Source organism: Sorangium sp. So ce394 (assembly GCF_051474665.1).
GTDB lineage: Bacteria > Myxococcota_A > Polyangia > Polyangiales > Polyangiaceae > Sorangium > Sorangium cellulosum_D.
This window is the reverse complement of record NZ_CP150339.1, coordinates 11722847-11780517: the sequence shown is the minus strand read 5'-3', so window position 1 is coordinate 11780517 and position 57671 is coordinate 11722847. Positions and strand designations below refer to the sequence as shown.

General features: G+C 72.1%; 33 protein-coding genes and 2 pseudogenes (2 of these 35 running past the window's edge). 8 read left to right on the top strand and 27 right to left on the bottom strand.

The genetic code is table 11. The features are described from left to right. The 3 genes from WMF33_RS43510 to WMF33_RS43500 form a co-directional block, all read right to left on the bottom strand. A protein-coding gene (locus WMF33_RS43510; RefSeq protein WP_437334109.1) for a glycosyltransferase crosses the window boundary here: on the bottom strand, positions 1-983 show its 5' end (the start). The gene continues 1264 nt to the left of window position 1, outside the view; 983 of the gene's 2247 nt are visible here — the first part of the coding sequence; the start codon lies at positions 981-983; its stop codon lies beyond the left edge, outside the window. 80 nt (positions 984-1063) lie between these two features. Continuing rightward, the gene (locus WMF33_RS43505; RefSeq protein WP_437334108.1) at positions 1064-1744 is read right to left on the bottom strand and encodes a methyltransferase domain-containing protein; all 681 of its coding nucleotides are present in this window, start codon (positions 1742-1744) and stop codon (positions 1064-1066) included. A gap of 273 nt (positions 1745-2017) precedes the next feature. Further along, positions 2018-2773, bottom strand: coding sequence for a hypothetical protein (locus WMF33_RS43500; protein WP_437339604.1), 756 nt, complete (start codon positions 2771-2773; stop codon positions 2018-2020). Between WMF33_RS43500 and WMF33_RS43495 the strand changes: the two are divergent. Further along, a pseudogene (locus tag WMF33_RS43495) lies at positions 2658-5213 on the top strand (glycoside hydrolase family 3 protein); the annotation flags it as partial. The gene WMF33_RS43500 and the pseudogene WMF33_RS43495 overlap by 116 nt on opposite strands. A gap of 66 nt (positions 5214-5279) precedes the next feature. Here the strand turns inward: WMF33_RS43495 and WMF33_RS43490 are convergent. The 12 genes from WMF33_RS43490 to WMF33_RS43435 form a co-directional block, all read right to left on the bottom strand. Further along, a complete protein-coding gene (locus tag WMF33_RS43490) occupies positions 5280-6629 on the bottom strand; it encodes an Ig-like domain-containing protein (RefSeq protein ID WP_437334107.1) in 1350 nt (449 codons plus the stop codon). A gap of 324 nt (positions 6630-6953) precedes the next feature. Then, entirely contained in the window at positions 6954-8189 is a 1236-nt protein-coding gene (locus WMF33_RS43485; protein ID WP_437334106.1) for a CotH kinase family protein, read from the bottom strand. A gap of 142 nt (positions 8190-8331) precedes the next feature. Continuing rightward, positions 8332-10452, bottom strand: a complete 2121-nt coding sequence (locus WMF33_RS43480; protein ID WP_437334105.1) for an HlyD family secretion protein — start codon at positions 10450-10452, stop codon at positions 8332-8334. A gap of 100 nt (positions 10453-10552) precedes the next feature. Continuing rightward, positions 10553-11236, bottom strand: coding sequence for a DUF4956 domain-containing protein (locus WMF33_RS43475; RefSeq protein ID WP_437334104.1), 684 nt, complete (start codon positions 11234-11236; stop codon positions 10553-10555). A 64-nt stretch (positions 11237-11300) separates the two neighbouring features. Then, on the bottom strand, positions 11301-13370 hold the full coding sequence (locus WMF33_RS43470) for a PEP/pyruvate-binding domain-containing protein (RefSeq protein ID WP_437334103.1): 2070 nt from the start codon (positions 13368-13370) through the stop codon (positions 11301-11303). 58 nt (positions 13371-13428) lie between these two features. Then, on the bottom strand, positions 13429-14487 hold the full coding sequence (locus WMF33_RS43465) for a hypothetical protein (protein ID WP_437334102.1): 1059 nt from the start codon (positions 14485-14487) through the stop codon (positions 13429-13431). A gap of 60 nt (positions 14488-14547) precedes the next feature. After that, positions 14548-15606 (bottom strand): hypothetical protein, encoded by a 1059-nt coding sequence (locus tag WMF33_RS43460; protein WP_437334101.1) that lies wholly within the window; start codon positions 15604-15606, stop codon positions 14548-14550. A 73-nt stretch (positions 15607-15679) separates the two neighbouring features. Beyond that, on the bottom strand, positions 15680-16777 hold the full coding sequence (locus tag WMF33_RS43455) for a tetratricopeptide repeat protein (RefSeq protein WP_437334100.1): 1098 nt from the start codon (positions 16775-16777) through the stop codon (positions 15680-15682). Next, positions 16774-17373, bottom strand: coding sequence for an RNA polymerase sigma factor (locus WMF33_RS43450; protein WP_437334099.1), 600 nt, complete (start codon positions 17371-17373; stop codon positions 16774-16776). Before WMF33_RS43450 ends, WMF33_RS43455 begins: the two co-directional genes overlap by 4 nt. Before the next feature lie 147 nt (positions 17374-17520). After that, entirely contained in the window at positions 17521-18906 is a 1386-nt protein-coding gene (locus tag WMF33_RS43445) for a hypothetical protein (RefSeq protein WP_437334098.1), read from the bottom strand. Between the two features lie 118 nt (positions 18907-19024). Then, positions 19025-20104, bottom strand: coding sequence for a prephenate dehydratase (pheA, locus tag WMF33_RS43440; RefSeq protein WP_061628186.1), 1080 nt, complete (start codon positions 20102-20104; stop codon positions 19025-19027). A 442-nt stretch (positions 20105-20546) separates the two neighbouring features. Further along, positions 20547-21407, bottom strand: coding sequence for a hypothetical protein (locus WMF33_RS43435; protein ID WP_437334097.1), 861 nt, complete (start codon positions 21405-21407; stop codon positions 20547-20549). 299 nt (positions 21408-21706) lie between these two features. Between WMF33_RS43435 and WMF33_RS43430 the strand changes: the two genes are divergently transcribed. The 4 genes from WMF33_RS43430 to WMF33_RS43415 all read left to right on the top strand — a co-directional run bounded on the left by WMF33_RS43430 (position 21707) and on the right by WMF33_RS43415 (position 34718). Then, positions 21707-31312 (top strand): SpvB/TcaC N-terminal domain-containing protein, encoded by a 9606-nt coding sequence (locus tag WMF33_RS43430; protein ID WP_437334096.1) that lies wholly within the window; start codon positions 21707-21709, stop codon positions 31310-31312. Positions 31313-31327: 15 nt separating this feature from the next. After that, on the top strand, positions 31328-31636 hold the full coding sequence (locus WMF33_RS43425) for a hypothetical protein (protein ID WP_437334095.1): 309 nt from the start codon (positions 31328-31330) through the stop codon (positions 31634-31636). A gap of 174 nt (positions 31637-31810) precedes the next feature. After that, the gene (locus WMF33_RS43420) at positions 31811-32152 is read left to right on the top strand and encodes a hypothetical protein (RefSeq protein ID WP_437334094.1); all 342 of its coding nucleotides are present in this window, start codon (positions 31811-31813) and stop codon (positions 32150-32152) included. Between the two features lie 1042 nt (positions 32153-33194). After that, positions 33195-34718: a sigma 54-interacting transcriptional regulator gene (locus WMF33_RS43415; protein WP_437334093.1), complete on the top strand. Its 1524-nt coding sequence runs from the start codon at positions 33195-33197 to the stop codon at positions 34716-34718. A 30-nt stretch (positions 34719-34748) separates the two neighbouring features. On the opposite strand, the gene WMF33_RS43410 is transcribed toward WMF33_RS43415, so the two are convergent. The 10 genes from WMF33_RS43410 to WMF33_RS43365 all read right to left on the bottom strand — a co-directional run bounded on the left by WMF33_RS43410 (position 34749) and on the right by WMF33_RS43365 (position 52994). Next, positions 34749-37859, bottom strand: a complete 3111-nt coding sequence (locus tag WMF33_RS43410) for a tetratricopeptide repeat protein (RefSeq protein WP_437334092.1) — start codon at positions 37857-37859, stop codon at positions 34749-34751. Positions 37860-37939: 80 nt separating this feature from the next. Beyond that, positions 37940-38410, bottom strand: coding sequence for a hypothetical protein (locus WMF33_RS43405; RefSeq protein WP_437334091.1), 471 nt, complete (start codon positions 38408-38410; stop codon positions 37940-37942). A gap of 67 nt (positions 38411-38477) precedes the next feature. Further along, complete coding sequence (locus WMF33_RS43400) at positions 38478-38852, bottom strand: DUF4150 domain-containing protein (RefSeq protein ID WP_437334090.1); 375 nt, start codon at positions 38850-38852, stop codon at positions 38478-38480. Between the two features lie 6 nt (positions 38853-38858). Beyond that, the gene (locus WMF33_RS43395; protein WP_437334089.1) at positions 38859-39509 is read right to left on the bottom strand and encodes a DUF3540 domain-containing protein; all 651 of its coding nucleotides are present in this window, start codon (positions 39507-39509) and stop codon (positions 38859-38861) included. 7 nt (positions 39510-39516) lie between these two features. After that, positions 39517-40608 (bottom strand): pentapeptide repeat-containing protein, encoded by a 1092-nt coding sequence (locus WMF33_RS43390; RefSeq protein ID WP_437334088.1) that lies wholly within the window; start codon positions 40606-40608, stop codon positions 39517-39519. Beyond that, positions 40601-43708, bottom strand: a complete 3108-nt coding sequence (locus WMF33_RS43385; protein ID WP_437334087.1) for a DUF2169 domain-containing protein — start codon at positions 43706-43708, stop codon at positions 40601-40603. Before WMF33_RS43385 ends, WMF33_RS43390 begins: the two co-directional genes overlap by 8 nt. Before the next feature lie 82 nt (positions 43709-43790). After that, the gene (locus tag WMF33_RS43380) at positions 43791-46217 is read right to left on the bottom strand and encodes a type VI secretion system Vgr family protein (RefSeq protein WP_437334086.1); all 2427 of its coding nucleotides are present in this window, start codon (positions 46215-46217) and stop codon (positions 43791-43793) included. A gap of 185 nt (positions 46218-46402) precedes the next feature. Further along, a complete protein-coding gene (locus tag WMF33_RS43375; RefSeq protein ID WP_437334085.1) occupies positions 46403-47506 on the bottom strand; it encodes a UDP-N-acetylmuramate dehydrogenase in 1104 nt (367 codons plus the stop codon). A 50-nt stretch (positions 47507-47556) separates the two neighbouring features. Continuing rightward, positions 47557-51603, bottom strand: a complete 4047-nt coding sequence (locus WMF33_RS43370; protein WP_437334084.1) for a hypothetical protein — start codon at positions 51601-51603, stop codon at positions 47557-47559. Positions 51604-51737: 134 nt separating this feature from the next. Beyond that, a complete protein-coding gene (locus WMF33_RS43365; protein WP_437334083.1) occupies positions 51738-52994 on the bottom strand; it encodes a PAS domain-containing protein in 1257 nt (418 codons plus the stop codon). A 514-nt stretch (positions 52995-53508) separates the two neighbouring features. On the opposite strand from WMF33_RS43365, the pseudogene WMF33_RS43360 reads away from it, so the two are divergent. Both WMF33_RS43360 and WMF33_RS43355 read left to right on the top strand, forming a co-directional pair. Next, a pseudogene (locus WMF33_RS43360) lies at positions 53509-53664 on the top strand (DUF6210 family protein); the annotation flags it as partial. Between the two features lie 64 nt (positions 53665-53728). Continuing rightward, positions 53729-53953, top strand: coding sequence for a hypothetical protein (locus WMF33_RS43355; protein WP_437339603.1), 225 nt, complete (start codon positions 53729-53731; stop codon positions 53951-53953). 197 nt (positions 53954-54150) lie between these two features. Here the strand turns inward: WMF33_RS43355 and WMF33_RS43350 are convergent, their stop codons facing one another. Beyond that, positions 54151-54738 carry a hypothetical protein gene (locus WMF33_RS43350; RefSeq protein WP_437334082.1) on the bottom strand — a complete coding sequence of 196 codons (588 nt, stop codon included), beginning with the start codon at positions 54736-54738 and terminating at the stop codon, positions 54151-54153. Positions 54739-55795: 1057 nt separating this feature from the next. Between WMF33_RS43350 and WMF33_RS43345 the strand changes: the two genes are divergently transcribed. Continuing rightward, positions 55796-56491 (top strand): hypothetical protein, encoded by a 696-nt coding sequence (locus tag WMF33_RS43345; protein ID WP_437334081.1) that lies wholly within the window; start codon positions 55796-55798, stop codon positions 56489-56491. A gap of 118 nt (positions 56492-56609) precedes the next feature. On the opposite strand, the gene WMF33_RS43340 is transcribed toward WMF33_RS43345, so the two are convergent. After that, positions 56610-57671 carry the 3' portion of a carbohydrate binding domain-containing protein gene (locus tag WMF33_RS43340; protein WP_437334080.1) on the bottom strand. 744 nt of this gene lie beyond the right edge of the window, so 1062 of the gene's 1806 nt are visible here — the last part of the coding sequence; its start codon lies beyond the right edge, outside the window; its stop codon occupies positions 56610-56612.

Genomic DNA, 57671 nt, shown 5'->3' with positions numbered 1-57671 from the left:
AGCAGCCGCCGCAGCTTCTCGTCCTGGAGCTCGCGGGTCTGCGCCGGCGTGAGCCACTGCGTCTTGCGCAGCGTCTCGTAGTAGTGCTCGACGTCGCGCGTGATCATCCAGTGGGTGTGGTTGAACGCGGCGAGGTACGCGCGCCACTTCGCCGTGGTGAGCGGGTCGCGCTCCGGCGAGCGGTCGATCACCGGGTGGCGGCGGAGGTACTGCGTGGCCACGTCCGCCGGGGGCCGGCCCACGCGGTACTCCCACATCGCCTTGCCGAGGTCGTAGAACGACTTCACCACGGCGCCGGCCGCCCCCTTGTCGAGGAAGGAGACGCCCTGCCGGCGCTGCTCGAAGAGCGTCTCGACCTCCTTGTACGAGTAACCCTTGGCGTGGGCGGCGACGAGGATGAACGACTGCCAGTAGAAATAGCTGCCCTTGTACGTCAAGAGGTCCTGGAACACCTCGCGCGCGCACATCACGAAGCCGCTCTTGTTGTCCTGGAGCGACATCCCGAAGGTGGTGTTCAGCAGGGCGTTGAACCCGCGGCTCAGGTGGTAACGGCGGTCCTTGCGCCGGCCGACGGCGCTCCTCCAGCCCTGGACGACATCGACGCTGTGCTCGTAGAGCTCGCGCCGGAGGCGCAGCAGGTCCTCGGGCTGGTACTGGAGATCGGCGTCGATGATGGCGACGAGCTTGCCGCGCGCGGCGGCCGCGCCGGTGCGCCAGGCCGCGCTGATGCCCCGGTTCTGCGGGTGGAAGCACCCCACGACGAGCCCGGGGTGCGCGGCCATGAGCGCGCGGATCGTCGTGGCGGTGCCGTCGGTCGAGCCGTCGTCGACGAGGATGAGCTCCCCCGCGAGGGCGCCCTCGCAAAAGACGCCGAGGACGCGCTCGGTGAGCTCGGGGATGTTCAGCTCTTCGTTCAGACACGGCACGATGACGGAGAGCTCGATCGGGATCTCCGGAGCAGGCTCGGACTGGGGTTCGGACATGGTGGTTCGCCTATCTTGCCTGGGAGGGGGGCCGCGGCGGGGCGACGGGCGCTCGGGGCGGTCCGGGTGCACGGCGGAGGTCACCGGGGGACGCAGCGGAAGCAGGCGCGGATCGGCAGGGCGCCGTGGGGCGCCGCGCGGCGCTCGGTCACGCGGAAGTGGCGCTCGAGGAGGCGGCCGAACTCGTCCGGCGTCCACTGGTGCAGGTGATAGACGTCGCCGCCCCACTGGATGCGGTCGCGCAGGAGGTAGCCGACGGGCGTGCGGCGGACGACGCCCTTCAGCCGCGCGATGAGCGGGTCGTTCGGGACCGTGATCGCGGCGACGCCGGCGGGGCGCAGGAGGCGCGCGATGGCCGCGAGGACGGCGGCGGGGTCGACCGTGTGCTCCAGGACCTCGGTGCAGATGATGCGGTCGAAGCTCGCGGCGGGGAGGTCGAGCTTGTCGACCTCGCCCTTGAGGAAGCGGGCGTCGTAGCCCGCGAGGTTCTTGCGGGCGGTGTCGAGGAAGACGTCGGAGACGTCGATCGCCGTGATGCGCGCCCGCGGGAACATGCGCAGCACGTGGCCGCCGCCGGAGCCGACCTCGGCGAGGTCGAGGCCCGCGCAGTCGCCGAGCATGTCGCGGATGATGGCGAGCCGCTCGCGCTCGATGAGCCGGATCGGCAGCGGGGCGCGGTCGTAGTAGTCGTCGATCGGGTGCTCCCGGGCGAGGCGGTCGTTGAGCGCCTCCACGTCGATGTCGCCGGCGGCGTTCGGCATGGCGGCCCCATAGCACGGGGGCGGCGGAGCCTCACCCGGGCCGCGCGCGGCCGGGCTGAGCCGGGAGCGCGGCCGCGGCGGTCGATCGAGCCGGCGCGCAGCGCCGAGCAGGGCGTCGCCGGCGTTGTCGACGATCACGTCGAGTCGCCCCAGGTCCGCAGGAGCCTTGTCGGGTACTTCCTCCGGTAGGCGACCTCGCCGCTCCTCGGCGCGCTGCGCCGCTCCAGGGCAAAGCAGGGGTGGGCGCTGCACCTCACGAGCCGCTGACGCCCTTCATCGTCCCAGCCCTCCATCCGTACCGCAGCGTGCACCTTGGACCCGTCGAGCTCCGTCGTGAGCGGTCCCCGCCGCTTGACGCCCCACGGCGCTGGGTCGATGCTCCGGCGATCGCATGAAGCATTGGAACCGAGTTACCCAATGGCTGCTGCTCGCAGCCCTGACCATCCCTGTTCCCGCCTGCGGGGACGACTCCACAGATCCCCCGGCTGACCCGACAGGGTCGGGCGGGACCGGCGGCGGCGCCACGACCGGGACCGGCGGCGGCGGGGCCGGCGGCTCCGGCGGCGGCGCCACGACCGGGACCGGCGGCGGCGGCGGGGAAGGCGGCTCCGGCGGCGGCGCCACGACCGGGACCGGCGGCGGCGGCGGGGAAGGCGGCTCCGGCGGCGGCGCCACGACCGGGACCGGCGGCGGCGGCGGGGAGGGCGGCTCCGGCGGCGGCGCCACGACCGGGACCGGCGGCGGCGGTGCGGGCGGCTCCGGCGGCGGCGCCACGACCGGGACCGGCGGCGGCGGCGGTGCGGGCGGCTCCGGCGGCGGCGCCACGACCGGGACCGGCGGCGGCGGCGGTGCGGGCGGCTCCGGCGGCGGCGCCACGACCGGGACCGGCGGCGGCGGGGCGGGCGGCTCCGGCGCGGGCACGACCACCGGCACCGGCGGTGGCGGCGGCGCGGGCGGCGAGGCCGCGTCGGTCGAATGGCCGACGGTGACGAGCGAGATCCCGCTCGACCCCGAGATCGAGGACGCCATCGCCGAGCTGCTCGCGCAGATGAGCGCGGCGCAGAAGGTCGGCCAGATGGTCCAGCCCGAGATCCTGGCGATCACGCCGGAGCAGGTCCGCGAGTACCACATCGGTTCGGTGCTGAACGGCGGCGGCTCCTGGCCGGGCCGCTCCAAGCACGCGACCGTGGCCGACTGGGTCGCCCTCGCGGACGCCTATTACGAGGCCTCCACCGACACGAGCGGCGCGCCCGGCGAGCACCTCGGCATCCCCGTCATCTGGGGCGTGGACGCGGTGCACGGCCACAACAACGTGATCGGCGCGACGCTGTTCCCGCAGAACATCGGGCTCGGCGCGATGAACGATCCCGATCTCATCGAGGAGATCGGCGCCATCACCGCCGCCGAGGTCGCCGTCACCGGGCTCGATTGGGCCTTCGCCCCGACGCTCGCCGTGGTGCGGGACGACCGGTGGGGCCGCTCCTACGAGGGCTACTCCGAGGATCCGGAGATCGTGAAGAGCTACGCGGGCCGGATGATCCGGGGCCTGCAGGGCCGGCCGGCGGATGGCGCGGATCTGTTCAGCGACAGGCACGTGATCGCGACCGCCAAGCACTTCATGGGCGACGGCGGGACCGAGCAGGGCAAGGACCAGGGCAACACCGTCTGCTCCGAGGAGGCTCTGCGCGACATCCACGCCCAGGGCTACTTCTCCGCGCTGGAGGCGGGCGCGCAGACCGTGATGGCGTCGTTCAGCAGCTGGAACGGCGACAAGATGCACGGCAATCGGTACCTGCTCACCGACATCCTCAAGGGCCAGCTCGGCTTCACCGGCTTCGTCGTCGGCGACTGGAACGGGCACGGCCAGCTCCCGGGCTGTAGCAACGCGCAGTGCGCCGCGGCGATCAACGCCGGGGTGGACATGATCATGGTGCCCAACGACTGGAGGGCGTTCATCGAGAACACCATCGCCCAGGTGCAGAGCGGCGAGATCCCGATGGCCCGCGTCGACGACGCGGTGACCCGGATTTTGCGCGTGAAGATGCGGGCCGGCCTCCTCGGCCCCAGGGCGAGCAAGGGCGCCCCCTCGGCCCGGCCGGTCGCCGGCGACGCCACGCTCCTCGCCGCGCCGGAGCACCGGGCCGTGGCGCGCGAGGCCGTGCGCAAGTCGCTCGTCCTGCTCAAGAACAAGGGCAGCGTCCTGCCGCTCAGCAAGGCGATGAACGTCCTCGTGGCCGGCAAGACCGCGGACAACATCCAGAACCAGTCCGGCGGCTGGACGCTGACCTGGCAGGGCACCGGCAACACCAACGCCGATTTCCCGAACGCGCAGTCCATCTACGCCGGCATCAACGAGGCGATCACGGGCGCCGGGATGAGCGGCACCGCGACCCTGAGCCCCGACGGCACCGCCGCGGCCGACACCTTCGACGCCGCGATCGTGGTCATCGGCGAGACGCCCTACGCCGAGGGCCAGGGCGACATCGGCAAGTTCGAGACGCTCGAGCACGCCAAGCTCTACCCCGAGGACCTCGCCGTCATCGACACCATCCGCGCCCAGGCGCCGAGCGTGCCCATCGTCACGGTGTTCGTGTCGGGCCGCCCGCTCCACACCAACAAGGAGATCAACCGGTCGGACGCGTTCGTCGCGGCCTGGCTGCCGGGCAGCGAGGGCGGCGGCGTCGCCGACGTGCTCTTCGGCGATCACGAGTTCCAGGGCAAGCTGTCGTTCTCGTGGCCCTCGGCCGACTGCCAGACGCCCATCAACAAGGGAGACGGCGAGACGCCGCTCTTCCCGTATGGCTATGGCCTCGCGACCACCGACGCCGACGCGCTCGGCGACGATCTGCCCGAGGTCTCCACGGGCCACGGCTGCGCGGCCCCGGACCCGGGGACGGCCGGCACCACCAACGAGCCGCTCGAGATCTTCGTGGATGGCGACGAGAAGGGCGATTACGTGCTGCGCATCGGCGGCCCCTCGAACTGGGGCGGCGTCGACGTGGGCATGGGGGCCACCCTGCCCGGCGGCGAGGTCAGCGTCAGCACGGTCGACGGCGAGATCCAGGGGAGCGCCAAGCAGGTGACCTGGAGCGCGACAGGCCAGATCTACGCGCAGGTCTCGGCGGGCTCGCCCGGGGTCGATCTGTCGCCCTACTACAACTCGGAGACCTCGATCGTCTTCCGGGCGCGCGTCGATGCGCCGCCCGAGGGCGCGCTGGTCACGCTGTCGGCCCACTGCGTGTATCCCTGCTTGGGCGACATCAATATCGCCGACACGCTGACCTCCATCGCGGACGGGGCGTGGCACGAGGTCTCCGTCCCGCTGAAGTGCCTGACGGACCGCGGGCTCGACATCACCAACGTCAACACGCCCTTCCTCCTCTACTCGGAGTCGCCGATGGACGTGGCGATCGAGGACATCCGCTGGGAGCCCTTCACCGCTGGCCCCACGCCGACCTGCACGTTCTGAGCCTCTCCTGGGGATGCGGCGGATCGCGACGGTCCGCCGCCGTGGAACAGCCCCGCCGGCGACTGGCTAGAAGCCGCAGGTCGACAGGCGGTCATCGCCGACCGCGATGGTGACCACCCAGTTCTCGCCGTTCGAATAGCTCCAGTCGAAGTAGCTCTCGCCGTTGGTCACGGTGTGATGGGGCATCACGGCCCAGCGGTAGCCTCCCAGGTCCCACTCGGCGCACCAGGAGTACGGGCTCTCGTCGCAGCTCGCGGCGTAGAAGTTCCAGTATTGCCCCGTGTCCGGTCCTGACCAGGGGCCGCCGGCCACGCGCCAGTACTTGTTCCAGGGGCCCGACTGGAAGCCGCCGCCGCCCTCGTACGTCTGCGCGACATAGGTGTCGACGTAGAAGGCGGCGTTCTCGGAGCACCAGGCGGTCGCGCCCTCGTTCGTGACGATCTCGAACAGGATGTACTGGCTCGAGCTCACGCTGCCGAGGCTCGAGAAGAAGTCGTAGAGCGATTTGATGCCCACGTCGTCCGCCGGCGTGTCGACGAAGCTGTAGACCGAGACGCCGCCGCATGGCGCGCACGGGCCCCCGCAGTCGACGCCGGTCTCGCCCTGGTTCTGGATGCCGTCGCTGCAGGTCGCCCCGCCGCAGTCCGCGGCCGACACGTGCACGGGGAACGAGAGCCGGCTGCTCCCGCCAAGCACATCGGTGACCGTCACCTGGACCGTGGCGACGCCCGGGCCCGCCGGGGTGAACGTCGCGGCGCCGCCGTCGCCCGCGAGCTCGCCCGCGCCGCCCGTGAGCTCCCAGTCGACCCAGAACGCGTCGCCGTCGGGATCCGACGCCGTCACCGCGATCGCGGCGGTCTCGCACTGCGTGATGAACTTGCTCGGGGCGATGTCGATGTCGTCGATCGTCGGCGGGTCGTTCAGGGCGGCGACGACGTCGAGCCCGCCGTTCGGCGCCCCGGCGCACTGGGAGACGAGGGTGATCTCGGACGTCCCCTCGGGGTAGACCGCGGCCGTCGCCTCGGCGGGGGCGCACTCCACCGAAGGGCCGGCGTTGCCGAGCGGGGTCGCGCAGACGCGGTAGACGCCGGGCGGCAACACGAAGAGGCCGTCGGCCCCCGCGTGGACCCTGGACCCGGGAGGCAGCGCGAGCTCGGGGAGCGCCTCCTCTTCCAGCGCGCTCGTGGTCTCCGCGATGGCCGCATCACCGCAGCTGCCGTCCGCGGCAACGACCTTGTAGTGGACCGCGACGACATCGTGACGCAGGCCTCCGACCGTGAGCGCCGCACGGATGGCCCCTGTCTCCGCGGCCTCCTTCGCCGCGGCGTCCTCCGCGCCCCCGTCGCACGCCGGCGTCGCGGCGACGAGCGCGATGAGCAGCGTTTTACTCGCGCGAGAGTGGAATAAGCTTCGCATGGTGCACCTTCTCCCTGGTGACGTTCGGCAACATCATCGCGGGCGCGGCGAGCTCCGCTGACAGCAGATCTCCAGGGCGGCCCCATGGCCCCTTGCGCGCCGGGCTCCGCCTGCAGCATCGCGCATGCCGCGGTAGGGCCGACCGGAGGCGTCGAGAATTTGCGCTTCAGCGGCGCCGGAGGCGCTCTGTCAGGTCAGGAGGTTCGCGGGTCTTTGCGCCATCCCGCAACCGTTCGCGGTCTCCGGCAGCGGCTTGCGCAACTCAACGGTTGAGCTCGGTCACGGCGCCCGACGCCGTGCAGCAGAAGGGAGGGTCGCCGGCGGTCAGGGCTCGACGCGGCACGCCGCGCTGCACCCGTCGCCGGCCGCCGTGTTGCCGTCATCGCACGTCTCGAGCCCCCCGACGTCGCCGTCGCCGCACACGATCGCGGGATCGATCAGGGCGCGGCGCAGCGTCAGGGCGTCCCGGAGCGGGCCCGCGTTCGCGTTGAACTCGACAAGATCCTCCCGGGTCTCCTCGCCGGCGCTGGCCGTGTTGATCACCTGCGCCGCCCGATCGATGGCCGCGAGCGCGGCGCCCTCGTCCCACGCCGCGCTCGCGAGGCGGTCGAGCTCGGCGCGGAACCGCGCGTCGAGCGCCGGGATCTCGCGGATGCGGCGCGGGAGCACGGCGACGGGCGCGGTCTCGGTGTCGAAGCGCGGGTCGTCCAGGATGCGGTCCATCCCGTGGGGGAGGAACACGAAGCGCCCGTCGACCGGGTTCTCGTACAGGTAATAGTTGTTCGCGCGGTACGCGTAGCCGTCCCAGTGGCCGAGGAGCGCCTCGAGGGCGAAGCTCGTGATGAAGCGATCGAGGTCGAGGTGCTCGCTCACCTTCGCCGCCAGCGCCTCGTCCGGCGTGTCCCGGATGGCGTCGGCGAGCGCGCGGAGCGCGGCCGCGCCCGGGTCTTCCCCGCCGTCGAGCTCGGCGGCGCCGAGGTCGTCGACGAAATCGCCGCAGCACGGCCCCTCGTAGAGCGCCCCTTCGTCGTTCTTCTCGCCGAAATGGCGCCGCAGGAACCGCTTGTCGATGGCCTCGGTGACGACGTAGATGCCCTTGTCGACGCCGTTCAGGCTCAGCACCGCGTGCGCGGTGCGCGCGGCGGGCACCCCGGCGCGCTCGTGCATGTCCCCCCCGATCTGCTCGCGCAGGAAGCTCGAGTCCTGCTTGGCGCTGTTCAACAAGAGCTTCTTGACCCCGTCGAGCTCCGCCTGCTCGTCGAACTGGTCGATCTTGACGCTGAAGCTCGGCTTCTTCTCGAGATCCTTGATGTCGTTGCCCTTCTGCCGGATCCCGGCGCCCTCGATGACCTCGCCGTCGTAGGTCAGCGTGCACGGCACGCGGTCCTCGAGATCCGTGGCGAGCTGCTCCAGGTGGGCCTCGTCGACGGTGATCGCGATCGTGTGCAGCTTCGTCCGATCGAAGACCGCTTCGCCGGTCTCCTCGTGGACCGGACAGCCGCTCTGGCTCGCCGCGACGAGCAGGAGAGCGAGGGCGGCGGACGCGTGGCTGGTTCTCATCGTTCCCGGTTTGCTGTGGGGCATCTCTCTGGATACCGCCTCTCCTCCGCGTCCGCCCGCGTGGGCGGCGCCGGCCGCCCGTGCCGCGGCGCGGCGCGGCGCGGCGCGGCGCGATCAGAGCGCCGGGCGGCGGGGCCCGCGCTCACGGGCGCCACGGGAGCTCCTGGAGCGAGGGCGCGGCGCTGCCGGCGTCGAACACGATCATCAGCGCGCCCGGCGCGAGCGAGGGGGTGAGCCCCTCGGGCTTGAGCCCCGGGAACCGCTGGACGAGGCGCGGCGAGAGGACGCCGGCCTCGGGGCGATCGACCCGCCACAGCGCGCCGGCGTCGCCGTCGGCGGTCGAGGGCGTGGACGCGATCGCCAGCGAGCCGTCCGGCATGAAGGCGAGCTCCGAGATGCCGCCCGGCGTGGGCCGCCCGTCGACCTCCACGTCGACGCGCACGCGCGCCCACGGCGAGACGCGGGCCGCCTCGAAGCGCCTCGCCTCGTCCGCGGCCCGGCCGCCCTTCGCCCGCGCGGCCTGGACCGGGGAGGCGCCCTCGCCGCCGAAGAGCGCGAGCGGGGCGGCGACGCGCCAGATCATCGCGTTGCCCTGCGGATCGAGCGGCGCCTTCAGCCCGAGGTACAGCGAGCCTTGCCAGAAGGCGAGGCCCTCGATGTCGAGCGCCCGCGTCCCGTCCGGGAGGCCGAGCGCCGCGGCGCGCGCGGGGGCCGCGTCGAGCAGCTCCGCCAGGTGGATCTCGCCGTCGACGCGGAAGCCGCCGCCCTCCGGGCGGAGGCGGAGGAGCGCGGTCCGCGCGGGCTTGCGCTTCCCCTTCTTGCTGTAGCTCTGCGACGAGAGGAGGTAGACCTCGCCCGCGTCGCCGGCGGCGATCCCCTCGACGTCGCTCAGCTCGTCGACGCCGCTCACGGGCACCGGCTCCGGCGCGACGGCGCCGCCCGCGGACATCGCGAAGAGCCACGGCGCGCCCTCGTCGCGCTCGTGGCCGGTGTCGTCGCTGGCGATGAGGTACCGCGACTCGCCGGGGCGCGCGAGGACGCCGGACGGCTCGAGGCGCGAGCGGCCGGCCAGCGCCGGCGGCACCTTCATGGGGAGCTGCGACGCGGCGGCGGCGGCCTGCGGCGCGGCGGGGGCGGGCGCGGCGGGGGCGGGCTTGGGCGGCGCCGGGGCGGGCCTCGGCGGCGCGGCCGCGCGCGCGCCGCCAAAGGTGATGTCGAAGGCCTGGCCGGGGACGAGCGCGGCCGGCGCGTCGAGCGCGATGGTGACCACGCGGCCCCACGCGGGCACCTCCGGCGCCGGCCAGCAGCGCAGGGGGAGCTCCGAGACGACCGGGCCCACCACGGCGACCGTGCCCGGCAGCGGACCGCCGAGCTGGCCCCGGATCCAGAGCTCGGCGCCGTCGCCCTCGTGGACGCCGAGCGCGAGCCGCTCGGGGACGCAGGCGATCGCGCGCGCGCCCGACCGCGCGCTCACGAGCTGGACCACGGGCTCGCCGGCCGGGACCACGTCGCCGGGCTGCCGGTCGATCGAGGCGACGCGCCCCGCGCTCGCCGCGCGCAGCGCGTACCCGGCGCGCCGCTGCTCGAGCATCGCGATGTTCTCGGACGCGACGCGCGCGTCCGCGTCGAGCTTCGCCGCGAGCCCCGACGTCCGATCCCGGAGCTCGCTCCGGCGCCGATCGGCCGCCTCGAGCTGCGCCGCGAGCAGGCTCAGGGTCCGCGGCTTCTCGCTGGCGATCGCCGTCACCGTCGCGCGCTGCAGATCGAGCTTCGCCAGCTGGTCGACGACCGTCAGGTGGCCCTCGACGAGCGCCCTCATCCTCGCGATCTCGCCGTCCAGCACCTTCGCCTCGGCCACCGCCCGGCGCTGCTCCTCGCGCTGCTCCGCGAGGTGGCGCTCGACCGACGCGCGATCCGCGTCGAGCTCCTGCTCGACGAGGGCGAGCTCCATCCGGAGATCGGCCTCGACCTGCGCCTTCTCCGCCTTCGCGACGCTGATCTCGGCGTCGATCGCCGAGGCGTCCAGCGTCGCGATGACCTGCCCGGCCGCGACCTCCTGGCCGACGACCACCTCGATGGAGGCGATGCGGGCGGTCTCGATCGGCGAGATCGCCTCGGGCAGCGCCTCCGCGAAGCCGAAGACCTGCCCGCGCGGGCCGCCGCCGTCGAGGTGGAGCCACAGCGCGGCTCCGAACGTGAGCACGAGGGTGATCGCGGGTCCGGCGTCCTTGAGCGCCGAGCGGAGTCGCTGGTAGCTGTGCATCGGTGATCCTTGCGCGGTGATGACCACGGCGGTCGCGTCAACGGGTCGAGGGCGCCCGTGGGGCGAGCGAGGCGGGCCTCTCGACGAGGGGCCTCGGCCGCTAGAGATCCAGCGTCGGTTCCTGGAGCATGAGCGAGACGTCCTGCACGCCCGGGATGGCCTGCAGCCTCGAGACGAGCGACGCGCGGAGCTCGGGCGCGCGGACGCTGATCTGGTAGGCGTGCTCCATGAGGGTCCCCTGCGCGGCCTCCCGGAGGGTCACGAGGGAGAACGTCTGGCAGTGCGCGCGGAGGATCTTCGCGAGCGCCTCCTCCGCGTCGGGCACCGAGGGCGCGGTGAAGCGGAGCAGGCCGTCCGGCTGCCGCCGCGCGCCGTAGCCGGTGGCGTGGAGGAGCAAGGTCCCGCCCCCGAAGATCGCCGTCCCGGCGAGCGCCGCGCCGAACGCCTGGAGCCCGCAGGCGATGCCGACGCCGAGCGCCGCGAAGACGAACATGACGTCGCGCGGATCGCGGAGCGTCGTGCGGAAGCGGACCGCGCTCAGGCCCACGGCGACGCCGATGCCGGCGGCGAGGCTGCTGCCCACGGCGAGCATCAGCATGCAGGTGATGACGCTGCCCATGGCCATGCTGTGCACGGCGGAGCGGGAGTAGGAGAGGCCGCGGAAGGTGGCCATGTAGACGAGCGCGACCACCTGCCCCAGCCCGAACGCGAGCAGGAGCGCCACCAGGGCCCTGCGGAGGTCCACGGCGCTCCCCTGGGTGAGCCATCCGAGCCAGTCGATCATGACGGTCCGTCCTCGCCTGCGGCGACCGCGGGGCGTGGCCCGCCCGGGCGCGCGGGCGGTCGCCTCACGGCGCCCCGGCGGCAGCCCCCCGGCCAGGGTAGGGGCGCGCTTGCTTGATGTAGAGCGTCGGCGGCTCGTTCGGGTTCGCGTCGTCGTCGAACTTGAACTCCACGTCCATCGCGTACCAGCCGGTGTTGCCCGCCGCGGGGCCGTACGCGGGGGAGAACCGGGTGTGGATGGCGTCGAGCGCCGCGCCGAGCGCGTGGACCTGCGCCGCCGAGAGGACCGTCTCGCCCTCGGGCACGAGGGTCGAGTGCGTCAGGTAGGTGACCGGCTGGTTCGGCTGGCTGAAGAAGTAGAGGAACTCGTCGTTCGTCACGCCCGCCGGCGGGGCCACGACCTCCACGTCGCCGCCCGCCTGCACGTTGACGTAGAACGCGGGCTGGACGCCGGCCGTGTCGAACGGGTTGTTGGTGATGGCCACGCCGTTCGCCTCCTCGTCGGGGAAGTTGTGGTGCACGAGCAGGGCCATCCCGATCGACCGGTGATCGATGCCGTAATAGGTGCGCTCATCGAAGGTGCGGAGCTTCCAGGCGCTCGCGTACGTCTTGCGGATGGCGTCGAGGACGTCCTCCCAGTCGGTCGGATCGCCGGTGTTCGAGTCGTAGCAGCCGGCGCACGGGAACCCGTCGAGATCCTCGCTGTTCGTGCTGGTGCGGAACCGCATCTTGTGCCCGGGGTACTCCGCCTCGATCTTCGCCTTGAGGAGCGCCTGGAAGTCGGCGTCGACCGGCGCCGCCTTCATGGCGTCGCGGAGCGCCTTGAGCTGCTCGTCGCGGGCCGCCGGGTCGGTGTTGAACTTCGGGTCGTCGAGCATCGCCTCGATCTGCTCGTAGAAGCCGTTCTGCTTCATGAACTGGTCGTAGTAGTAGACCGGGATCGCGAACGCCTTCTGGATCGGGAGGTCGGGGATCCTCGCCAGGATGGAGTAGTGGGCCGCCTTGCCGCCGAAGGCGAGGACGGCCTGCTTGATCGCGTCCCGGAGCGGCTCGCCCTCCGGCGGATCGGGGGTCACCTCCGTGATGTCGCGCAGATCGGTGACCGTCAGGTCGAGCTCGGGGAGCGTGACGGGCTCGGGCTTGTGCGCCTCCCAGAACGCCTCGGCCTCGGCCTCGGTGACCTCGCGGACGCTCCAGGACGACGGCCCCGCGGTGAGCTCGACCAGCTTGTCCTTGAGCGCGAGCAGCTCCGGGTGGCTCATCGCGTTGCGCAGCCCCATGTTGGGCGTGCGCCGGTTCTGGGAGAGCACGTTGACGTGCGACAGCGGCGTCTGGAACTCCTCGGTGATGATCCCCTGGACGACCGAGATGTCGTTGGGCGCCTCGTCGAGCACCACGATGTCCTGATGGGACAGGTACTCGTCCTCGAGATCCGCCGCCTTCGCGAAGTGGAGGCGCCCCATGGCCTTGCCGAGCGAGAGCGGCTGGTAGTCGATCCCCGCGTAGAGATCGCCGGTGCTGACCACGGGGATGTCGGCGGGCAGCTTCGCCGCCTCGACCGCGACGGCCTCCGACGTGGGGTGGAAGGCGAGCTTCGCGCCGAAGAAGGAGGCCCCCTGCACCGCCCGGAACAGGGCGGTGATCATGTCCGCGGACGCGGTGTCGTAGGGAGACAGCTCGAGCGCCCACGTGCCGGGACCCTCGTAATGCGTCACCGCGCCGAGGACGAAGCGGCGATCCGGCGTGAAGTACTCGGTCGCGTTGAACTCGGCGAGGGGAGGGACATAGGGCAGCCCCTCGCCGGAGAGGTGCGAAGATACGAAGTCGTAATGGATCTGGTAGAGGACGCTGTTCTGGAAATAGAGCGCGTTCTGATCGGCCTGATCCAGGACCACCTTGACCGAGCGCGCGCCGGGCAAGCTCGCGTCGACGGGCGCCGACGCGAGCGCCTCGAAGTCCTCGGCGCACCCGACGCGCTTGAGGAACTCCGTCGATGCTTCGTCGCCCTTCCGCTCGCAGACCTCCGGGGCCGCGCCGACGTCGTCCGGCGCGTCGCCGCCGCCACACGCGCCCGGCAGCACCGCGGAGAGCAGGGCGAGCGTGACGATCGACGTGATGCGATTGCCTTGGTACATGAACTCCTCCTGAGACAAGTAAGCTGATCGAGGGGCGGCGCGCGCCGGCACGCCTGCGTCAGGGCGTCAGCGCGAAGCAGTAGATCCCGCCGTAGCCGCCGCCCGAGCCGACGGTCGCCTCGTTGGGCAGCGGCCCCCCGGTCTCCAGGAGGTTGATGCCAGGCGCACACCCCGACTCGTCGAGGGACGACATCCAGTTGGCCATGTTGATGTTCCCGCCGGGGCCGCCGGGGCCGCCCGCGCCGCTGGAGCCGCCGGGGAAGCCCGCGCCGCTGGAGCCGCCGGGGAAGCCTCCGCCGAAGTTCCTCGGCCACGAGTGCCCGACGCGCGGCCGCCCCTCCGCCTCCTTGTCGCCCGCCTTGGCCGTCCAGTCCTTGCACGTGGCCGTCGCGCTGTAGAGCTTGCCCTGGTCGTTGGTCCCCGTAAGGATGTCGTGGTTGTCGACCTCGGGCTGGCTCGGATCGGGCTGGTGGTTGGGGACGCCGTCCTCGTTCGGCAGATCATCGATGATCGCCTCGTCGGCCGCGATGGGGCGATCGTTGAGCAGCTCCTCCTTGTTGTTGGCGACCAGCCGGCCGAGCCGGTCGTACCAGGGCCCCTCGCCGATCCGGTCGATCGCGTCGACCTGCTTGCCGTCCTCTCCCGCGACGGCGCTCAGGAACGCGCGCCACTGCTTGCTTCCCGCGCCCGGGAGGCTCTTCTCGGCGATCGTCGCGCAGATCTTGTCCGCGCCGCGGAGGCCGGCGCCCGGGCCCGTCTCTCCGAAGCGGAGATCGCCCCCGAAGCCGTCCTCCGAGCCCGACAGCTCCTGCATGGCGACGAGGCTGGTCACGAAGAAGCTGAATTTCTCGGTCGTCCCGCCGCCGGTGCCGGTCGTGGCGCCGCCGGTGGTCGCGCCGCCGGTGGTCGCGCCGCCGGTGGTCGCGCCGCCGGTGGTGCCGCCGCCGGTGGTGCCGCCGCCGGTGGTGCCGCCGCCGGTGGTGCCGCCGCCGGAGCTCGACGACGTGCTGGTCGTCCCGTCGCTCGGCGCCTCCGCGTCCGAGCCGGAGCAGCCTACGGCGGTGGAGAGCAGCGCGACGGCGAGGGGCAGCAGCAAGGGGCGATAAGAGATGGTCATGGCGTCTGTTCCTTTGTCTTGGTTAAGCTGGGCTGTGCGCCGCGCCGGCAGCGGCGAGGCTCATTTGCAGGTGAGATCGGGCTGGCAGGTCTGGCCCTCGGGGCACTGCGAGCTGTCGTTGCACGAGGTGAGCCCCGCGATCTCGACCGACTTCTCGATCTGCGACGAGATGACGAGATCGACCCGGCCGGCGGTGATCGTCGTGGAGCCCACGGACCTGCGCGTGACGATGACGGTCGGGAAGCCAGCCACGCCGAGGTCGAGGAGCTGCGTGACGAGCGACGCCGGCACGTCGAGCGAGCCGGTGTCCTCGGCGGAGCACTCGATCATCCCCTTGGTGCCGCCGTGATGGCTGATGTCGAGCTTCACGTAGATCTCCGAGCCCCCGGCCTGTCCCGGCGGCGTCCACGCGAGCTGCACGTCTTGATCGGGATCGAGGCGGATCGTGTCGTTCAGGAGCTCGAGCGGGCTCACGCCCTTGGCCTCCACCGCGAAGGCGCCGAAGTAATCGCCGCTGGCCTCGAAGCGGACCGCCTGGCCCTCGTCGGCGGGCGGATAGCTGAGCTTCGCGCCGGCGGGAGGCTGGTAGTTGTTCGCCACGGGGGTCATGACGAGGGACGCCTCGCCCGACTCGAGGTTCAGGCCCGTCACCGTCACGGCGCCGGCGCTGTGCGCCGCCGGGTAGGGCTCGCACGTGTCGTCCTCGACGCAGACGGCGCTGCCCCCGCAGGGCTCGTTACAGAACGGGACGCGCGGCGTGAGGAGCCGGCAGCTGCCCTCCTCGGCCGCCATCTCCCAGATGATCTGCGACGGCGTGGGCCCGTCGTAGATCTTCCCGACGACCGACGTGCTGCCGGACGGCGCGTCGCCTGCCGGCGTGTCGGGGAGCGAGCGCACCTGGAAGGCGCCGACGAGGCGCGTGGGGTCGCCGGGCGGCCCGCCGGGCCCGGTGGAGCTGCCGGAGCCGCCGGAGCCGCCGCCTCCGCCGGCGCCCGTCGTGTCGCCCGTGCCCGACGTCGAGCAGTGAAGAGAAAGAAGGCTCAGGAGCCCGACGAGGACGCCGGCGCGCCCTCCGACCCCGTGAGGGAATTTTACAATTCTGCGAATTTTTCGCGACATCTCGATGACCTGGTGGAGATGTCGCAGGTTCGGGGGTCAATCTTTTTTGCGGAGGCCGCGCGGGCGCCGGCGCTCACGTGCCGCCGAGCTCGGACAGGCGCGCGCGCAGCCGCGGGGCGTGGACGCTCTGGCCGTGGCGGGAGAGGAAGTCGGCGATGGCCGCGCGCTCGTCGGCCGCCCGCCCGAGCCGGCGCAGGCACTGCACCCGCCCGACCCGGGCCTCGGCCGCGAGGGGGCCGCCGGGGCCGGCGAGGTAGCGCTCGAAGTGGCCGAGCGCCTCGGCCGGCTTGCCCTGGCGGAGCGCGATCTGGCCGAGCGACACGAGCGCCGCCCGCGCCTCGGGGCTGGACGGGTGCTGCGCGAGCAGGGCGCGGTACGCGGCGCTCGCCTCGGCGGTCTTCCCCTCCCCGAGCCGGGCCTGCGCGCGCAGGAGCAGCGCCTCGGGGCCGATCGGGAGCTCCTCCGCGCGCGGCCTGGGCGGCTGCGGGGCGCGATCCCGGGCGTCGCCCGCGCCGGTGGCCGCGGGCTCGCCCGCCGCCGAGCCCGCGTGGGGCGACGGCGCGCTCGGGGGAGCGGCCGCGCCTGCGCCCGGCGACGGCGCTCCCGGCGGCTCCATCGGCGCCGCGCCCGCGCCCGGCGAGGGCGCTCCCGGCGGCTCGCTCGGCGCCGCGCCCGCGCCCGGCGAGGGCGCGTCCTCGCCGGGCGCGGGCGCGGGGGCGGACGGCGCGCCGCTCGGAGCGAGCGCCTCGCCCGTGCCCGGCGCGGGCGGGGGCGCCTGCGAGGGCCCGTCGATCAGCTCCGCCGCGAGCGCGCCCAGGAGGGTCGCCGCGGCGGCCACGCCCGCGAGCGTCCCCGCGACCCCTCGCCGCAGCGCCGGCCGCGGCGCCGCGCGCGGCCGCGCCGCGCTCCTCGGCGCGGGCTCGACGTGGGCGCGCGCGAGCACCCGCTCCAGCAGGGCGGCGTCGCTCAGCTCGAGGCCGGCGCCGCGCTCGTCGCCGAGCTTCCCGATCGCGGCCCAGAGCTGCGCCTCGCCGCGGAGCTCGGGGTCCTCCTGCTCGGCGCGGCGGAGGAGCGCCGCGTCCTCCGGGCGGATCGGCTCGCCACGCGCCTCGGCGGCGAAGATGGCGGGCAGGCGGTCCAGATCGATCTCGGGCTTCTGGGTCCCTGTCATGATGCCCTCTTGCGGCCGATGGCGATGTCCTGGCGCACCTGCTTGCGGAGCGCGCCGATCCCGAGGCGCAGCCTGCTCTTCACGGTGTCGGGGCTGACCTCGGTCATTCCGGCGATCTCCTCGATCGAGTAATCGAGCGCATGGTGCAGGAGGATCACGTTGCGCTGCGCCTCTGGCAGCGCGTCGAGGTACGCCCGCGCCTCGCGCGGGAGCGCCTCGAACGGGGGTTGATGCGGCGCCTGGGCGACCTCCTCGTCGATCGCGCTCTCCGGCGCGACCGGCGCGCCGTCGCGGCGCTGCTGCTTGGCGTAGCGGAGGATCGTGCGGGCGGCGATGCGCCTGGCCCAGGCCTCGACGGCGGCCTCGCCGCGGTAGGTCGAGGCGCTCTCGAGGATCGCGAGCAGGGCGAGCTGCGCGGCGTCGTCGGCGTCGGCCGAGCTGCGGAGGAACGCCCGCGCGATCCGGCGGACGCGGGGGATGACGTGCGTCATGAGCCAGGCCTGCGCCTCTGGATCGCCCGCGCCGGCGCGGCGCATCCGCTCGAGATCGAGCGGCAGGGGCGCGGTGGGCGGCGGTGGGGAAGGGGGGCGGGTCATGGCGCTGGCCGGGCGCGGCTCGGGAAACGGTCCGAGGCTCGTGCGAAGAGCTCGTGTGTGCGCAGCGTCCATCGCCCCGACCTGGTGCGGCGCACGGCCCAACCCGGGTCAATTTTCTTTCCGGGCCGGGTCACGCGGCGCGGGCGGTCATCGCCGGACCGCGCCCTCCGCGGCCGGGGAAGCCGGCAAGGAGAGGCCAAGCTCCAGCCCGAGGCCGGCGACGAACCGCACCGGGTCGGGCTGGAGCGCGAGGGCCGGGTGCACCGAGGCGTCCGGCTGCGACAGGAGGACGTCCACGCCCAGCATCGCCTTGAGGCGAAGCCACTCGGTGAGCGGGTACCCGAGCTCCGCGACCGGCGCTGCGCTGACGATCACATCGGTCCGGGCCTCGGGCGGGGGCAGCTGCCGCGGCATCATCCGCGGCCACCGCCAGGGGGGAGGGAAGGGCGGCAGCGGCTCGCCCCGCTGCGGCGGCCAGGCCGGCAGCGGCCACGCGGGCGGCGACGACGGGGTGGGCTGCGGGGGAGGCTGGGGGATGCGCTCGACGACGTCGACGCTGGCGCGCGCGCCGAGCTGCAGGTCGAAGCCGAGCGGGAGCCGGAGCCGGAGCTGGCCGGTCGCGCTCACGGGGTGACGCACGAGCTCGAACCGCGACCGGTCGTCGCCGAGCGTGGCCGCAGGGACCAGATCGTACCCCAGGCCGAGGACGGCCCGATCGACCGGCGCCCACGAGGCGCGGAGCGCGGCGGCGCTCTGCCAGGGCACCTCGCCGCTGAAGTTCGCGCCGGTGTAGCCGACCTGCACGGCCAGCGTGGGCAGCGGCGGCGCCTCGGGGCGGGCGCCCCGCTCGACCGCGGGCGGCGGCGGGGCCGGCGCCGCGCCTGCAGCTGCCGCGGGGGGCGCCGCGGGCGCGGGGGCCGCGGCGGGCTCGGGGAGAGCGGCCGGCGGGGCCGCGGTCGCGGCGACATCCACCTCGGCCAGGCCGGCGATGCGCCCCTCGCGGAGCTCCTCGGCGACGGCGCCGGCGATGTTGGCGAGCGACTCGAGGGCCGCGGTGATCTGTCCGGGCGGGACCGGGATGCGGCGGCCGTAGACCTGATCGCCGCCGCGCTCGACCGCGTACAAGGCCAGCTCGTCGCTCGAGCCGGCGTCGATCCAGAGCACGCCCCGCGCGTCCCACGCGTCGGCGAGGGCGCGGGCGTCGGGGAGGAGGGTGTGCAGCGTGCGCCTCGGCGCGGCGGCACGGACGACCTGGAGGCGGACGCCGAGGGGGCGGACATGGGCTGCGACGAGGTCGATGGCCCGCTCGTCGATGCGGCCGGCGCCGGGGAAGGCCGCGAGGACGAGCACCGGCGCGCGGGCGGCGCTGGGCGCCTCGCGGGCGGCGCTGGGCGCCTCGCGGGCGGCGCTGGGCGCCTCGCGGGCGGCGCTGGGCGCCTCGGCGGCGGCCGGGAGGGCGAGGAGCGTGCAGGCCACCGCGCTCGCGGCCGTTCGGGCAGCGCGGAGGGCGAGCGCGAGCGACGCAGCCGGCACGGGCTGCGGAAAATACCATCCTTCCCTCCGGGGCACCATCCCCGGCGGGCCGCCTCGAACCGCGGAGTTCGTGCGATCACCGCGGGGCGGCGGCGCCGGAACGGCCCCGCTGGCGGCCTCAGCGCGATCCGGCCGACCGCGGGTAGCTCCCGAGCACCTTCACCATCTCGCAGCGGGCGCGCAGCCGCTCGATCGCCTCGGCGACGCGCGGATCGCTCCGGTGGCCCTCCAGGTCGACGAGGAAGACGTAGTCCCAGTGCTTTTGCCGGCTCGGGCGCGACTCGATCCTCGTCAGGTTGATGGCGGCGTCGTCGAAGATGGCGAGCACCCGGCGGAGCGCGCCGGGCTCCTCCTGCACGGAGAAGACGATCGATGTCTTGTCGGCGGCCGTGGGCGGCGCGTCGGCCCGGGCGATGACGATGAAGCGGGTCGCGTTCTCGGGGCGGTCGTGGATGCGCTCGCGGAGGAGCGGCAGCCCGTAGAGCTCGCCCGCGCCGCGGTTGCCGACCACCGCCGCGGCGGGATCGCCGAGGACCTCGTGCGCCGCCGCGGCGACGGAGGCGGTCTGGACGATCTGCGCGCCGGGGAGGTGCTTGGCGAGCCAGAGCCGGCACTGCGAGAGCGCGTGCGAGTGCCCGTGGACGCGGGTGATGCCGCTCAGCCCCTCCGCCTTGCTGAACAGGCAATACGCCACGTCGAGCACGAGCTCCTGCCGGATCTGGAGGTCGCTCTCGATGAGGGCGTCCGCGGTCAGGGTCACCGAGCCGTCCGACGAGCTCTCGATGGGGACGACGCCGCAGGCCGCCTCGCCCGCGCGCACGGCGTCGAAGACGCCCTCGATGGTGCCCGTCTCCCGGTAGCGCGCCGCCAGCCCGAAGAGGTGGCGCGCGGCGACCTCGGCGAAGGCGCCCTCGGTCCCGGGAAAGGCCACCTTCATGGGCTCCTCGAGCGCCAGACAGGCGCTCATCACCTCCCGGAAGACGACCCGGATGGCGTCGCGCGGGAAGCGGCCGGCGCCCTTGGTCTGGAGGCGGTCGAGCACGCGCCGCTCGCGCTCCGGGTCGTGGAACTGCGTGGCGTTGGCGGCGCGCTTCGCGTGCGCGACCTCGAGGGCCACCTCGGCCCGCTCGGCGAGGAGCTCGAGGATCCGATCGTCGATGCTGTCGATGCGCACGCGGAGCTCGCCCAGGGTCGTCATGTACACTTCACCTCGGAGGGGACCGGCGGCCATCAAAGCGCAGGGGACGCCGCCGCGCAAGGCTCGCCTCGGCGCGGGGAACGCGCGCGAAACGCGCGCGACGGAGGCGCGCGTCGGGGGCGAAGCGGCATCCGTGCGGGCTCGACGCATAGACCCCGCTGGGAGAGAGGAGACCGGCGAAAGCGAAGGGGAAGAGCGAGCGCCTGACGAGGGAGCGGGAAGGGTGGGAGGAGCGATAGGGGCGGGTGCGGGAGCGATAGGGGCGGGTGCGGGAGCGATAGGGGCGGGTGCGGGAGCGATAGGGGCGGGTGCGGGAGCGATAGGGGCGGGTGCGGGAGCGATAGGGGTGGGCGCAGGCGTGAGAGGATCGGGCGCGGGCGCGAGGGGATCAGGGAGGGCGCGATACGATGCCAGACGCGCGGTACGGCCGCAGAAGGAATGCTCAGATGACGGCTGTCTGCTCCGAGAGCGCGTCCGCCTTGGCTTTCTTCGCCTTGAGGCGCGAGCGCTGGTTCAGGGTTGCCCGGTGGCGCGATACGAACTTGGCCGCGATCTTGGGCTGATCGCGGAAGGCATAGCGGCCGCCCTCGCGGAGCTCCTTGGCGAGCTCGTCGGCGGCCCAGAACGCGCGGTTGCGGAGCTCCAGCGCGTGGGCGGCGCTCGCGTCGGAGGCCTCGTTGGCGGCGGCGTCCTCGAGCGTGTCGGCGAGCGTCCTGGCCCGCTGGAGGTCCTTGCGCGTGATATCGGTGACGCCGAGCGCGCTCTCGTGGTCGGACCAGAAGTCGACGAGATCGCGCAGGTCCTGGATCGTGTCGGCGAGGCCGGAGCCGTCGGCGATGCGCGAGAGCTCGGCCTGGGCGGCGGGGTCGTTGCGGCAGCCCCAGCGGCCGCCGGCCACGAGCTTCGCGTCGAGCGCCTCGGCCTCGTCGCGGAGCCTGCGCTGCGCCGACGTGAGCTGCACGGCGCCGCGCGCCTTCTGCCAGGCCTTCTCGAGCGCACCGAGGCGCCGGGCGAAGCGGGCGAGGAGAGCCACCTTGTCGGGGGTGATCCCGATCCTGGCGAGCCGCGCCGCGTGCGCGTGCGCGAGGCGCGCGAGCGAGGTGAGCTCGCGCTCCGCGACGCTCACCGGCATGTCGGGGCCGGCCGCGTAGGTCGGGGCCAGGGCGAGGAGCGCCTCGTCGCTGGTCGGATCATGGGGTTGTGCGGCAGGGCGCTTCGTCCTGGAGACGGGCGTCTTGCCGGATGAACTGGCCTTGGGTGAGGTGGACTTGGACGTATTCTTGACGGTGCGCTTCAGGGGCATGGACTCCCTCCTGGTTGAGCGTAACGGGCGATGGTCGCTCATGAGGAGGAGCTGTCAACCGCGTTCAGCGCGGCCAGGCGTCCGAATGCTGCTGCGATGATGCTCGTGTGTAGCTTTCATGAAGAGGCGGCTGGGGCTCGGAGACGACGGCGGCGCCCATTCATTGCTTTCGCGAAAAGCGGATTGACACAGTGCGTTCTGCCGTGGATCCCTGTGCGCCAACCAACGGACCTTGCGTCGGGGGATCTCGAATGCGACACACGGGCTGGTCGTATCGTCTCGTGGTATTTTGTGCTGTGGTGCTCTTGCTCGGGCGGGGGCACGAGGGCCTCGCGCTGGCCGGGCCTCCGGAGCCGCGGCTTCTTTCGCTGTCGCCTCCGGGCGGCGGGGTGGCGCTCTCGGCGATTCCATTGCGGCTGCCGAGCGACGGCGTAGGAGGGCTTCTCTCGGGGCCTCGTCTCGATGCGCCGCTGATCGAGGACGTGGGGGCGCCCCATGGAGAAATGGTGCTCCCCGACCAGGCCCGGGTGGTGGCGTTCGAGGGGGCTGTCCTGGAGATCCCGCAGGGAGCAGTGGACGAGCCGGTGCGGATCACGATCCGGCCGCTGCCATCGGGCGAGGTGCGGCCGATGGGGCGTGCGATGGTCAACGTCACGCCTGGGGGGAGGGCGTATCGCTTCGGGCCGCACGGGCTCAGGTTCAAGAAGCCGGTGCGGCTGACGCTGCCGGTTGACGAGCACGCCATTCCGCCGGGGATGACGGCGCAGCACGTGACGGGCTTCTATTTCGACGAGGCGCTCGGCACGTGGCAGCGCGTCGAGCGATCCGGCGAGGCCGCGAAGGGGAAGCTGGCGAGCCTGACCGACCATTTCACCGATTTCATCAACGCGACGCTGGCGATGCCCGACGCGCCGGGGGCACGCTCGTTCGATCCGAGCAGCATCAAGGGACTCGCGCTCGGCAGCCCGCTCGCCGGTGTGACGCTGGTCGCGCCGCCGGAGGCGAGCTCGAGCGGCTCAGCGCAGCTGAGCCATCCGATCGTGGTCCCGCCGGGGCGCAACGGAATCCAGCCGTCGCTCGCCATCGGTTACGACAGCGAGCACCGCAACGGGTGGCTCGGCGTGGGCTGGGATCTGCGGCTGTCGCGGGTGGAGATCGACACGCGCTTCGGCGTGCCGACGTACGCGACGGGCGAGGAGCGATACGCGCTCGACGGGAGCGAGCTCGTGCGGACTGGCGACGTGTCAGTCGAGCCGCAGGTCTACCGGCAGCGGGTGGAGGGGCGCTTTGCGCGGATCCTGCGCCACGGGACCGGACCGGACAGCTATCACTGGGAGGTCACGGACAAGGACGGGATGACGTATGTGTACGGCCGCAGCGAAGACGCGCGGCTCGCCGACCCGGACCCGGACCGGCCGGGCAACGTGTTCCGCTGGTACCTGGAGGAGGTCCGCGACCCGTTCGGCAACCAGATGTTCTTCCATTATGCGCACCGGGTCGAGCCCTCGGGCCCGGCGCCGCACATCGAGGTGCATCCCGAGCGCATCGAGTACACGGCCAACACGTCGCAGGGCGTCGAGTCGGCGTATGCCGTCGACTTCCTCTCGGAGGGCGGCCGGAAGGACGTGACGCTGAACGGCAGGCCGGGCTTCCTGGAGCAGACCAGCGAGCGGCTCCGGCGCGTGGACGTGCGGTTCGGCGAGACGATCATCCGCAGCTACGCGCTCGAGTACGCCGAAGGGGATTTTGGCAAGAGCTTGCTCCAGGCGATCGCCGTCTCCGGCAAGGGGAGCCGCGACGGCGAGGGGGCGCTCACGAGCGAGGAGCTCTATCGGCACACGTTCGAGTACTTCACCGCGCCGCGCACCGCGTCCGGGCAGCCCGGGGCGTTCGCGGCCGAGGCCGAGACGTGGGGACAGGCGTGGCCTAAAAAAGGCCTGTCGCGCACGGAGGACTCGACCTTCGGCGGCAGCGTGTCGGTGGGGCTGCTCGGGATCGTCAGCGTGGGCGGCGGCGGGTACAGCGGCGACCAGACGACGCGCGCCAGCCTGCTCGACCTGAACGGCGACGGATTGCCCGACTTCGCCGGCGACGGCGGGGACGCGCTGCGCAACCTGCTGCGCCTTCCCGACCACAATCACTTCGATCCGTTCCACCTCGGCGGGCTCTCCCCGGGGGATCTCGGGCTGACGGACACCTCGGGGTGGAGCGTTCACGCGGGCATCAACGTGGGCGATGCGCTCAGCGCGTCGGCGGCGTACACGCGCAGCCGGGCGGAAGACGAGCGGGTCGTCTCGGATCTCAACGGCGACGGGTTCCCCGATCTCGTGTCGGTCGGGGGCCTCGGCCAGCTCCAGGTCGCGCTCAACGATCGGCGCGGCGGGTTCCTGGGCGCGAAGGACTGGGGGGCCGTCGCCGGCAGCGCGCCGTCGGGCCGCCCGGACTTCGCGCTGGCGTCGCGCGCCGACTTCTTTCCGGCCGACCCGATGCTGCGGTGGATCGCGCCGTTCGAGGGGGACGTGCGCATCGGAGGCGTGCTGCAAAAGCAGGAGGCGGGGGGCGATGGGCTGCGCGTGGAGCTCGTGCGTAACGGGGAGCTGCCGCCGCTGTTCAGCCATGGGTTCGGTCCGGACGAGCTCGGGCCGTGCGCGATCGGCGCGGGCGATTGTGGGGGTGCGCCGCTCTCGGTTCACGTGCTCGCGGGCGATCGGCTGTACTTCCGGGTGAGCGCGGCGCCCGAGATCGACCCGGAGCGGGTGGTGAACACGGCGTCCGATCTTTTGTCGTGGAGCCCGACGATCACCTACGAGGTCAGCGAGGAGCTGCTCGGGCAGGTCGGGCCGGACGGCCGGCCCATCCATCGATTCGAGTACGCGCAGGACCATCGCCTCGGGGGGCGGCCCGAGGTGCCGTGGGTCGCGTCGTCGGACGGCCTCGTGAGCATCACCGGCGATCTGGTGAAGGAGTCGACGAGCGATCAGCTGCGGGTCTCGATCGCGCGGGAGAGCGAGGGCACGTTCCACACCGTGATGGATGAGGAGGTGGTGAGCGCGGACGCAGGGGTGCTGGCGCTCGCGGGACGCATTCACGGCGACGAGAACGGCCTGGTGCGGGTGAAGGAGGGCGATCGGCTCTGGTTCCGGGTGAAGTCGGACGTGCCGGACGACCCAGCGCGCGTCTCGTGGGCGCCGACGGTCGACTACCGGACGTACTGCCGCGCCGATCGGCAGACGGGCGAGCGGCGCTGCGGGCCGGTGCAGTGCGCGATCCAGCCGAACGGCCGCGCCGGCTGCAAGCTGGACAGCGACACGGCCGAGGATGCGCCGCTTCCGGTGGCGCTGATCCAGCAGCAGCCGTATGTCGCGATGCCCGTGCAGCGGTGGAGGCCGGGGGCGCGCCGCTCGCCGTGGATCGCGACCGAGACGGGCACGGTGCGGCTCGAAGGGACGGTGGTCGTGCCGGGGAATACGTCGCTGACGCTGCTGGTGCAAGGCGTGCACCGGCTGCTCCACAAGCAGCTGTACGTGCCTGCGAGCAGCGCCGGAAGCGCGGTGACCATGTCGGTCGATCTCCAGGTCCAGGCCGGCGAGCCGATCTACGTCACGCTCTTCCAGACGAACCCGGCCGACAGCAACGGAGCGATCATCGGCGCGAGCATCGATGGGGCGCCGGTGTGGTTCACCGTCCTCGTGCCGGATCCGGCGTCCGAGGCGCTCGTCGACGGCGCTCCGCAGGACCCGACGGCGGGTGGGTTCCACGGCTGGTCCGTCGGCTTCATGAACGGAGACCGCGCGTTCTCCGAGGCGGACATCCTGTTTCCGACGCGCGACCCCGAGCGCGGCTTCACGCTCGCGGTGCCGCTCTCGCTGGACGACGGCACGCGGATTTGGGGCGCGGCGGCGTCGGAGGCGTTCGTGGGCGGCGATCGGGTCTTGCCGTCGGTGGTGGGGCGGCTGTCGGGGCAGCGCCACCGGGGCAGCGTGCGCTACGCGGAGACGTGGAACGCGGAGCTCACGGCGGGCGCAGGCCCCGTGGGCGGCGGCTACAGCTTCGGCAGCACGACGACGGACCTGGAGCTGATCGATCTGAACGGCGACCGCTACCCGGACCGCGTGACGCGCGAGGGCGCGGTGCTCAATACCGGCCGGGGGTTCGGCGCGAGCGCGTCGTTCTCGCTGCCGGAGGCGCTGCGGCGGGTGGAGCACCGGACGGTGCGGCTGAGCGGCGACCTCGCGTCGCTCACGTTCAGCGCGGGAGACGAGGAGGAGCAGACGCTCAACAAGACCGACAGCCGGGGGCGCTCGCAAGGATACCTGCGCACGAGCTTCAGCGCCGGGACGAGCTACGGATTGTCGGCCGCGCACGTGGAGCTGCTCGATATCAACGGCGACGGGCTGGTCGACCAGGTGACGCAGAACCCCGAGAGCGAGGAGATGACGGTGGCCCTGAACCTCGGCTACCGGTTCACCGCGCCGGTGCCGTGGCAGCGGGACGGGTTCAGCAAAGGCAGCTTCGACGCGGGCGAGCTGAACGGCGCGCTCGGCGAGGTGCTGGGCTTCTTCACGGACGCGGCGGGCGTGGAGGCGGTGCGGCTGGAGGACACGGGCGCGCAGAGCGTCGGGTTCGGGGCGAGCGCGGGCGGCTCCAGCGGCGGGGTGAGCGCCAGCGTGGGCGCGGGGATCGGCTACACGCGCACGACGGCGCGCACGATCGTGGACTTCGTCGACATGAACGGCGACGGGCTGCCGGACAAGGTGATGAAGGATCCGGGGGAGACGTCGTTCCGGGTGCAGCTGAACCTCGGCGACCGGTTCGCCGCGGAGGAGCCATGGCCGGCCGGCGCCTGGGGCGTGAACATCGACCCGCAGGAGTACACGTTCATGGGCGGCGGCGATGCGGTGGGCTTCCGGCGCTCGGAGAGCCTCGACGGCAGCGTGTCGCTCCAGGTCTGTTACTTCGTCTGCATCGGCGGGTCGGTGTACTACTCCGAGGGCAGCGGAGGGTCGCAGCTCGGGTTCGAGGACATCGACGGCGACGGGCTGGCCGACCACGTGCTGAAGCGGGACGGCGACAGCGCTGTGCGGGCGCGGAAAAATGCCATCGGCAAGGCGAACCTGCTGTGGCGCGTGCACCGGCCGCTGGGCGGGAGCGTGGAGATCGACTACCGGCGCGAGGGCAACCTGGTGGTGCCGAGGGAGGTCCTGCCGAACGGGCCGGTGGACGAGAGCGGGCTGCCCGCGGATGACGCGAGCACGGCGATCGACGATAGGACGGCGGTGGTCGACATGCCGTCGAGCCAGTGGGTGCTGAGCGACGTGGTCGTGCGCGACGGCGTGGAGGGCGTGAGCGGCGCGCATGGGGTGCACACGTACCGGACGCAGATCGGCACGTACGGGGACGGGGTGTACCACCGCGATGAGCGGCTGGACCTCGGGTACCGGCGTGTCACGACGACGACGCTGGGCGAGGATGAGGATGGGGTCTCCGCGATGTCGGTCGAGGAGGTCGATTACCGGAACGAGGATGTCTACCGGCGCGGGCTCGCAGCGCGCTCGACGCTGCGCGACGGCGACGGGATGCTCTACACGGTGGAGGAGATCGAGCACCTGGCGCCCGATCTGGCGCAGATCGCGGCGAACGGGTGGTTCTTTCCGAGGGAGACGGAGCGGAGGAGCGCGTTCTACGAGGGGACCACGGACGACCCGGCGGCGGTTCACAAACACACGCGGGAGACGCGGTTCTATGACGAGGACGGCGACCTCACCGACGTGGTCTCCTACGGCGAGGACGGGACCTCGGCCGACGACGTGCACCACCACATCAAGTACGAGCAGGACGACGTGCCCTACTTCGTGAAGCCGAGGCTGGTGCAGACGACGGACGCGGAGGGGCGCGTGCTGCGCGAGCGCACGGCGACGTACGCGCCGGGGACGGGCGCGCTCGCGACGCTCACGAACGTCATCTCCGGAGGCAAGCGGCCGGACGGCTCACCGTACGCGGCCGACCAGGCGACCTGGCGCTTCGAGCACGATGAGGTCGGCAACCTCGTGACCTTCACCGATCCGACCGGCTACAAGCTGACCTACGGCTACGATGCGCCGACGCAGAGCTACCGCACGTGCGTGACCGACAGCTTCGGCTACCGCTCGATCAGCGTGCCCAACCCCCTGTTCGGCACGGTGGCGCAGGAGACGGACGTCAACGGGCACACGATCGCCCATCGGTACGACGCCTTCGGCCGGCTGATCGGGGTCTGGGGGCCGAACGACCTCACCGAGCCAGAGGCGCTTCCGGTCGGATGCACGCCGAGCAAGATCTGGAGCGAGGAAGACCTCGACGGAGAGGGTGATCCGGCGGTCGGATTCGAGTACGCGCTCCAGCCCGATCAGTCGACGGCGCCGCCGGCCTGGGCGAAGACGAGCCACAAGGACGCGGAGCACCCAGGCGATCCGATCGTGACGGTGACGTTCGCCGATGGGCACGGGCGGGTGATCCAGACCAAGAAGGACCTGGAGCGCGACACGGGCACGGGCACCGAGGTCGGGATGACGGTGAGCGGCGCGGTGGCGTTCGACGCGCTCGGCCGCGTGGTGGAGCAGGGGCAGCCAGTGTTCAGCGTGGAGCCGGACACGACGTTCGTGGCCGTGGAGATGCTGCGGAGCACGCACTTCCAGCACGACGTGCTGTCGCGGAAGCGGCGGGTCGAGGCGCCTGACCCGAAGGCCGAGGCGACGGGCGGCCATGCGCGGACGCTGATCGAGTACGACGTTATGCAGTTCGACGGGCGGCTGCTCTTCCAGGAGACGGTGATCGACGCGAACGGCAAGTCGCGGAGCAGCTACCGGGACGTGGGCGGGCGGATCGCGGCCGTGGAGGAGTGGAACACGGTCGACGGAGCTCCGCAGCAGATCGTGACGCGGTACGAGCACAACCCGCTGGGCGAGCTTTTGCGGGTGACGGACGCGCGCAACAACGCGACCACGGCGACGTACGATTCGGTCGGGCGCATGGTGGAGCTCGTGAGCCCCGACGCCGGGCGCACGGAGTGGCGGTATGACCTGGCCGGCAACCTGCGGGCGAAGCAGACGGCGGAGCTCGGGCTGCGCGGTCAGCTGATCCGGTACGAGTACAGCTACAACCGGCTGTCGAAGATCGACTATCCGGTGACGCAGGACGTGGTGTACACGTACGGCGCCGCCGACGAGGCGGGCGATGCGAAGAGCAACCGCGCGGGGCGGCTGACGCAGGAGACGAGCGCGGCGGGGACGCGGAGCTATCGCTACGATCGCTTCGGGAACGTGGCCGAGCTCGTGGCGGAGTTCCCGCGGCTGCGCGAGCCGCACCGGGGGCCGTACCAGGCGACGCTGAGCTACGTGTTCGATTCTCTGGGGCGGATGCAGGAGATCCACTTCCCCGGCTCCGGCGAGGAGATCGTGCGCTACGGGTACGACCGCGGGGGCCTCCTGGTGTCGGCCATCGGGGAGAACCAGAAGGTCAATCCGCAGCACCCGGACGAGCCGATGACGACGGAGTACCTGAGGCACATCGGGTACGACGCGTTCGGCCAGCGGGTGCGGGTCGTGGCGGGCAACGGGGTCGAGACGAAGTACCGTTACAACGAATCGACGCGGCGGCTATCGGAGGTGGACGCGGATCACCGGACCCCGCAGATGCAGCAGATGGGGCGGCCGCCGAGGGCGTTCCAGCGGCTGCGCTACGACTATGACCTGGTGGGCAACGTGCTCGCGCTCGACAACGCGGCGCCGTTCGACGAGTCGCTGGGCGGGGCCGTGATGGTCGCGACGACGCAGCAGCGGTTCGCGTACGACGACCTGAACCAGCTGACCGCGGCGTCGGGGACCTACCAGGAGCGGGGGCACGAGCAGCAGCGGTACACGCTGGACATCGCGTACGACGTCCTCGGGAACGTGAAGAGGAAGGGGCAGGAGGTCGCGCGGTACGTGCCGGATGGTCCCGGGCAATGGCGGTTCGAACAGCCGATCCGGGAGAGGACGTACCGGAACGAGTACCGCTACACGGGGCCGAGGCCGCACGCGGCGAACCAGGTGGACGAGTTCGTGCCGGCGGAGTCGCAGCCGCGGCTGCGGGAGCTGTTCCACGACGCGAACGGCAACCACAAGGAGTGGAAGTACCGCGGCAGCCCGCAGCGGGTCTTGAGCTGGGACGAGGACAACCGGCTGGTGTCGGTGCGGGAGAACGGGCAGGAGCTGTCGCGGGCGCTGTACGACGGCTCCGGCGAGCGGCGCGTTCACCTGCACCGGGTGGCCGGCGAGGAGGAGACGGCGTACGTCGACCAGCACCTCGTGGTGCGCAACGGGGTGACGGCGACGAAGCACATCTTCGCGGGTGAGACGCGGATCGCGAGCAAGATCGACGCCGACTGGTTCCAGGAGCCGCCGGTCTTGTACTACCACCCCGACCACCTCGGCAGCACGCAGTACGTCACCGACCAGGACCAGCAGCTGAGCCAGCACGTCGAGTACCTGCCGAGCGGGGAGCTGTGGACCGACCAGACGGACTCGCGGTTCCAGAACCGGCAGCCGTACCTGTTCAACGGCAAGGAGCTCGACCTGTCGACGGGGCTCTACTACTACGGGGCGCGGAGCTATGAGCCGCGGCTCGGGGTGTGGCTCAGCCCGGATCCGATCCTAGGCCAGTACATGCGGGGGGCGCCGAACGGCGGGGTGTATGACCCGGTCCACCTGGGGCTGTACACGTACACGCGGAACAACCCGCTGAGGTTCGTCGATCCGACCGGGCTGGCCGAGGAATGCGTCGATGGCGGGTGTCAGTCGTACGTGGGGCCGCTGGACAGCCCGGAACAGAGCATCGATCCGGATGAGACGATGTGCACCTCTGGAGTCTGCGTGAACGGAGGCCCCGCGGAGCGGCTCGCATTCCGCCAAGCGCAGGTCGCTCGAGAAGACGTGCCGCTAGAAACATCGATGATCGACCCGATCGATGCGGTGGGCATCGGCGGCACAGCCGTGTCGCTGGTGAAGGCTGGAGGCAAGGCGCTCGTTGCGCTAGCTGCGCGGAGGGCCGCCGTGAAAGCAGAAGCCTTGGCCGCAAGGGGAGCAGGCGGGCTCTGCTTCGCGGCCGGCACCCTAGTGCACACCGAGCAGGGAGTGAAACCCATCGAGGAAGTACGACCTGGCGACGTCGTGTGGGCCGAGGACGAGGTCACTGGCGAGCTAGCACTACGACGGGTAGTGCGAACCTTTGTCACGCCTGATCAGCCCGTCGTCGAAGTCGTACTCAAAGGCGACCGCGGCCAGGCAGAGAGCATTCGCGCGACCGTCGAGCACCCGTTCTGGACGCAGCGCGGTTGGGTCGGGGCACGGCAGCTCACTAGCGGCGATCATGTGCTGCAGCGCTCGGGAACGTGGTCGCACGTACTGGGCGTTGACGAGACTGGCGCGCGCGTCACCGTCTACAACTTCGAGGTCGAGCAGTTTCACACGTACTTCGTGGGCGAGCAGGGCGTGCTCGTGCACAACAACAGCTGGGCAACGCTCTTCCAGAATCAACTCCCCGGTCGCCTCGCGAGTGAGATGGCTGACGCAGCGCGAGTCGGTGCGGGGCCGATTCGCATGGGGACGCCGGCGGCCGAAGCAGCCATGAATTCGGGGACGATCAAATGGGTCGTGACCGGAGGCGGCGAGTTGCTCATCTCTCCGCATACAGTGAGCGGCGTCGAAATTTCGCACGCCGTGCTTTCTGGCGGCAGAGGGGTGTTGGCAGCCGGCCAGGCGGAGATCGCTGCAGCCGGCGGGAGGGTTGTGGGCATAGAGATCGTGCCTCACAGCGGCCATTTTCTGCCCAGTCTCGAGAGCCTCCAGATCGGCATTCAAGCCTTCGCCAAGTACGGGATCGGCTTCTAGCGAGTGAGGACACCCATGAGAGTAGAGAACTGGCCGTACACGAACGGTCCGATGACCCCAGCATTCATAAGGCAGACGTATGGGGCGGCGTCGTTCCGCATTGCGGAGCACAAGTACGCCCCCGGTACGACATTTCCGGGTCGCACCCGCGCTGCCAAGTGGTTCGTGCTGGCCGGCGCATGCACAGTGCGGCGTGACGAGGAGGTCACGGTGAAAGCGGGTCAGGTCGCGGAGATAGACGCCGGGGACTACACAATGACGGTCGTGGGTGATACGGAGCTGCATCTTATGGAAGTCTGGGACCTACGCCCGTTCATGAACTGAAATCCATGCTGCAGGGGGTACGCCCCGAGCGCTGCTTGCGCCGGTGAAGATGCAGCGGCACCACGTCTGTCCGCAGAAGTTCTAGATGCGCGGAGGCGGTGCGCGCGGACGCCGGGGTGCTGGCGCTCGCGGGACACCTCCACGGCGGTGTCGGTGCGGGAGAACGGGCAGGAGTTGTCGAGGGCGCTGTATGACGGCGCCGGGGAGCGGCGCGTTCACCTGCACCGGGTGGCCGGCGAGGAGGAGACGGCGTACGTCGACCAGCACCTCGTGGTGCGCAACGGGGTGACGGCGACGAAGCACATCTTCGCGGGCGAGACGCGGGTAGCGAGCAAGATCGACGCGGACTGGTTCCAGGAGCCGCCGGTGGTGTGCTACCACCCCGACCACCTCGGCAGCACGCAGTACGTCACCGACCAGGACCAGCAGCTGCGCCAGCACATCGAGTACCTGCCGAGCGGGGAGCTGTGGGCCGACCAGACGGACTCGCTGTCGACCTCTCTCGAGCCGGGATAACCGTGGCCGCGGATAGTCCGGTCGGTGCATCTGTGGCTGCGACGAGAATCGCAAGGGTCCTTCGCGGGCTCGGTGGACGCGGCGCTGCGAGTACGTCTGCCGACGCGCTGAATCTCGCGGAAGCTACGGGCCTTGGAGCTCGTGTATTCATAGCAGCCGATTCTGTGACGATGGAGTATGAGGAAGGGGAAACGATCGACGCGCCATGGTTTGTCGAAGCTCACGAACATCACGCCCTGGTCATCGCGACGGAACGGCGCGTTTGGCGTCTAGATGATCGGGGAGCGATTAGGTGGATGTGGAGTTGTGCCGCTGCTGAGTATGAAAGATCGATTCTCGATCCTCCTCAGGTGGCTGATGTCCGGGTTTGTATATCGCTCGGAGCTGAGCGCCGTGGCATGTCGATCGAGCTGTCCATCATAGACGGCCTGCAGGCCAGTGACTCCGCTTCGCGCTCGGGGCCGTGAGGATAGGAGCAGTGGTCAGGTCAATCCGCAGCACCCGGACGAGCCGATGCGCCGGGGACCTACCAGGTGCGGGGGCACGAGCAGCAGCGGTACACGCTGGACATCGTGTACGACGTCCTCGAGAGGAACTGTGGCTCCCATATCTCGAGGCGATGTGCGGGGAGCGAGATGCGACGCTCGATGTATTGGAGCACCTTGGTGAGAGAGGGCTCGCAGGCTTCTTCGTACGGCCACTGCGGCTGCGACCCATGCGAGACGTGGGCGTCCGTGATGGGCGGCATCCTCACCGTGGCCGGTGGGCCTGGGTTCCTCGGCATGCGCGACGAAGATGCGCCGCTTGACCAGCGCGAGCTCTTCCTTCAGCTGGGTCGAACGTCGGCCGACACGATCGTCCTTCGTGGAAGGCCATGGCGGAGACCCGAACAAAGTGGACCTGGGTCTGCCGCTCCCTCCGGGGTCGAAGAGCTCGGGACGCTCACACACGGCTCATGCACGGGAACCGGGCTCGCCGCGCGGGCGCTCGTCGTGGCGCGCTCGCGGCGGTGGTCCGCACGCTCTACCCTGGCGCTGCCGCCATGGATCTCTACCCCGCGCTCCTCAAGATCGTGCGGATCCTCCTCTCGGAGGACGACGACGTCCGGACCCCCGAGCTCCTGCTCGGCCTCGTGATCGAGGCGACGGGCGCCGACCGCGGCTTCATCGTCGTCCGCGAGGGGGGGTCCTACGAGCAGAGATTCGCGGTCCGCTTCGATCGGGCGACGATCACCGACGAGGAGCGCAGGTTCAGCCGCGGCCTCGTGCGCCAGGCCATCGAGACGCGGCAGATCGTCCGCCTGTCCCGGGAGGCCGACGCGCCGCGCTTCGCGCTCATCGAGAGCCTCGAGGCGTCGGGCGCGTCCTCCGTGCTCGTGGTGCCCCTCGCCCACGGCGGCGAGGTCTACGGCACCGTCTACGTGGAGCACGGGACCCGCGGCGCCGGGGACGAGGCGCTCCGCTTCGTCGCCGAGTTCGCCGACCTCGCGGGGCTCTTCCTCAAGCGGGCGATCGAGCGCGAGGCGCTCCGCCGCCGCACCCAGAGCCTCGAGCGCGATCTCTTCGCCCGCCACGACTTCCAGGGCATCGTCGCGCAGGACCCGAGGATGATCGCGCTCCTCAAGACGATCGCGCAGGTCGCCGACGCGGACGCGACCGTGCTGATCCGCGGGGAGACCGGCACCGGCAAGGAGCTCGTCGCCCGCGCGCTCCACGTGAACAGCCGCCGCCGCGCCAAGCCCTGCGTCACGCTGCACACCTCGGCCCTGCCAGGGACCGTCCTCGAGTCGGAGCTCTTCGGCCACGTCAGGGGCGCGTTCACCGGCGCCGATCGCGATCGCGCGGGGAGGATCGCGTCGGCCCAGGGGGGGACGCTCTTCCTCGACGAGGTCGCGGAGATCGCGCCCGACGTGCAGGCGAAGCTCCTCCGCTTCCTCCAGTTCGGGGAGATCCAGCGCGTCGGATCCGACCGGACCGAGCGGGTCGACGTCCGCGTGCTCGCGGCGACCCACCAGGATCTGCCGGCGCTCGTCGAGGCCGGGAAGTTCCGGCGCGACCTGTACTTCCGGCTCAAGGTGATCGAGCTCGAGATCCCGCCCCTGCGCGCGCGGGCCGGCGACATCCCGCTGCTCGTCGATCACTTCCTCCGCGCCTCCTGGAAGCGCCCCGGCGAGCAGCCCCGGTGGACGTCGCGGGCCGAGCGGGCGCTCCGCGAGCACGCGTACCCGGGCAACGTGCGCGAGCTCGCGCACGCGGTGGAGCGCGCGTGCATCCTGGCGACGGGGCCGGTGCTCGACGTGGATCTGCTCCCGCCCGATCTGACGGCGTCCGCGGCCGCCGGGCCCGCCGCCGCCGGGGCCGCGCCGGCGCCGCGCTTCTCGGAGCTCTCGGCCGACGAGCTCGAGGCGGCGCGCGCGGCGGGCGCCGCCGAGGCGGAGCGATCGTTCCTCGCGGCGCTGATGGATCGGCACGGCGGGAACGTGTCGCAGGCGGCGCGCGCGTCGGGGCTCAACCGCACCTACCTGCAGAAGCTCCTCGCGAGGCACCGGGCCGACGGCGGCGGGTAGCCGGCGCGCGCCGCCCCTCCGGCGCGCTCCTCACCGCGCGCCGCCGCGCGCCGCGAGCCACGCCTTCGCCTCGGCGAGCGCGTGCTTCGCGTACTCCCCCTCCTCGGCCGCGTAGGCGTCGCGCGCCTGGATCGCGAGGGCGATCGCCCGCTTTCGATCGCGCCCGGCGCCCCAGAGCGCCCGCGCCGCGTGGAGGCGCGTGTCCGCGAGCTCGAGGAGCGGCACGCCGCTCTCCTTCGCCGCGTAGATGGCGAGCGCCCGCTCGGCGCGCGGGAGCGCCTCGGCCGGCTTGCCCATCTCGTTGTAGGCGGAGGCGATCCCGGTGAGCGTGGACGCGACCCCGATCGAGCCCGGGCCCGCGGTCTTCTCCTGGATGGCCAGGGCGCGATCGAGGTGCGGCAGCGCCTCGGCGTGCTTCTTCTGCGCGACGAGCACGCTCGCCAGGTTGGCGAGCGTGGAGGCCAGGCTCGAGTGATCGGGGCCGAGCGCCCGCTCGCGGATGGCGAGCGCCCGCGCGTAGTGGGGCGCCGCCTCGGCGACCTTCCGCTGCATCTCGAGGACGGCCCCCACGTTGTTGTGGGAGCTCGCCACGTCGGGGTGATCAGGGCCGAGCGCCCGCTCGCGGATGGCGAGCGCCCGCTCGTGCGCGCTCCGGGCCCGGTCGGTCTCCCCGAGCATGACGAGCGCGTTGCCGAGGTTGTTGAGGGAGGCCGCGAGGAACGGGTGATCGGGGCCGAGCGCCCTCTCCTGGATGGCGACGGCGCGCTCGATGAACGGCAGCGCCTCCCGGTTGCGGCTCTGGGCGGTGTAGACGCGGCCCAGGCTGTTGAAGGTGAGCGCGATGGTCGGGTGATCGGGGCCCAGGATCCGCTCCTGGATGGATCGCGCGCGCTGGAAGGCCCGCTCGGCGTCGTCGAACCGCTCGACGCGGACGAGGACGTTGCCCAGGCGGCTCTCGGCGATCGCGACGTCGGGGTGGTCTGGGCCGAGGGCCTCCTTCAAGCCGGCGAGGGCGCGCTCGGCGAGCTCCGCGGCCTCGCCGTGCTTGCCCTGCTCGTTGAGGACGAGGGCCAGCGTGCTGGAGAGCCGCGCGCGCGCCGCGGGATCGCTGTCGCGCTCGGCCGCCCCCTCGGCGGCGAGCCGCAGCGCGAGCGCGCCCTCGTGCCGGGCCTCCTGGTAGCCGATCACGTAGAGCAGCTGGGTCCAGGCCTCGGCCGCGACGGCGTCGTCCCGGGCCCGGGAGGCGGCGCGGGCGGCCTCGCCGAGCGTCGCCTCCGCGGCCTTCGTGTCGTGCGCGTCGCGCTGCGCTCGCCCGAGCGCGAGGAGCGCCTCGGCCTCGATCGGGGCGTGGCCCACGGTCCGCGCCTCGTCGGCGATCGGCCGCGCGAGCGCGAGCGCCTCGCCGATCTTGCCCGCCTCGGCGAGGGCCCGGACCTCGGCGAGGCGGCCTCGCAGCGCGCCGACGCGCGCGCGCGCCGCGGCCTCCTCGGGCGGCGGGATCGCCGCGGTGAGCGCGCCGGCGTCCGCGCAGCCCGCGAGGCCCGGGAGCGCGAGCGACGCCTGCACCGATCGATCGAGCACCTCGGCGTCCGGCCCGCGCGCGAAGAGCGCCGTGAGCGCCGTCATCTCCTGGCGGCGCCGCTCGAGGCACGCGGTCCGCAGATCGAGGAGCCGCTCCGACTGCTCGCCCCGCACGCGCGTCGCCTCGCAGGAGTCCGCGTACATCGCGACCCAGGCGCGCGCGCGCGCGTCGAGCGCGCCCTCCACGCGGCGGTAGGTGTCCTCCGCGTGCGGCCGCCCGGTGCCGGCGAACGCCGCGCGCACCTTGGCCTTCGTCGCCTCGTCCCAGACCCCCGCGAGCCTCGCCTCCCCGCCCTCGCAGATCCCGTTTGGGCGCTGCTGCCAGAGCCCGACCGCCGCGAGGCCGGCGAGCGCGATCCCGGTCGCCGCGGCGAGCCCCCGCCGCCGCGCCGCCGCCGGATCGCGCCTGAGCGCGGCGAGCAGCGCGGCCATGTCGGGGTAGCGCGCGTCGCGGTCGACCGAGAGCCCGCGCCCGAGGCACCGCCGGATCCACGCCGGGATCGCCCCGCGCGGCGGCTCGCGCGGGCGCCCGGCCGCGACGTTCGCGCGGAGCTCGCCGTAGGTCTCGCCGCCGAAGGGCCGCTCGCCCGCGAGCGCCTCCCACAGCGACACGCAGAACGCGAACTGATCGGCCCGCGCGTCCGCGGGCTGCCCGAGGTGCTGCTCCGGCGCCATGTACGCCGGCGTCCCCAGGAGCGAGCCCGCGCGCGTGAGGGCGTCCGCGGGGCTCGGCGCGGCGGCGGGGCTCGCCTCGGCGCTCGCGGCGGCGTCCTCGCGCCCGGCGAGCCCCACGAGCCCGAAATCGGTGACGCGCACGCGGCCGTCTTCGCCGACGAGCACGTTGTCGGGCTTGAAATCGCGGTGGACGAGCCCCGCGCGGTGCGCCTCCGCGAGCCCCTCGCCCGCCTGGAGGAAGGCGGCCACGAGCTCGGCGGTCGGGCGCCGCGCCTCCGCGCAGAACGCGCGCAGCGTCCGGCCCTCCACGAGCTCCATCACCACGAGCACCTGCGCGCCCTCGATGAGGACCTCGTGCACCGTGACCACGTTCGGGTGCTTGATCCTCGCCATGGCCTGCGCCTCGCGCACGAGCCGGGCGCGCGCCTGCGCGGTCCCCGAGCGCCCGAGCGCCTCGGGCCCCAGCACCTTGATCGCGACGTCGCGGCCGAGCACCGGATCGCGCGCCCGCACCACCACGCCCATCGCGCCTTGGCCGAGGCGGTCGATCACCTCGAACCGGCCGAGCCTCGCGCCCGGGCGCAGATCGGGCGCCGCCTCGGCGCCGGGGAGCGCCGCCTCGGCGCCGGGGAGCGCCGCCTCGGCGCCGGAGAGCGCCGCCTCGGCGGGGGCCGTCCGGCCCAGCGGCAGGACCGTGCTCGCGAACGGATCGGGCGGTGAGCCCGGGGCCGCGCCCCCGCCGCTCGACGCGAGATCCAGGGTGCTCTCGGCGCGCGCGTCCGGCTCCTCCGACAGCGGCGCCCCGCAGCGCGCGCAGCGCGGGTTGAACGGGGAGTTGTCCGCGCCGCAGCGCCGGCAAACGACCGCGCTCTCCCCCGAGATCACGGGGCGCTTCTACCACGGCCGCGCGCCGGGCGACGAGCTGTCGAGCAGGGCCCGGCCTTCGGGGTCCCTCCGCCGAGCGCTCAGCGGGCGTTCACGGCGAAGATGTGCTCGATGGCGTCCACGCACATCTGCTCCGCCACCTCCTGGGTGATCCGGGACAGCACCCGAAACCGCGTGAGCTCGGTCAACGTCTGGTGCACGTTGACCTCGGCGATCACCTCTCCATCGCCCTCGGCCTCGGCGTTGTAGAAGAGGCGGATCAGGTTGTTGGCGTCCGCCGGCACGCCCCGGAGCAGGACGTGGAGCTCGAGGCTCGGGGTCTGTTCGCCCACGTCATGCTCGATCCGGTAGGCGTGGCCCGACGCGGCGAGCTCATCGCCGATGGCCTCGAACGTGGGCGCGAAGATGTCGGCCAGGATCCGCCGGAAATCGCTCTTGAAACGCCCGCGCCGATCGGCCGCGTCAGCGCCGCTCGCGCCCTGGGCCAGGCGCTTGCCGTACTTCTGTTGAATGATCGCCAGGCGGATGCGGGCGTGCTCGTTGATGGCCATGCTCGTGTCCCTCACCGGGCAGAACAGCGCAGGGGTTCGGGCGGTCTCGCGGACGACCGAGCGGGCGTCAGAGCAGCAGGACCTTCACCTGGCTCGGCGCGATGGTCGTCCCGTTCACGTTGATCTGGTTCTGGATGCCCGTGGCGCCGAGCCGCACCGCCGGCTTGTTCTGCAAGAGCAGCTTCGGATAGGGGACGAGGCGCCGCGAGGGCCCCATGTTGCGACGGGAGATCACGCCGCCAAGGATCCCAGGGTTGTCGCCCATGGAGATGGGAATGACGGTCGCCAGCGTATGGGCGGGGCCGCGCCCGAGAATCACCTTGTACGCGACGGACGTCGCCATGGTTCGAGATGCCATGTTCGGGTACGGGACGGGGCCCGGCAAGCAGACATCCGGGACGCCGAAGTCGAGCCCACCGCCCGAGGTGCTAGCAAAGCACATATCTGGTCACCCTACCTGGATCTGGTCGCCATCGATCTTCACGAGGTGCGACGCCGTGATCTTGGCGTTCTCGCTGTGGATGGCGAGGTTGCCCTTGGCCGCATAGTCGATGCGATCGGCGCGCACGTGGTCGGCCTCCTCCACGATGCGGTAGGAGCGCTTCACCCGCTGCATCACCCGCTCGAGGTGCGCGTCGAGGCTCCGGCCGACCAGCTTGGCCCGGTCGACCTCGCCGCGGACCATCTTGCTGACGAACGACAGCAGCCCCAGCGCGACGTGCCCCTCCTTGGCCTGGACACGGAAGGTCGACGCGACCATCGAGAGGTCCTTGCCGGATTGCACGTGCACGCCGTCCGGCGCCGAGAGGCCCAGCGCGCCGCGCTGCAGGCGGATCTGGAGATCCCCGTCGGAGACGAGGCGCGAGGGCGCGCCTTCCTCCCGCTCGAGGACAGCGAGCACGTAGCGCGCGCCGTTCACGACGGCCAGGAGCACCAGGTCTCCGGCGGCGGGCTCCAGGAGACAGCTCGTCGCGCGCTTCGCGCGGACCTCGCCGTCGTCGGTCTCGACGATGTACGCGGAGCCATCCATGCGGAGCACCGCGCCGTGTTCGCCGTAGGCTCCTCGCTCGTACCGTCTCGTCCTTGCTACGCTCTGCATGGTTTCCTCATGAGTGAGGGGTGCGTTGACCGCCGGCGGGCCTGCCGAGAACGTTGGCCTGCCAGTCTTCTGCTTCTTTGAGCTCCTGGTCGTCGCCGTGCGCCATCGCCTTATTCAGCGGCCAGACCGTGCCCTTGTCCGTCACGCCATGCAGCCGCGCCCGCGACAGCGTCGCGTCGGAGAAGTCGGCGAACGACACGTCGGCGTGGGAGAGGTCTGCATGGCTCATGTCGGCCCCAGAGAAGCGGGCGCCCGGGCAGCTCGCCCGGTGCCAGACGCTCATCTCGAGCCGCGCGCCCGAGAAGTTCGCGGCGTCCACGCGCGCATCGACGAAGAGCGTCTGGGTCAGGTCGGCCTTGGCGAAGCTCGCGTTCATCACGGCCGCCTCGACGAAGACGGCCGTGGGGGCGCTGGCTCCATCCAGGCGAGCCCCGGTCAGATTGGCGCCCTTGAAGCTGCATTGCGCGAGGTTGGCCCCGGACAAATCGCAGCCGTGCAGGTCGGCGTTCGTGAACTGCGTCCCCCTGAGGTCCATCGCCCGGAGGTCCTTGGGCCCCATCCGCACCTCGACGAGGATCGCTTCTACGAGGGTGATGCCCGTGAGGATGGCCTGGGACAGGTCCTGACGGAACAGGACCGCCTTGGTCAGGTTCGCCTGGGAGAAGTCCGCGCCCCCCGTCTCGGCCTGAAACAGGGCGGCGTCGGTCAGGTTGGCGCGGACGAGCCGGGCGCCCTTGAGGCTGGAGCGCGCGATCTCGGTCAACGAGAGATCGGCTCCGGTCAGATCGGCCGATTCGAGGTCCACGCCCGAGAAGCTCGCTCCGACCAGCGAGGCGCCCGCGAGCGCGGCCCCCGCGAGCGCGCAGTCCACGGCGCTGCCGAGGTGGAAATCGAGCCCCTTCAGGTTGGCTCCCGAAAAGTCGCAGCGGTGAAAGATCGCCTCGCGCGCCTTGGCGCCCTCGAGGTTGGCGCTCGCGAAGCGGACGTCCTCGAAGATCCCGCCCGAGAGGTCGATCCCCGAGAGATCGCGGCCCGACAGGTCCAGCTCCGAGACGACCTCGCCTTGCTCGATCAGCGCGCGCAGCGCTTCCCTATCCATGCTGCCTCTCGGCCGGTATCATCCGGAGTCGCTTGAGGTTGGCGCCGGCGAAGCTCGTGTCGTCGTCTCCAACCATCCGGTCGGCGCATACGCCGAACAGGTTGGCCTTCTCGAAGCTGGCGCCGCGGACGCACGCGTTGTTCATGACGCTCTCCCTCAGGTCCGCGGCGTGGAGCGACGCCCTGGTGAGGTCGGCTCGCATCAACATGGCCTCCACGAGGTTCGCGCGATCCAGCTTCGCCTCGGTCAGGTCGGCCTCGTTGAGCAGCGCGCCGCGCAGGTCGGCGTCGGCGAAGTTGCTGCCGTGGAGGCGCGTCCCCATCAGGTTCGCGCCGGCGAGCGTCGCTCCGCCGAAGTCGGCGCCCGCGAAGGACGAGCCCTTCACGATCGCGAGGTCCTTCGCCATGGCGTTCCGGAAGACCGCGCCGTCGCCCTCGGCGGCGATGAAGGTGGCGGAGCTCAGGTCGACGCCGGTGAAGTCGACCTCGGTGACGTTCACCTCGTTGAACGTGCACCCCGAGAGCCGGGCGCCCGCGAGGCGCGCCTCCGTGAGGTCCACGTTCTGGAACGTCGCCTTCTCCGCGACGACGTTCTCCAGGTTCGCATCGCAGAGGTTCGCCTCGGAGAGGTCAGCGCCCGAGAGGTTGGCGCCGGACAGGTCCGCTCCCCAGAGGTCGGCCTTGGCGAGCACGGACCCGCCGAAATCGACGCCTCCGCCGGCCTTCACGTCCCGCAGGCACGCCGCGCCGAGGTTGGCCCCGTCGAGCTTGGCCCCCGCGAGATCCGCGCCCACGAGGTTCGCGTGCGCAAGGACGGCTCCCGTGAGGTTCGCCCTTCGCAGGACGCTCCCGGTGAGGAAGGCCGACTCGAGGACGGCGCCCGAGAGGTCGATCCCCTCGAGGTCGAGGTGGGAGAGATCGGCGCCCGAGAGGTCGCACCCCGCGAAGCTCCGTCCCTCCTTGTGCCCGGCCTCCACCTCGCGCCGAAGCCGCAGAGCCTCTTCGCTGTCGAGGGCCGCGGAGGCCGGCAGGAGGTGCGCGAGCCGCGGCCCGTCTTCGCCCCACGTCTCGGAGAACGAAGCCCTCTTGTCCAGCTCCTCCGCGAGCTTGACGTCCTCGTCTCCTGGTGGCTCAGCGCCCCAGCCCTCGTCCTCTGACAGGGGATCCCCGCCTGGCTCCTCCGGCAGGGCGTGGGCGGCCTCGGGGGCCTCGTCGAAGGCATCGTCGTAGCCGTCGAGGTCGGCGTCGTCGTCGGCCCGAGCTCCTTCCTCGAGCGCTCGCCAGTCCAATCCCGACAGCAGCTCTTCGGTCTTCTCCGGTGTGACGCCCTCGCTCTCCAGCGTCTGCCGCGCGCGCTCGCGGACCTGCGACACCGTGACCTCGCTCGGGCGCTCGGAGGCGTGCTGACGCGCTTTCGCGAGCAACGCGCCGACGTCGACCCCGTGCATGTGCACCGCAGCGCGGGCCTTGCCTTCGACCAAGCGGACCAGGGCTTCCTCGGAGTCGTCGAGGGGCTCGGGGTCCTCGGAGGGGCCTTGCCGGGAGAAATCTGCCTCAGGTTCGAACCCCTGGTCCCGCAGCCGCTTCTGGGCCCATTCCGCGAGCGCCTCGTGCTGGCGAAGCGCATCGGCGTCCTCGGCGTCGTCCTCCGTGTCGGGGATTCTCGTCGCGGCCGCAGGCTCGATCGACGCCGGGTCCGCCTCGTGGTCTACCCCCGCGTTCGCTTCGGACTCGGACCACGCGAGGCTCTCCTCGTCGTCCTCGCCCTCGGGGGAGGCCCAAGCCGGCTCCCCCGCGTCGTCGTCGGCCGCGGCATCGAGCGGCTCGGGGTCGATCCCCATCGCGCGGAGCTCGGCCTCGATCTCTTCGATGTCGGGGTCGCTCTCTGCTCCGGCCTCGCGCGCACCGGTGGCGACGACGCCGGCGCCGGCCGCGGCAGCGGCAGCGCGCCTGACGGCTCGATCCGGCGTACCTCCCAGAAACCCTTGCCGCCGGAGCCTCGACGCGAGCCCGGAGAGCTTGTCGTCGGGCAGCGGCGGCGCCTCCGGGTCCTCGGGCTCGGGCATGAGCACGTCATCCTCGTCGTCCGGGAGCTCGGGGTTCCGGGGGCCGAGCCGGGGGGTCAGGTATTCATGGTAAACCGCGGCGGGCCTGGGAGCGCCCATGGCCTCGCAGGCGACGAGCACGGCCACCACGTCCTTCGCGTCGTCCTCGGCGATCTCGACGCCGCCGCGAAAGAGGACGACGCCTCGCTCGCGGTGCGGGAACAGACGCACCGTGTCGAGCTTCATGGCGGGCTCGCGGATCTCCACCCCGTCGCGCGTCTTGAGGCAGACGAAGCACCGGCTCGCGACCCCGGGGAGCGCGCCTTCGATTCGAGGCTTGTCCGGGTGCATGTTCTCGACCACGAAGGTCTCGTCGCCCCGGAAGAACCCGTCGATCTGCTGGTCGTCCGGGGCCATGTTGAACATCGTCGGGTCCAGATCCCGCGCAAAGCCGGGGAAGCACTCGTTGCGCCACGCCGCGTCGTGGGTGCCGATTTTCGAGAACCTCTGAGGCCAGGTCACGTCGTACCCGTCGAGGCCGGCGGGCGCCGGGCGGTCGCCGCGCGCGTGGATCAGGTGCCTGGGCGACTCGATGTTGGGGAGCGCCGCGCTCCTGTCGCCGTAGCCCTTGCCCAGCGGGTTCTTGGCAAAGCCGTTCCCGCCGAACGCGTTCCGCCAGGTGACGGGCATCTCGGTGAACGGCGCCGGGGCCGACATGCCGAGCATCCCCCACGTCCGGTCGCCGACGACGTAGAGGCTCTTGTCGATGGAGCCGAGCTGGACGCGGACCGAGCTCGCGGGGCGAGCGACGCGCCCCGGCGGATAGCAGCGTCCGGTGACCAGGAGCTCGCCCCGGGTCTTGGGATTGAATTCGTCGAGGAGGCCGTCCTTGCCGAGCTCCTCCGTGGCCATCGTCCAGACCGTCGGCTCATAGAGCAGCCGGGCCGGCCTGTCGTAGGAGAAGCCGACGAAGGCGGTGATCAGGAGGTGCGGGGTGCGCTGGCTCATGAAGACCCGCGGCACCACCCCGAGGCGCATGGGTTTGACGATCTTCATCCGACGGACTCCAGGATAGCGGGCTCGATGGGTCGCACGGCTCAGCGATGCGCGCCAGCCGGTTTGGTACGTGGCAAGCGGATCACTTCAGGATGTGCAAGTCCGCGTTCGAGAGGCCGAGGTGGGTCTTGATCATCATGATCTCGTATGTGGCATTGTAGCCCTTTGCCCTGATTTTCGAGATGCTCAGCTCCTTGATCTCGTTGGGGGCTTTCTTGTAGGCCAGCCCCTTGATATTCTCGTATTTCGTTCCGTTGATGACCTCGACGCGCGACCCGATCTTGGTCTTGTAGAGACCGGTCACGGTGCCTTCGGCGATGCCGTTGATGGTGCTCTCGCTCTTCCCAGTGACTGTCGTCTTTCTGGGGCCGAAGATCTCGGTGGTGCTGCTGCCCCTGATCGTCGTCTCGTTCGCCCCGAGGACGGTGGTCTTTCGCCCTCCGCGAAAGTCGCTGGTGGCGCGGCCGACGATCTCGGTGTCCCGCGTGCCGGTGACGCGGGTCTTGCTCTTGCCGTTGATCGTCGTTTCGTTCTGAACGAAGACCGTCGTCTCTCGGCCGTTGTCGAAGACGCCCTTGTCGCGGCCTCGGATATGGGTCTTGCGCTTCCCGAAGATGGTCAAGTCGCTGTCGCCCCTGACGGTGAGCTCGCGGCTCGACATGAGCAAGGTCGTGCTGTCGCCGCCGATCGTCGTCTTCCGGGTCCCCTTGATGCGGGTCTTTCGATTGCCGTAGACGTTCGTGGACTCGTTGCCGAGGATGCGCGTGTCGCGGTAGCCCAGAATCACGTTCTGCGAGTATCCGGCGACGAAGCTCCCGGAGTACCCGCCGACCATGCTCAGCGCGAATCCTCCCACGATGCTCTCGGAGATCCCCACGGTGATCGCCGTCCGGTTGCCGCCCACGATGTTCTCGGAGGAGCCGCCGATCCACGTGAAGGCGTGGCCGTTCGTCTTCACCTCATAGGTCGAGCCGGCGTTGGGCGCCCCCATCCGGATGTAGGTGTTCGCGTGGGGCGTCGACAGGGTGATCCGCTCTTGCCCGGCCTGGTCCTCGATCTCGAGCCGGTTCCGCCCGCCCGTCTGGATCACGTTCCGCGTGTTGTTCCCCGAGGTGACCGGGCTCGGCGTCAGCGCGTTGGGCGCGACCCCGACGATGGCCGGCCGGTCGGGGTCGCCCCCCTCGAAGGCGCACATGACCTCGGTGCCGGCGCGCAGCGGGAAGTGGAAGCCCTCGATGCCGCCGCCGTGGGGCTGGAGCATCCGGACCCAGGTCGACGCCTTCCCCCCGGTCAGGTCGCTCTCGTCGAAGTGGAACTTGATCCGGTAGCGGCCATGGGTGTCGATCTGCGCGTACTCGCTGACCGCCGCGCCGTCGACGACCGCGGGCTCGGTGCCGTAGATGCGCGGCCACGCGGTGACCTGCGCAGCGCGGAACTGCACCGTCGCGGCGATGGCCCTGGCCTCGATGCGGTAGTTCTCGCTCCACGGCACGAGCTCGCGGAGCTCGGGCATGTCCCGGTTCTGGATGCACCAGTGCTCGGCCTCGATGGCCAGGTACTTCGTGTTGAACGCGGCCCGCGGGTGCTCGTCGATCTCGAAGGTGAACCCAGGAAGCAGCGTCGCCGCGTTGCCCATCGCCTGGTAGACGACGCTGGTCGCGGCGAGGCTCTCGGCCTTGACCCGCGCCAGCCGCGCCCCGTCGCCCGCCGAGAAGAAGCGCGCGCCGAACAGGCTGACCTCGCCGAAGCCGGTCGGGGAGACCAGCGCCTGTCCGGTGACCGGTACGGCCGGATTGGCGTAGTTGTGGTCCTTGAGGCGGACCGCGCTGGGCACGGCTTCATGCCGGCAGGTGAAGGCGTAGAAGGAGTCTTTCGCGGTGTTGGCGCCGCCGGGCTGCGGGTAATAACGAACGGGCTTGCCGCCATACGGCTGATGGGCCGACCGGTCGTCCGCCAGCACCAGCGTCTCGCCGCCCTCGCTGTGCTCGAAGTAAAAATAGATGCCCTCGCGCTCCATCCACCGGGTGATGAAGGCGTAGTCGCTCTCGCGGTACTGGCAGACATGCTCTTCGGGGGCGTAGGCGCCCTGGAGCAGGAGATCGCAGTCCGTGACGCCGCCCTTGTGCAGGACGGCCTGGATGATCTCCGGGATGGCCTTCTCGGTGAAGATGCGGCTGTGAAACGCCATGGCCAGCAAGGCGAGGCGCGGGACCAGGGTGGCCCGGAAGACGCACCGACCGGCGGTGTCGTTCAAGAGCTCGATGCTGCCCAGGACGCCGCTTCGAACGTAGGATGAGTCGCCGCTGTTCTCGCTCTCGCTCCGCTGCAGGGAGATGGTCAGCGGCTGACCCACGGCCGCGGCCATATCGAAGCCATGGCCGACATCGTTGGTCATCACCAGGTAGAGCTCGAAGCGATAGAGCTTCGAGATCCCCTCGGTGCCATGAAAGGCCACGAGCCTTGTGGAAGAGGGCAGGGCGCTCGATTGAACGACGAACATGTCGGGCATGGGGAGCCTTGGAGGGTGAGGAGCGGCGGCAAGGACAAGAACGCGCCGTGGAGCGTAGAGGGGCTCTGTGGCGATCGTGTGTCGGAATGCCTCCTAGTTGCTGTCGTCCAGGACGGCGCTCGCAGCTGAAGCGGCTATTTCCGCTCGGATCGGCTGGTGGCGCGGCGGAAGGCCGCGCGGGCGCCTCAGCGGCCCTGGCCGGCCGCGTGGGGGTCGCCGACCAGATCGTCGACGTCGCCGGGCGCGAACCCGACCAGATCGGGCTCCGGCGTGAGCGCCACGCCGAACCGATCGAGCACCCCGCGCCGCACGCGCCGCGCGAGCTCCAAGAGCTCCGCCGCGGTGGCGCCGCCGCGGTTCACCAGCGCGAGCGTGTGGCGCGTCGAGATGCCCGCGGCGCCGTGGCGCGTCCCCTTCGCGAACCCGGCGCGCTCGATGAGCCACGCGGCCGACAGCTTCACCCGGCCCTCGCCCGCCGGATACCGCGGGACCGCCTCGCCGGCCGCGAGCACGCCGGCCGCCTCGATGCGCGCGAGGACGCCCGCCGCCGCGCCGGCCTCGAGCGTCGGGTTCATGAAGAACGACCCCGCGCTCCGGCCGTTCTCGTCCGCCGGATCGAGCACCATCGACTTGCCGCGGCGGAGCGCGATCACGACGCGGCGCACCTCGGCGAGCGGCGGCGGCGCCCCGCCCGGAGCCGCGGCGAGCGCCCGCTGGAGCTCGGGGTAGCGGACCGTCGCGGCGCCGCCGGGGCGCAGCGCGAACGTGACCGCCGTGATGACGTACCGCCCGCGCCACGCGCGCTTGAACCGGCTGTCGCGGTACCCGAAGCCGCAGTCGTCGCCGGCGATGGCGACGACCGCCCCGGTCGCGCGGTCGACCGCCCGGACCTCGGCGATCGTCTCCGCGACCTCCTGGCCGTACGCGCCCACGTTCTGGATCGGCGTCGCGCCGACGTCGCCCGGGATGCCCGACAGGCACTCGACCCCGGCCCAGCCCTCGGCGACCGCCCGCGCCACGAGGTCGTCCCAGCCCTCGCCCGCGCCCGCGCGCACGAGCACGCGCCGGCCCCGCCCGTCGTCGCCGGCGGCGTCGCCCCCGCCCGCGAGCTCGACCCCGCGGACGCGGACGCGCAAGACCAGCGCGTCGACCCCGCGGTCGGCGACGAGCAGGTTCGAGCCGCCGCCCAGCACGAACAGCGGCACCCCGCGGGCCTCGGCGAAGCGGAACGCCTCGACCACCGCGGCCTCGTCGGCCGCCTCGGCGAAGAAGCGCGCCGGGCCGCCCACGCCGAGCGTCGTGAGCGGGGCCAGCGGGACCGCCTCGCGGACGTCGAGGCTCAGGGCTTCTTCTCCGCGCCCTGCGGCCGCTTCTCCGCGCCCTGCGGCTGCGCCGGGCCCCGCCCCGCCGCCTTCGGCGCGCCGCTCCCGGCCGGCGCCGGCCGCGCCACCCGGATGCCCGCCATGAAGCCGCTGTCGACCGCCTGCACCCGCCCGACGAACGCCTTGTACTCGTCGGCCGACACCGTGCCCGTCGGCAGGCTCAGCGCGAAGTCCTCCTCGATCGCCGCGCCGTAGCTGCCCTTGCGCGACGCCTCGAGGCCCGCGTGCTCGACCCGCACGCCCTCGGGCGCGCGCTGGACCGCGTACCCCTCCGGCAGCTCGATCCGGCGGCGCACGTGGTACTGGAGCGCGGTCTCGATCGAGAGCGCGCTCTTGCGCGCCCCGCGCGAGGCGTACGTTGCGCCGAGCGTGCCCGCGAACGCGCGCGGGAACACGAGGTGCACCGGCTCCAGCCCCGGCAGCGTCCACGCCGCGGCGTCCTTGCCCTCCGGCCGCGCGAAGCCGTGGATCGTCACGGCCGCGCGGAGCGCGACCTCCCACGAGCCCTCCGTCGACGAGACCGTGACGTCCTCGACGTCGGCCCACGGGAGCCAGCCGAGCACGACGCCCCGGAGCATCTCGCGCCGCGCCGTGCCGACCACCGTCTCGAACGCCTCCGAGAGCGCCTGCGCCGACCGGCCGTGCAGCAAGATCGTAAACGATCCCGAGGCGTTGCCCTGCGTGTCGACCGCGAGCCGGAGGTCGACCTCGTCGCCGGTCTCGCCGCTCGTGCCGGCCACCGTGACGAGCTCGCCGCCCGGCAGCATGGCGGCGCGGCCGCGCAGCTCGGGGCTGATGCGCCCGGGCGGGAGCGGCGGGCCCTCGACGTCGGCGTCGATCCACACGTCGCCGCCCGGCAGGCGCGCGATGACGAGCGGGTGGCGGAAGCGCCCCGCGTGCGGCGGGAAGTCGGCCGACGAGCTGAACGGCTCGGTCTCGGCGATCGCGAGGTCGGCGCGCACGCCGAGCTCGCGCAGCGCGCGGTAGACGACCCACGACCGGCTGCCCTGGCCGAGCTCGATCATCGCGCGCGCCGTCGTGCGCTGCGGGCCGCCGGCCATGAGCGCCGCGAAATCCGAGAGCTCGGCGCCGCCGGCGACCTTCAGCGCCTTGCCCGCGGCCGCGACGACGCGCTCGAGCAGCGCGGGCGACGGCGCCCGCTCCGGGCCCGCCGCCTCCCGCGCCCAGCGGGTCATGTACGGGTCGCGGTCCGAGAGCGCGCGGAGGTTCTCGTCGATCGCCGCGGCCACGTGGCCCCAGGTCTGCGTCCCCAGGCTGACCCCCACGCCCATCTCCACCTGGGGCACGCCGTCCTCCATGCGCCGCGGCGGCTGGTCCTTGATGCGCCAGACGCTGACCGTGGAGGCGCCCTCGGCGCGCTCCTCCGCGGCGCCGAGCAGCGGGTGCGACCAGACCGCGAGCGGGAGCGACGACGGGCGGCGGACCTCGATCGTCGCCTCGCGGACGCTCGTCCGCTCGGGGAGAAGGTCCCAGGTGTCGATGACGAGCTGGCCGCTGTCGCCCGGCAGCGCGTAGCCCTCGGTGACCTGCTCGATGTAGTCGCCCTGCTCGAGCTGCGAGAGGTCGCTGTGCTCCTGCGCGGCGTTCGACGCGGCGTCGGGCGCGAGGATGCGGCCGTCGCGCTTGTGGATGCGGCGGCGCAAAAGGCGCGGCATGCCGCGGCCCTCGATGAGCGGGCCGAAGGCGACCGCGCCCTGGGCGACGTCCGTGGTGCCGGAGACGCGGCGGAGGTCGTAGGTCACGTAGTGGACGAGCCCGTCGGGCGCGATCGTGAACCGCTCGACGTGGCGGAGCACCGCGACCGCGGCGCCGGGCAGGAACGCCTTGGCCTGGTCCTCCAGCACGAGCTTGCGCCCCTCGGCCTCGAGCGGGGGCGCCGGGTCCGGCGTGAGGCCGAGCGCGCGGGAGATGGGGCCGAGCGCGGCGGGGGCGTCGCGCGCGGTCGCGCGGTCGCGGGCGAGGCGGCCCCGCGCGGCGCGGACGTCGCCGCGGCCGGCGGCGAGGCCGAGCGCCTCCAGCATCACGCGCTCGCCCGGCGGCATGGCGTCGTACACGGCGAGCGCGCCGCGCAGGTCGCCGCGGGCGACGCGCTCGCGGAGCTCGACGTCGCGCAGGGCGTCCGGCGCGCGGCGGAGCCGGCGCAGCCGCTGGATCTCGGCGAGGACCGCGGCGCGGTCGCCGCTCGCGCCGAGGAGCGCGGCGAGGCACGCGTTGCCCGAGCGGTCGAGCCCGCCGCCGCAGGCGGCCTTCACCGCGTCGACCCCGGCGCGGCCGTGGACGCGGTCGTCGACCGCGGCGAGCAGCGCCGAGCCCGGCGCGGCCGCGGCGAGCCTCGCGTACGCGGCCTCGGCGACGTCGGTGACGCCGGCGCGGCGGGCGACCATCGCGAGCTCGGCGAGGACCATCCGGTCGGCGTCGGGGACCGCGGGCGCGCTCGGTCCGGATGGCCCGGGCGGCGCGACCCTGACCCCGAGCTCGCGGAGCGCGTCCATCGTGCCCTCGCCCTGGCCGCCGCGGCGCTCGGCGAGCTCCGCGCGGTAGAGGCGCGCCTCCCACGACGCGGGCCAGGCGGCGAGCGCGCGATCGACGGCGGCGCGGGTGCGCTCGACGACCTTGGTCTCGGGCAGATCGCCCACGCGGCGGACGGCCCGCGCGTAGAGCAGGTCGAGGCGCGGCGAGCGCGGGGCGGCCGGCGCGGCGCGGGGCGACGACGCGGACGCCGGCGCGGGCGCGCCGCCCTGGTCGAGGCGGCCGTCGCCCTCCGGATCGAGGAGGCGCTCGGCCGCGCGCGCGTCGCCGAGCGCGAGCAGCGCGGCGGCCGCGACCTCGACGGCGGCGGGGCCGAGCCGCGCGCCGGGGGCGGCAGGCGCCGGGACCACGCTGATCGCGGCGGGCCGCGCCGCGGTCGCGGACGCGGCGGCGCCGGGGCGCGGCGCGCGGGCGCGGAGCGGGAGGCCGTTCTCGCCGAAGGCGCTGAGCTCGATGGCGCCGCCGTCGCCCTTCTGCGCCACGCGCACGACGACGCGCAGCGTCCCCGGCTGGGCCTCCACGGTCGCGAAGCGCGTGACCTGCGCGCCGCCCGCCGCGTAGTCGCGGTGGAGGGCGGCCACGCCGCCCACCTCGAGAGCGGCGGCGGACGACGAGGCGAGCGCGAGGCTCACCCGCTGGGCGACGGGGTTGTGGAGGTCGACGACCACGGCGCGCGTGCCCTGGAGGGCGCTCACCGCGTCGACGTCGATGGCGCAGGCGTCGGCGCGGACCACGATGGGCGAGACGGCCCTCGCGAACGGCGCGATGCCGGGGTACGAGCGCGCGAGCGGCGCGCCCTTCGCGGAGCTCACCGGCGAGGGGCGGGTGAGGCTCTGGAGCGGCGCCGCGTCGAGCGGGCCGACGAGGGCGGCCTCGTTCGCGCAGCCGCGGCGCGCGCTCCACGTCGCGGCCGCGGCCTCGTCGCCGACGTGGAGGGCGATGCGGTGGAGGGCGCTCGCGAGCGCGCCGCGCAGAAAGGGCATCTCCGTCGCGCCGCGGCCGGAGACGTCCGCGAACGCCCAGGCGCGCTGAAGGCGGCGTGCGACCTCGGGGAGCGCCTCGCGCGAGCGGAAGGCGATCGCCGAGGCGTCGGGGGCGGAGCCGCCCGCGGTGCCGGCGCCGAAGACGAGCGCGTCGAGCGACGCGATGGCGGTGGCGAGCGCGCCCTCGTCGCCCGGCGCGTCGACGGCGGCCTCGATGGCGGCGAGGTACGGCGCCGCCGCGGCGGAGCTCGCGATCTCGGCCTCGAGCGCGGCGCCGAACGCGGCGGGCAGGGGCGCCTCGACGGCCGACGGGGCGGCGGCCCCCCGCGGCGCGCACGCGGCGGGCGCGGCGCCGGCGAGCGCGAGGGCGAGCCCGAGGGCGGCGCGGCGCGCGAGGGAGGCGCGCCGTGCGCGGCGCGGGCTCCCGGGGCGCTGGCCGACGTTCGTGGGGCTCTGGGGCGGGGTGGTCACGGTCGGCGTCTCCCGGCGCCGCGCGGGGCGCCTGTCCGCCGTTCCTTACGGGGCTGGGATTGCCGAAGCAAACGCGAACTTCGGGCAGCGCGGCGATCCGGCCGACGCGCGAGGCCGGCTCCATCGCCGCCGGCTCAGCCCGAGCCGCCTCCCGGGAGCCTCGGCGGGGCGCCTCGTGCGGGCGCGCGGGGCGAAGTCGCGCCGGGCGGCGCCGCGCCGGGCGACGCCGTGCCGCGCGCCGGCGCGCCGGGCGACGCCGCGCCGCGCGCCGCGGCGGCGCTCGCCGCCAGGCGTTGCATGCAGAGCTTGAGGCCCGCGCGGAGGTTTCCCACGGTCGCGATGCCCGACAGGTCGAGCCCGAGGGAGACCATGGTCTGCGCCACGTTGGACCGGATGCCCGTGATGACCCCTTCGGCGCCGAGGAGCCGGATGGCGCGGACGAGCTCGATGAGGTAGCTCGCCGTCTTCGTGTCGACGAGCTCGACGCCGGTGAGGTCGAGGATCGCGAAGCGGGCCTGCTTGTCCACGATGGCGGCCAGCAGGTCGTCCATCACGTCGGCGGCCCTCTTGCTGTCGACGACGCCGACCATCGGGAGGGTCAGCACGCTGTCCCAGACCTCGATGATGGGCGTCGACAGGTCGCGGATCACCTGCTGCTGGCGCTCGATCAGCTCGAGCCTCGATTTCAGCTCGTCTTCCCTGAGCTTCGCCTCCGTGGCGTCGACCGTGAAGCTGACGGCGCCGTCGGGCTCCCCGCGGGCGTCGCGGAGCGGGATGACGCACGTCTCCCAGGCCATCCCGAACGCCTCGACGCGGGTGCGGACGAGCTCGCCCCGGACCGCTCTTCGCATCGGCTCCATGTCCATCGGCGCGGGAGGCTCGTCGAACACGTTCATTCCGACGAACTGGCCTGGCGTCAGGCCGAGGGCCTTGAGGTTCTTGCCCTCGTGGAAGGTGCAGAATCCGTCTCGATCCATCCGGGTCACGGCCGTGTCCACGTTGTCGAGGATGGCCCGGAGGATGACGTCGCTCTCCCTCAGCCGCTCGAGGGCCTTCTCCTGCTCCGTGACATCCAGCCCGAAGCAGAGCAGCCGAATCGGCGCGCCGCCGTCGTCGAGCACGGGCGCGAGTCGCCACTCGCACACGACGGCGCGCCCGTCCTTGCGGGTGTGGGCGCAGCGGATCGGGGCGCCCGGCTGCGCGAGCGAGCGCCGGAAGGCCTCTGCGTCCGGTCCGGTCACGATCGTGTCCGTGAGGCGGCGGCCCACCGCTTCGTCAGCGGTAATTCCAAAGATGCGCTCCGCCTCGCCGTTCCACGCGGCGATCTCGAGATCGCCGAGGTCCCCCGCGCACTCGATCACCGCGAAAGGCGCGCTGCGGATTGCCCTCATGGTGCTCGCGGGGAGCCCTGGGGATGGGGGAGCGATCGGTGTGCTCGTCATCGTTGGTCCTCAAGCTAACGTGGGCCGGCGGTCGGTGTCGAGGGCGACCGACGAGCGGCCGGCGAGGGACGAGAGGGGTGAGCCGAGCGTGTGAGGTGAGATTCGATCGCGGCGTCGCCGGGCCGGTGGGATCCGGTGTGCTGTTCACCGTCGTGCGGAGAGCTCCCTTACGCTCGCGGAGGTGTTGGGCGGGCTAGGCTTGGCGAGAGGACCCCGGCGCGGTGGGGGTGCCTGCGAGGAAGCGGGCTGTCCGGCGCGGGTTCTGCCGGGGGAGGAGAGGCGAGGGCGGGGGAGGAGCCGCGACTTGCGGGCGGCGCCGCAGCCTGGGTCGGGTCGCTGCGCCGCGGCGGTTCCCCTGGGGGCGTCTGCGGATCGCGGCTCCCCGTGGTAGCCTGCCGACACTTCCGCCCTGCGATGCAGGCGCTTCCGGCGGTGGTCCGGGCTGCTCGTGGAGACGGGGATCATGACGGCGCGCATCCGACTTTACGACGCAGGGCTGGGGGTCATCCTCCAGCACCCGAGCGGAGTGCTCTATACGAACCAGACCTGTGGTGTTTGCTGCGCGCAGCCGGAGATGGAGGGGGTCTTCGTCCCGTTCGACGCCAAGCGCAAGGTCCTAACGCGCGTATCCTGTACAGACGCAACGCCACAATGGGCTGCCGTACCGGCTGTTAAAAATCGGAATGCCGCTCCGAGCGCGCAGCATCGCGAACCTGTCGTGGACCCAGCTCTGGTCGTCCTTGAGCGCGCAGGACGACTCCATCTACGACGGCGGAGATCACGAGCTCGACACCGGCGGGAAGCCGTGTACCTACCGGTACCTCAACGTCGCTCTCGAAAACGCGCTGGACCGAGATGCTTTCAGGGAGCGTGTCATCGCTCCTGTCCGCGCCTGGCTCGATCGCTGATGACCGGGAGACACCCGGCGCTCGTCGCGCCGATGCTGGGCGTCGGTCCCCGCGGGGCGATGGGGGAGCGAGATGGGGGGACCGCGCGCCTCGACCGGCCGGTGCGGGGACGGCGCGCCTGCTCCTCGGCGATGCGGTGCGGAGCCGCGAGCGCAGCCTCCTGACATCGGCTTGGAGGCCCGGAGCGCTCCACCTCGTCACTTGGGTCCGAATCCCGAACCAAGCTCAGAAGTCCTGCAGACGCGCGCCTCGATCACATCGTAAACGCAGTGCACGCGCGCCGGGTAGAAATCGCGTCCCACCAGCCCAGAAAGCCTCTCGCCGGCCTCGTTCCATTCGCGCTTCCCATCCTCCGCGGAAGGATCATCCACGAGCGCGTCGCTCAGCTGTTCTTCGGTCAACATGGCGGGACAATCGGCGGGCATCGTGGCCAGGGCGGCATCCAGCGTCGTCACCTCGTGGACGATGGTATGGCCGTAAAGCAACCCCTCGGCGTCGCATGCGATCGGATAACCAGTTCTTTCGTCCGAAAAGCGCTTGGATTCCGCCCAGAGGTCGTCGCGCCCGGTCTCTTGAACCAAGGCGAGGCGCAGCGTTCTGGACTGCAGACTGCCGTCCTCCACGATGCTCGCGTCGTCAGCGCAGTGGTACTCGAGAGGAGAGCCCTCGACTCGGTACCAGCAAACCGTCCACGGTTGGTCGGCGATCTCCCCGAAGCCAGCGTTCCTCTCGTTGAACGTGACCGAAATGTCGTATTCGTAGTGCGGCGTGGCGGCCTCCTCCACTTCTTGAACCGAAGGGCAGCTGAGGTCCGCCCGGACTGCGTATCGTAATTGCTCCTCCGAAGGACACGGATGTTCTGCGCCGCATGCGGAAATTGCGATCGCAAATCCAGCATGTAGCGCGAACAAGGCCCGTGAGCAGCTCGACACCACGGCCGAAGGGCGAGACATGGACCGCATCGAATCGATTCTAAGCATTGGCATCGTCATCTCCGTAAACCTGAAAAATGAGAACAAAGTGCTTTGAGGATGTCAAGGGCGAGGCACCATGCCCGGTTCAGAGTAACCACCCAGCCATCGCCATGGGCGAGACCCCTTGCGGCCCTATCGCCATCGTCGGGCGACTCGTAGGACGGCCGGCGGACGAGGCCGACCCGCTCGTCCGCTCTCTGCTCGACCTCACGCGTGACGTGCACGACGTGTGAGGGGATCGCCGCGCCGCGGTGAAAAATCGCGCGATCGTCTCCGGCAGGGGAGGACCGTCGGCCGTCGTGACCGGCTCCGCGACGCGATGCGCCGAGCAAGAACGCGCCGCCGAGCCCCTGGTGACGCGGCGCTAATTTCCTGCTCGAATGAACGCAGATTCGTTTCATTGGCATCGTACGCCGCGCCGCGGAGGGCGTGGGGCGGGCGCGCCTTGGAGACGTTCAGGTTCGTGGGTCGTACTTGTCTTGCGGAGGTAGCCTATGACGTTTGCGCGACACAGCAGCGGACGGGTGTTTGTCGCTTGTTGCTTGCTCATCGGGTTCAGCTCGGGGTGTCAGGGCTCGGCGCCCTGAGCGCTGCCGCGAGACCGCACGACCGCGGGACGTCTTCGGCGCCCGCGAACGGTTCGTCCGCCGCTCCGGGGCACGTTCACGCCAACTTATTGAAATAATTTATGTTTCCGGCGCATCGAGGCGGCGCCGCGCTCCGGGTATGACGTCAACGGGCATGTGGGGCAGGATGGTATCGGAGCGCCGGAAGGCGTCTGGACGCGCTACCCTCCTACCTTGCTACCCCCTCTCCGCGACGGCGTTCGGCGCGCGCTCGAGGGTCGATCGGCGCTAAGGTCGCGCTCATGACGTCCACCGTGACCCGCAACACGGGCTCCACCATCAAGTACGCCGTCATTACGGTGGTGCTCGCCGGCCTCTCGTTCCTCTGTTTCCGCGCGATGATCGGCCGCTCCGGTTTCCTGTGGGCGCTCTGCCTCGTCGGCGGCATCGGGCTCGCGGTGTTCGCGCTCGGGTCGCTCCTCGCCGCCAAGGACCTGGCCGGCACCGCGACGTGCCCGCGCTGCCAGGCGGCGCTCGCGGAGATCGAGCTCAACCACACCGACGAGCCGGCGTTCTGCGACAAGTGCCAGGCCGCATACCTCGTCGACAAGCGCGTCCTCACCGTGCTCGCCGACGACTACGTCCACCCGACGCCGGTCTTTTCGGCGCCGGTGACGGGCCAGACGATCAGCTGGCCGGAAGGCTGCTGCCTGTGCGCGAGGCCGGCGACTCGCGGCGTCGAGGCGAAGACGCACGACGGCCAGACCGGGACCAACGTGGCCGTCGCCGCGGCCGGGCTCGCGCTCGGGGGCATCGCGGTGCGCACCGGCGGCGGCACGACGTACACGATGCGCATCCCGCACTGCGCCGAGCACGACGACGGCGCGAAGGTCGAGATCCAGAGCGGCAACGATCCGCCGCTGCAGATCCGCTTTCGCTCCTACGCCTACCAGCGCCGCTTCCTCGCGCTGAACCCGAAGCCGGCCAAGGCCGCGTAGCTCCGCTTCAGCCCATCGCGAGGAGCGCCTTTTGGCGCCCGCGCGCCCGCGCGCTCCTCGTGCACGATGCGAGGGGCCAGCGTTCGCTGGCCCCTCGTCTGCGGCTCGCGCGACGTGTTTATTGCGCCAGACGAACGAGCTTCACGCTGTCCACGGTGACGGCCGCGGTCCCTGCGTTGCCGACGTTGATGTCGAGGAGCGCCGCGGAATCCTGCGGGACGTTCGGGAGCTCGAACGCGTAGACGACCCACGCGGGGCCCGCCGCCGCGGTCACGCGACCGTAGCTCGCCCAGTTGTTATCGCTGTTGCCGTTGCGTCCCAGGTTCACCACGAACGTGCGCACGTCGTCCGCCTTGGCGCGGAACGTCAGCAGGTAGCGCCCCGCCTGCGACAGGTTGACCGTGGTGCGAGCCTGGATGTGCCACATGTCGGAGCCGGGCTGCTGCACGTTGATGCGCATCTGGCGGCCGGTGAAGTCCGCCCATGCCGAGGCGCCGTTCCAGTTGAGGAGCTGCCAGCCGCTGCTGCTCTGGCTCCCCGCGAGCGAGGTGTTTGTCACATTGTCGAAAGAGCAGTTGGTCACGAGGTTGAGAGGATCGCGGCAAGCGTCGATCAGGCTGACCTTCTCGTGGACCACGCCGCCCAGGAGGCCCGAAAAGGCGCGCCAGCCGAGCGACAGGTCATCGCCGACGAGGCCGATGGGATCGATGCCGCCGTACCCGGAGTTGGAGCTGTTGACGCTCTTGTAGAAGTCGCGGATCAGGCCGGTCTCGTAGGCCCACTGGCCCGACGTGGCGTCGCGCTTGTAGAGCGAGAGGCCCTCGTCTCCACCGCTGACCGTGCTGGCCAGCGTGTCGCCGTGAAGCGCCAGGTGCACGTGAGGGTAATCCGTCGCCAGCGATTGGCTCGCCGTGATCGTGCCGTCGGCCGCCACCCGGTAAAACGAGAGGTGCTGCTGCGGCATGACGTCGTTGACGAGGTACGTCGCGCCGGACGTGACAGCCAAGTTCCCGGAGGCCATGGCGAGGCTCCGCCCGAAGGCGCCGCTCGAGAAATAGCCGCTCGCGAGGGCCACGGCGTTCCAGGTGACGTCGCTGGCATTCCTGCGGAAGATGCGGACCGAGCCGAGCTCGGCCCCGGCCTCGCCGCCGTCGGACCACGGCGATCCGACCGCGACGAG

Bases quoted from the DNA above. Each gene is read 5' to 3' on its own strand.
- WMF33_RS43355 (WP_437339603.1), top strand. From the start codon at position 53,729: ATGCCGCTCCGAGCGCGCAGCATCGCGAACCTGTCGTGGACCCAGCTC.
- WMF33_RS43470 (WP_437334103.1), bottom strand. From the start codon at position 13,370: ATGTACCAAGGCAATCGCATCACGTCGATCGTCACGCTCGCCCTGCTC.
- WMF33_RS43480 (WP_437334105.1), bottom strand. From the start codon at position 10,452: ATGCACAGCTACCAGCGACTCCGCTCGGCGCTCAAGGACGCCGGACCC.
- WMF33_RS43415 (WP_437334093.1), top strand. From the start codon at position 33,195: ATGGATCTCTACCCCGCGCTCCTCAAGATCGTGCGGATCCTCCTCTCG.
- WMF33_RS43455 (WP_437334100.1), bottom strand. From the start codon at position 16,777: ATGACAGGGACCCAGAAGCCCGAGATCGATCTGGACCGCCTGCCCGCC.
- WMF33_RS43435 (WP_437334097.1), bottom strand. From the start codon at position 21,407: ATGCCCCTGAAGCGCACCGTCAAGAATACGTCCAAGTCCACCTCACCC.
- WMF33_RS43400 (WP_437334090.1), bottom strand. From the start codon at position 38,852: ATGTGCTTTGCTAGCACCTCGGGCGGTGGGCTCGACTTCGGCGTCCCG.
- WMF33_RS43460 (WP_437334101.1), bottom strand. From the start codon at position 15,606: ATGTCGCGAAAAATTCGCAGAATTGTAAAATTCCCTCACGGGGTCGGA.
- WMF33_RS43395 (WP_437334089.1), bottom strand. From the start codon at position 39,509: ATGCAGAGCGTAGCAAGGACGAGACGGTACGAGCGAGGAGCCTACGGC.
- WMF33_RS43385 (WP_437334087.1), bottom strand. From the start codon at position 43,708: ATGAAGATCGTCAAACCCATGCGCCTCGGGGTGGTGCCGCGGGTCTTC.
- WMF33_RS43390 (WP_437334088.1), bottom strand. From the start codon at position 40,608: ATGGATAGGGAAGCGCTGCGCGCGCTGATCGAGCAAGGCGAGGTCGTC.
- WMF33_RS43465 (WP_437334102.1), bottom strand. From the start codon at position 14,487: ATGACCATCTCTTATCGCCCCTTGCTGCTGCCCCTCGCCGTCGCGCTG.
- WMF33_RS43500 (WP_437339604.1), bottom strand. From the start codon at position 2,773: ATGGCGTCCTCGATCTCGGGGTCGAGCGGGATCTCGCTCGTCACCGTC.
- WMF33_RS43380 (WP_437334086.1), bottom strand. From the start codon at position 46,217: ATGCCCGACATGTTCGTCGTTCAATCGAGCGCCCTGCCCTCTTCCACA.
- WMF33_RS43405 (WP_437334091.1), bottom strand. From the start codon at position 38,410: ATGGCCATCAACGAGCACGCCCGCATCCGCCTGGCGATCATTCAACAG.
- WMF33_RS43505 (WP_437334108.1), bottom strand. From the start codon at position 1,744: ATGCCGAACGCCGCCGGCGACATCGACGTGGAGGCGCTCAACGACCGC.
- WMF33_RS43490 (WP_437334107.1), bottom strand. From the start codon at position 6,629: ATGCGAAGCTTATTCCACTCTCGCGCGAGTAAAACGCTGCTCATCGCG.
- WMF33_RS43485 (WP_437334106.1), bottom strand. From the start codon at position 8,189: ATGAGAACCAGCCACGCGTCCGCCGCCCTCGCTCTCCTGCTCGTCGCG.
- WMF33_RS43345 (WP_437334081.1), top strand. From the start codon at position 55,796: ATGACGTCCACCGTGACCCGCAACACGGGCTCCACCATCAAGTACGCC.
- WMF33_RS43450 (WP_437334099.1), bottom strand. From the start codon at position 17,373: ATGACCCGCCCCCCTTCCCCACCGCCGCCCACCGCGCCCCTGCCGCTC.
- pheA (WP_061628186.1), bottom strand. From the start codon at position 20,104: ATGACGACCCTGGGCGAGCTCCGCGTGCGCATCGACAGCATCGACGAT.
- WMF33_RS43425 (WP_437334095.1), top strand. From the start codon at position 31,328: ATGAGAGTAGAGAACTGGCCGTACACGAACGGTCCGATGACCCCAGCA.
- WMF33_RS43365 (WP_437334083.1), bottom strand. From the start codon at position 52,994: ATGAGGGCAATCCGCAGCGCGCCTTTCGCGGTGATCGAGTGCGCGGGG.
- WMF33_RS43475 (WP_437334104.1), bottom strand. From the start codon at position 11,236: ATGATCGACTGGCTCGGATGGCTCACCCAGGGGAGCGCCGTGGACCTC.